The following is a 57,671-nucleotide window of genomic DNA, read 5'->3' on the forward strand; positions in this document are numbered from 1 at the left end:
TTGGCGCGCTCGGCAACCTGATTGCCGGCGCCATTGGCGGTATTGGCGGTGGAACCGTACTCGGATCGCTGCTTGGGGCAGCGGGAGACGCGGCGGCTGGCGGTGTGGATATCGGCGCCCTTGCCGGCCAGCTCGTTGGCGGCGGTGTCGGCGGTTTGATCGTCCAGGTCATCGTCGGCCTGATCAAGAACAAGCTTGTTGCACGATAATCGCCCGCGCTTGAAATGAAACGGGACGTCTGCCGGACGAAGCGCTCCGGCAGACGTCGATTATATGCAGATCGGTGGGCGAGTTGCGTAAGGCCGGCTTCGGTTTTGCAAATCGCGACGATATCGGCAGAAAATAGAAGCCGCCTTCTGCGACCAGGTAAAGGATCGAAGCGGCAACCGTTTCAGGTAGTGTTGCTAACGCTTGGTACGTGAGGCGTCTTGTTCCAGACGAAAGGCCTGGTTTTTAACTCAAGCACGGCACGCCAGGCCGCCAGAGACAATATCAGCCAATAAAGCGGAATTGCCAGCCAGCGTTTTCCCACCTGCCTCCTCTCGTAATCGATCATCCTGTTCCTGCCCATCAGCACGAATATGGCGTAACTGCCGGCGATGTTCAGCGTATCGGTAAGAAACAGAACGCCCTGCCACGAAAACAGCATGTCTGCACCGCTGTCCCCGATAGCCGTGGCCATCCACGCCACGGAAACGAAGAGCAGGGGATGAGCCATCGACGACACCAGCATGCCGCCGATCAACAGTTGGAAGACGATATAGGAGAGCCATCCCATGCGGCGCGCCGTCGCGACAGGCGCGCGGGTCATCACCAGCCAGCTCTGCAGCCAACCCTTGTACCAGCGTGCCCGCTGGTTGAGCCACACGGGAAGCGTGGTGGGCGCGTCCTCCAGCGTCTGGCGGTATATGACGCCGCATCGATAGCCGAGTTGGTGCAGCCTGAGGCCAATATCGGCATCCTCAGTCACATTGTAAGGATCCCAGGCGCCCACGCGACGCAATACGGCGGTGCGGAAATGGTTGGACGTGCCGCCAAGCGGCAGCGGTAGCCGGTGCGCCGCAAGCACGGGCAACATTGAACGGAACAGACCGGCATATTCCAGGGCAAAACAGGCACTGATCCAGGAAGAGCGCGCATTGCTGATGATAAGCGGCGCCTGCAGGCAGGCCACGTTCTCCGGCTGATGGCGGAAGGTCGCATAGGCTTCACGCAATTGCAGCGGATGTGGCCGATCTTCCGCGTCATAGATGGCAACGAACGCCCCACGCGCGCCGGAGAGCGCATAGGTAAGCGCCTTGGGCTTGGTCCTCGGCAGGGAAGGCGGCACTCTCACGATCTCAATATGCTGTCCGGGATTTAATCTAAGGATGGCGTCGATTGTGGCCCCGTCATCTGCCTCGCAGACGAGCTTGATATCCAGTCGGGATTTCGGCCAGTCGAGCCGCTCCAGCGCGCCGATGAGCTGGCTGACGATGGCGTCCTCACGATAGAGCGCCACCAGAATGGTATAGACCGGCAGATTTCCGTCGGGTTCGAGCGCAGCTGCGGTCGTCGTGTCTTTCTCTCCTGAAGTCTGCATCAGCACAAACAGCCTGAACAGCAGTGTGAAGAAATAAAGCATCGTCAGGGCGACGTGGATGACGGCCATGGCCGTCTGTGTGTGAAACAGCAGCGAGAGCGTAAGCAGGGTGACGACGATACCGCTATAAAAGCCCTGATGACCTTGAAGCGTGATCCTTGCAGAGTACTGCGGCGCGGTGTTGAAGAGTTGCTGGCGAGCCTCACGACAGCGGCGTGTTTCACCCGCCTTCCAGATCGCATCGCGCATGGCATGCGGCGTCGTCACCACGAGCTCGTCCAGAAGATGCGGATGTCGATCCAGCAGGCTTTTCAGTAATTCCATCCGCGCCAGCTCGGGCACGATCAGAAGTGCTGGTTTACCGTTCGCAGGCGTCAGCCGTAGCAAGCACGGCTCGGCTAGCTGTGTATCGAGACGATGGACATCTGCGATCCGGTCCGAATCGATCTCCGCGACAAAGGGTAACCGCAAAAACCTCGCGAAAGCGCCAAAATAGGCATCCGTCGCGACAAGGCCGCCGGCCAGCAGTTCCGCTTCCAGCGTCGAGCCGTTTTCCAGCGCCAGCCGTTCGCACGCGCTGATATACGGCTTGCCAAATCCCAGCGCCCGAAGGAAGCGCATGTGTCCGGCTTCACCCCGATCAGGAACCGTCTGGGGTGGATTATCGCCTATGCGGGAAAATACAATTTTTCGCCCGGCAGGCGTCGTGCGAAACGATTCTCGTGTATAGTGTCGCAAATAATCCATGCACTGCCGCCACCGTCATGGTAACGCCCCACTTCCTGCTGCGGATAGTATAGATGAGAATGACGATTGTAACGCGAAATATAATTCTTGTTTTTACTTTAGCGTTCGCTTTGCAAGTTGTCGGTATTTTCGAAAAGCTTCATGCGGAGGGCCTGTCGGACGGGAACCGCATGCCAGTGCTTTTCGACGCTCAGGAGCGGTTTCCCGGTGGCGACCTTTCCTCCGTCCCCCGCATCAGGTTTTTGATGTCGGTGGATTTTCCGCCCTTCAATTTTACGGATCAGGAAGGCCGGCTTGCGGGTTTCCATGTCGATCTCGTCCGCGAGGTTTGCGCGCAGCTCAAGGTGGAGAGCAAATGTCAGGTACAGGCCTTACCCTTTGACGAGCTGGAGGCGGCTCTGGAGATGGGAGAGGGCGAAGCGGTGATTTCCGGTCTCGCCGTCACGGCCGAGCTGCGCAAGAGCTTCACCTTTTCGCGGCCCTATCTTCTGTTGCCGGCCCGGCTGGCTGTCAACAAGGCGACGAAATTTGCCGGCTCCGGCGCTGACGCACTGTCCGGCAAGAAAGTGGGCGTGGTGACCGGTTCCCGGCACGAACAGATGCTCAAGGCATTTTTTCCCAAGGCGGCGGTTGAGGGTTTTGACGGCTACGAACCCATGTACGGTGCTCTGAAGGCCGGTAAGGTCGACGCCATCTTTACCGATGCCCTGCGCCTGCCGTTCTGGGTTTCAGGAAGCGCATCCGAAGGCTGCTGCGCTCTTTTTGGAGGGCCTTATATGTCGGACAGGTTCCTCGGCGAGGGCCTTTCCATCATGACGGTCGATCCGGATAATGTGCTGGTGCCGGCCTTCGATCAGGCGCTTGCCGCTCTTTCCCGCAACGGCCGGCTCGAAGAGATCTATCGTCGTTATTTTCCCTACGGGCTCTATTAGGGGAGACCCGGGCCGACTCGATTCAACTGAATGAGGCGCGCTCTATTTAACCGCAGCGAAAGCCTCTTCGCTCCGCCGCAGCCGTAGAAGCGCCACCCACACAGCTGCCGCTATGGCGGTTTCGACGATAAAATAGCTGCCGATCGTTCCCGAAATGCTGAAAGACCAGGTGAAGAAGGCAACGACGACGGAGCCTATGAGATTGCCGCTATTCCATATCTTGGCGCGGATATCCTGGCGCCCGGAGGCCCCCAACGCTTCCAGCGCGGTAGCCGCCACGGCCATCGGCAGTACGGCCCAGCAAAGCACGCGGGTGATGGTGGGAAGCGAAACATATTCGTCGCCAAATAAAAGCGGCAGGAAGGGCGCGATGATAAAGATTGCCAGCGCACTGCCTGTCGCGATGAACAGCGCCGCTTTCAGCACATTATAGGCGCGTTCGATGGTTTTGCTGATACCCTGCAGCGCTGCAGAGGCGGATCCGGGATAGATGAGCCGGTTCAGAGCCTCGACGGAAAGATAGGAGCTGTCGAGAATCCGCCGGGCGATGGAATAGCTGCCCAGGACCTCCGCACTGGCGATGGCTCCAAGGACGAGAATATCGGCATTGCCGCGTACCGCCTTGAACAGGAACTGGGTGGAAAACAGGATGCCGATGCGAATTTCCTCCCGAACGATCCGAAAGACCGGTCGGCCGAGCCTTCCTATTGCCTTGACGGAAATCACGGCTGCAATCGTGTGGGCGGCGAGGTTCCAGAGTGCCCAGGCCTCGACCGTTTCCACCTTGAAGACGAGGCAGGCAACCACGGCAGCAATGGTGCGGGCGATGGCAAACATCACCTCCAGCTTGTTGGCCGAGGCAAAGTCGGAATGGGCGATGAAGCTTTGCGTGGAAAGCGAAATAACCTTCAGGAGAACGAGGTTGGTGAACAGGATCAGGAAAGTGGTGATCAGCGTGTGCAGCAACGTTTCCGACGTCGGGAAAAACACCGGGATCGTCACCATGCCGATGAGCGTCAGGACCACACCCGTCGCCGCGCTGAGGAGATAACTGTGGCCAAGCATGACGGGGAACATGCCGCGATCCTGCGCCACGCGACGAATGAGCGATTCCTGTGAGCCGATACCGCAAATCTGAACGCCCAGATTGGTCACGGCCGTGATCGAGGCGTAAAGCGCGAATTGTTCGACACCCAGATGGCGGGCTAGCAGCGCGAAGGTCAAGAGCTGGGCGGCGCTGGACATCAGCAGCGCGCCTCCGGATGCCATATAGGCCAATCCAAGTCTGACAAGATGGCCGAGCCGCGGCGTGTTCAACGACACCTCATTCTCCGTTTTTTCCGGCATTGCCGGGCGAATTCAAAAGGACTGTCCCTTTTAAAGTCTTACGAACTGAAAGGGCGGCAACCGGGCGGTATTCGACACCGACGACCTGAATGAATGACAGTTTCTCCTGTCTTAGCCCTGTTGAGGTAAGAGAGGGTTAAAGCAATTACACAATAATGATGATAGTGACTGTTTATGGTTATTAGGACATCGCCCGGTTCAGAAGGGTTTCGTTGTTCGTTGCAGGGCAGGTCCATGATCCGATTTTCCGTTCCCGAAGCAGGCTACCATGCCGCGTTTTGCTGATACGCGGTCCATTTCTGCGGAAAACAGCAGTGCCATGTCCCTGTCGGGCGGCCGTCGCGACGCGATTTTTTTTGTCGCCACGATGCTTTACATCTGGATTTCTGTCGCGCCCTTTGAAAATCTTGCGGCGCCGCCCGTGCCGCGCGCCGCCGCCAATCAGCTGACCGGTCTGGTGATCGCGCTGATCCTCGGTGTCTTCGCACTGCGCCATCGTCTGACGGGGCTTTTGCTGAGGCCCCGCTTGCCAATCCTGCTGCTCTTTTCCTGGCTCGCGCTTTGTTCGGTCCTTGGTGCGGAGCCCGGCACGTCGTTGCAGCGCCTGATTTTCACGGCGCTCCTGTGTTTTATCACCAGCGTGCTGGTCGTCATGCCGCGCGACAGGCGGCAATTCGACCGGATGATGGCCGTTTTCGCCATTCTCCTGCTGGCGCTTTGTTATCTCGGGGTTATCTTCCTGAGTTCGCGCGCAATCCATCAGCCTTACGATCTCGATGAGAAGGCGCTTGCAGGCGATTGGCGCGGAATATTCAATCATAAGAACGCCGCCGCGCCGGCAATGATCATTCTTTTCATGGTGGGCCTTTATCTGCGCAATGCCTGGTCCACGCTGGGCGGAATAGCGATCACGCTGCTGGCCGGCTTTTTTCTCTGGAAGACGAACGGGAAAACTGCAGCGATGCTTTTGCCCGTCACCATCGCCCTGGTTTGGGTCATGGAGCGGCATGCCGGGCGGACATTGCTGATGATCGGTGGCCTTCTGGCGTTTCTCAATATCGTTGCAATCGGCTCCACCTATTTCCCGAGCATACAGAGCCTCGTCGAAAGCCTGGGCATCGATTCCACGTTCACCGGACGGACGGATATATGGCGCCTGTCTTTCGACACCTTTGCGCAATCGCCGATCTTCGGGCAGGGATTCCAGGCCTTTTGGACAAGCGACCGGCTTCTGTCACAGGCCGATATTGCCGAGACTTGGGCGGTCACGGCCTTTCACGCGCATAATGGCTATGTCGAGAGCCTTTTGAATGGCGGACTGCCCGCCTTCGTCCTCACTCTCATATGGCTCGTGATCATCCCCGCAAATGATTTCCGAACAGCGGTGGACAGAGGCACGGATCCCGGCCTGACGCGGCTTTTTGGGCGAATTTGGGTATATGCGCTGCTTTCTTCCTGTCTTGAGAGTAATTTCTTTACCGGAACCGGGCCTATCTGGTCTTCTCTTCTTATTGCGATCTATTGTTTGAGACATCAGGCTTACGACATACTGGAACAGGGACAGTAATTTGCACGGCGGGCCGGGGGCTAGTATGACGCAGAAAATCGGAACGATCGCAGACCGGGTCAATAACCGGCTGGTGCGGTATTTCCCTGGACCGACGGCGCGGATCGAGACATCCGAACCGATTGTCTCCTTCACATTCGACGATGTTCCGGCGAGCGCCTGGACCAGCGGTGCCCGCATTCTGGAAAACGAGAATGTTCGCGGGACCTTTTATATTTCCGGGGTCTTCATCGACAGGCATGACGAACCGCAGGACATGATTTCCGCTAGGGGCTGTTCGGAACTGGCTACGGCCGGTCATGAGCTCGCCTGCCATACCTATTCCCATCGCAAACTCTCAAGCTTTTCACGGCGAGGGCTGGAAGAGGATCTCGATCGTAATGAAAAGGTGCTGGCCTCGTTCGATGAAAACTGGCACAGGCGGAATTTCTCCACCCCCTTCGGCATGGCTTCGCCACTCATGCAGCCCATGCTGCGGCGCAGGTTCAGGACCGCCCGCGGGATCATGCCCGGCATCAACCGCGGCAGCATCGATCCGCATAATCTTGCTGCCGTCGAATTGCGGCCCGATCCGAACTATCTCGATGCCGCTGATCGCTGGCTTGACGACGTCCTGCAAAACGGCGGCTGGCTCGTCATTTTTACCCATGATGTGTCGTCTGCGCCAAGCTTTTACGGTTGCCCGGAAGACAGGTTTCAGGGTTTCGTGCGTAAGGCGGCATCCGGTGGCGCAAAAGTCATGACGGTTGACGCGGCCGTGACGGCACTCGGCCTCTAAGGCACGGCACAGTGCTGCGCGCTTTTAGCCGTCGCGGTGAAAGCGATTATGACGTGTAGGCTATCGGCCTACTGGCTGGCCCATATGATGCGGGCGATCCATTCCACATCGGCCATCTCGAAGCTCCGATTGGGATGCTCAGGATTGAGCGAAAGAAGTTCGATGCTCTTGGGGCTTTGCCGCGCCAGCACCTTGGCCATCACTTCACCGTCACGGCTCTTCAACACCACGCGGTCGCCGCGCCGTACCTGCGCGCCAGGCTCCACGATGAGGATGTCGCCGTCGCGGTAAAGCGGCATCATGCTCTCTCCCTGCACTTCCAGCGCGTAGACTCCCTGTTTGCGTTCGGGAGACGAGGGAAACTCAACCACGTCCCAGCCCTGACCTGCCGGAAAGCCGCCGTCGTCAAAAAAACCGCCGGAACCGGCCTGAGCGAAACCGAGCAGGGGGATGGCACTTTCCGCACCGGCAGGTCGCGTCTGCGCCTTTCCGAAAGCATAACCGAAAAACTGATCCACGCTCGCTCCCGTCGCTTCGAGCACCTTGGAAACGGACTCCGTCGAGGGCCAGCGTTTGCGGCCGTCCGGCCCGAAACGCTTCGACTTATTGAATGAAGTAGGGTCGAGACCGGCACGCTTCGCCAATGCCGAAGGCGTCAGCTGATGGCGTTCGGCAAGCGTATCGATGGCGCTCCAGATCGTCTCATGTGAAAGCATGGTAGAAAGCCCGCAAACGGAGCCGATAGCGGAAAAGCTCCTGTCGTTAACACCTCGAAATCTAGACCATATCCGGTCCGGAGTAAAGGAAGGAAAGGAATAAAATCCTTGCTTACGCCACAAGAGCCGATGTGTTGATCTTGGCGAGCTGGATGACCGCCTGCGTGCGGCTGTCTACCTTGAGCTTCAACAGGATCGCGGAGACATGTGCCTTGATCGTCGCCTCCGAGACATTGAGCTCGTAGGCGATCTGCTTGTTCAGCAGGCCTTCTGCCAGCATGCCGAGAACACGGCTCTGCTGCGGCGTCAGCGTTCGCAGCCTGCCGATGAGATCGGCGACATCCGGATCGTGCTCCTTTTCGCCGTGATGGCCGGCCGGTACCCACAGGTCGCCTTCCAGAACCGCGCGGATGCCATCACGGATGTCATCGATGCCGGAGGATTTTGAAATGAAACCGGAAGCGCCGAGTTCGATTGAGCGGCGGACGGTCGTCGCGTCATCCGTCGCCGATACGATGACGATCGGCAGGCTGGAAAACTCTGCGCGTAGCGCCATGAGGCCCGAAAACCCGCTGACCCCTGGCATGGCAAGGTCAAGCAGCATCAGATCCGCATCGTTACGGGCTGCGGCTGCGCGTCTGGCAGCCTCGAAATCACCGGCTTCAACGATGGTCTGGTGTCCGTCGAGGCCGGATACGGCCTGTTTCAGGGCACCGCGAAAAAGTGGATGATCATCTGCAATGATAATGACAAGTTCCGACATTCTGGCCCCCTCCCAAGGGCATTATGCGGTTCTTTTCCAGTTATTGACTCACTCCCTTTGCCGGTGGTCGAAACACGCCCGGCTCCTCCGCCAAAGGTTGCGCCAATCGGTTCTTCTTTACAAGGAAAAGCTTGTGGACAGGCGGTCTTTCAGGCTTTCAGCAATAAAAATACCGTGGAAACTGTGGACAATCCCCTAGCTTTACGGCAAACCGCGATGGTTGGAAAGCCATGGAGAGCGCATGCAGGAAACGCCCGCGATCATCTATAAAATCGTGCCGGAGACGTTGTGGAACGAGGCCAGGGCAAAGGGTGTCTTCGACGGCGCCGCCATCGACCTGACCGATGGCTTCATCCATTTTTCCACGGCCAGGCAGGTGGCGGAAACAGCCGCGCGGCATTTTTCCGGCCAGGCCGATCTGCTGCTGATTGCAGTCGACGGCGCGGCCCTAGGCGACAAGCTGGTCTATGAACCCTCAAGAGGTGGCGATCTTTTCCCTCACCTTTATGGGCCTCTTCCCTTGACCGCCGTGCTCTGGGAGACGCCGCTTGCACTCGATCACGACGGCCAGCACCAGTTTCCGGAGATTTTGTGATGAGCGGATTATTTTCCTCGATCGGCCGCAAGGGCCTGTTCCTGGTCGATCCGGAAAAGGCCCATGGGCTGTCCATTGCGGCCCTGAAAAGCGGCTTCCTGCCCACCTGCATGGTGCCGCACGATCCGCGACTGCAGCAGACCGTGGCGGGCCTCGTCTTCCCCAATCCGCTCGGCATGGCGGCGGGTTACGACAAGAATGCGGAAGTACCGGGACCGCTTCTGAAGCTCGGTTTCGGCTTCACCGAAATCGGCACCGTCACGCCGCGGGCGCAGGCCGGCAATCCGAAGCCGCGTATCTTTCGCCTTGTGGAAGATGAGGGCGTCATCAATCGCCTCGGCTTCAACAATGAAGGCCATGCCGCTGCGCTGGAGCGTCTGAAGCAGGCGCATCTGCGTGGCATTGTCGGCGTCAATATCGGCGCCAACAAGGACAGTGAAGACCGTATCGCCGATTATGTGCAGGGCATCGAGGCGTTTTATTCGGTCGCATCCTATTTCACCGTCAATATTTCGTCCCCCAACACACCCGGTCTCCGCGACCTGCAGGCACGCGAAAGCCTTGCCGCCCTTCTCTCGGCCGTGCTGGAACGCCGCAAGGCGGAAGCTGAACGTTTCGGCAGACGCATCCCCGTCTTCCTCAAGATCGCTCCCGATCTGACCGAAGAGGGACTGGACGACGTTGCTGAAGAAGCGCTTGCCCATGATCTGGACGGCCTGATCGTTTCCAATACCACCCTCTCACGCGACGGCCTGCGAGCCAGCCCGCACAAGGGTGAGGCGGGTGGCCTTTCCGGCAAGCCTCTCTTCGAACTCTCCACAACGGTTCTGGCCAAGGTGCGCCGCCGCGTCGGCGTCAATTTGCCCATCATCGGTGTCGGCGGCGTTTCGTCCCCGGAAACGGCTTTGGAAAAGGTAAGGGCAGGTGCGGATCTGGTACAGCTGTACTCCTGCATGGTCTATGAAGGCCCCGGTCTGCCATCTGCCATCGTCAAGGGCCTGTCGAAGCTGGTTGCCCGTGAGGGCGTGGAATCGATCCGCGATCTGCGCGACAGCGCGGTTGACCGCTGGGCGGATCGTAAGCTGGGCTGACAGCGAGCCTGGAAGGTCGGGGCAGCGCTTCCTCAGGGCCTCTCCTTCGTCATCCCTGTGACAAGCACAGGAATGAGGGAAGAGGCTGGTTTCCCCCCTTTACCTCAGGCGCAGAGCACCATCGCCCAATAGGGCCGGTTGCGGCTGGTGGCATCGTAGGCGACCGCCACGCCGAGGCCGTTATAAGGCCCAAGCATGTTTTCCAGGTGGTGTTTGGAGCCGATCCAGGCCTTCACCACCCGCTCCACGCTATCCTGACCGGCGGCCACATTCTCCGCCGCAGGAAGCGGCACATTCCCCTCCTTCATTCGGATCAGGAAACTGTCGGTCAGTCCGATCAGATGCGCCATCTTCTGCGCCTTGACCATGCGTCCGGCCTGATAGGCGGCGGCGCTGCTGGCTGCACCATTGATGGAAAGCGGCGAAAGTCCTTTCGAGCGTCGCAGGTCGTTGACCATCGGAAGCGCCGCTGCGGTCTCATCGCGGGTGCCTGAAGGTATGCCCTTGTTGGTTGGAACGGAAACGCAGGCGGAAAGAACCGAACCGGCGGAAAGCAGCACGAAACCGCGCCGTGTAAGCGTCTGGAGAGAAGTGTCGGTCATGTCAGCGGCGATAGCTCAGAAGGCGCAGGATGATGAAGACGGGAATGACGATCGTGGCGCCCAGGATCAGATAGTCGCCGATCGCCCCCAGCGCATGGAAACCGCTGCGCCACAGGTCGACGACGAAGTCGCGCGCGCCGTAAATGATGTTCCACGGCGTCAAGCCGAAGATCGCCATCAGAAAGCCGACGAGCAGTGAAACCACGAGCAGCTTCACCACCGTTCGGGCCACTGTGTCACCCAGCAATTTGTTGACCTCACCGGCCATCAGCAAGTCTCCTGTTTTGTCCTGACATATGAAACGGACCACATCGATGCAAGTTTTTGCGCACTATATCGCGCATATCAGCCAATTCCACGAGTGCGCCATGAAATAGGACTTGAGTTTTTTTATGGCTTGATAAATGACAGCGCGCATCTTCTCAGGAATCTTGAATGGCCCCAAACCAGTTTTCTTCCGGTGACGTCATTGCCGACCGCCGGGCGGACTATGCCCGCATGTTGGCGGAGGGCGGTGATTATCCCGCCGCCGCCGAACTCATGGAACAGGCGCTGGAACTAGCGCCACGGTGGACGGCGGGCTGGTTTCGCTTCGGGGAATATCACGAAAAGGTGGGGGAAACGGACAAGGCCGTGGCGGCTTACGAAAAGGTCGCCGAGATGGATGAGGAAGGCCTGTTTGCAGCCGAACTGAAACTCGCGGTTCTCGGCGCCGCAGAAACACCGGAACAGCCGCCGAGCCGTTATGTGGAAGGGCTGTTCGACGATTATGCCGACCGTTTCGAAACTTCGCTGGTCGAAAAGCTCGATTACAGCGTGCCGCAGAAACTGGCGGAACTGATCGAGAAGGCGGCGGATGGCCGGGTATTCGACACTGTCGTCGACATCGGCTGCGGCACGGGACTCCTCGGCGTTGAAATCAGAGCCTTCGCAAAGCGGCTGGAAGGTTTCGATATTTCACAGAACATGCTTGCCAAGGCGGAGGAAAAAGATCTCTACGATCACCTCGGCCAGGCCGATCTTTCCCTCGAAGCGGAAACTTCGGGGCTCTTCACCACGACCCTGGCGCCGAAGCGCGCCAATCTCGTCGCCGCCGCCGATGTAATGATGTATCTCGGCAGTCTCGAAACCGTCATGCCCCTCGTTTCCGCCCTGTTGGCGCCCTCCGGCTTCCTTGCCTTTTCGGTTGAGGATGCGGCAGGGGAGGATGGTTTCGTTCTGCGGGAATCCCTTCGTTACGCCCATTCGAAAACCTATGTCAGCGGTCTTCTGGAACGGGCGGGTTTTGATCTCATGGAAATTCGCAAGACCACCATTCGCAAGGATGCCGGAAAACCCCTTTCCGGCATTCTTTTTCTTGCCCGGGCCAAGGTCTGAACATCTCATTTCTTTCCATTTTCTCGATAGGTCAGCCTTCCTTACGTATCCATCTTGATCGGGTTCGTTTTGCAGTGCAAAATATGAAAGAAACCGAGGGCAAAGCTTGAGAACGAGAAGCGTTTACGGCATGTGGAGTTCCGATCCGGCCAGACACGCGCCGGTGGAAGACGTGCAGGGCATCGTCACCGGCGCCATTGTCTCGGCGCTCGGCTTTTATCTGCTGAACAAGGTCGGCCTTTTGACGGGCGGGACCGCCGGTGTCGCCTTTCTTCTGCATTATGCCTTCGGCATCAGCTTCGGGCTGCTGTTCTTCCTCGTCAATCTGCCATTCTATTACTTGTCCTTCCGTCGGCTCGGCCTTGCCTTTTCCTTCAAGACATTCATCGCCATCGGCCTTGTTTCGGTGCTGACGGAAGTGGAAGCGCGCTGGATGGTGATCGACAGCATCAATCCGCTGTGGGCGGCGCTGCTCGGCGGTCTGCTGCTGGGTTACGGATTGCTGGCGCTTTATCGCCACCGCGCCAGCCTTGGCGGCATCGGCATTCTGGCCATCTATATTCAGGATCGCTTTGGCATCCGCGCCGGCCTGATCCAGCTCGCCTTCGATGCCTTCGTCATGCTCTGTGCTTTCCTCGTCATCGATCCGGTCACGGTTGTCTATTCGATCGTCGGCGCCTTTGTCCTCAACATGTTTCTGGCCATCAATCACCGTTCGGACAGATATATCGTCGTGCGCTGAGCGAGGGTGGTTGAAATCTCCCGCACTTCAGCGCAATAGCTCGGCAGGGCTTGGTATTCAGGGGACAAGGCATGGACGATACGAGCGCGCGAAGGCGTCTTAATCTTTGGGCCTCCGCGCCGGATCGTCATTCGCTGCTGGAAGACGCGCAGGGCGTTCTTGCGGGCAGCATGCTGGTATCGCTCGGCGTCACGCTGTTTTCCGCAGCCGGTCTTTTGACGGGTGGCACGGTTGGTCTGGCGTTCCTCGTGCATTACGGTACCGACCTCAGCTTTGGTACGGTCTTCTTCCTCGTCAATCTGCCGTTTTATTATCTCGCCTTCCGCCGCCTCGGCCTCGCCTTCACGGTGAAGACCTTCTGCGCCATCGCTCTGACAGCGCTGCTGTCGGAATATATGCCCGGCTTTTTCGCCTTTCAGAGCATCAATCCGGTTGCCGCAGCACTTTTCGGCGGATTGACGGTTGCGGCGGGCATGCTGGCGCTGTTTCGTCATCGCACCAGCCTCGGCGGTTTCGGCATTCTGGCGCTTTATCTGCAGGATCGTTTCGGCTGGCGCGCCGGCCTCGTGCAGCTCGCCTTTGACGGCATGGTGCTGGCCTGCTCATTCTTCGTTGCCACACCTTTTGTCATTATCTGCTCCGTTCTCGGAGCACTGGTTATGAACCTCACGCTTGCTATCAATCACAGGAACGACCGCTACATTGCCATGTAGCGGCCGCCGGTCGCGGGTTTGCGAGGTCAGGCCGCCTTCGCAGCCGCATCAACCGGATGCTGCGAGCGGAAACCGACGGCAATACGGTTCCAGGTGTTGATGGCGCCGATGGCCACCGTAATCTTCACGATTTCCTCATCGGAGAAATGTGCTTTCAGCGTTTCGAAGGCATCGTCCGGAGCTCCGGTCTCAGCAATCTTCGTCACTGCATCCACCCAGCCGAGCAATGCGCGTTCCTGTTGTGTGTAAACGGGAGATTCCCGCCAGACGCTCATCAGGTTGATCCATTGTTCGGAAAGCCCGTCATGGCGGCTTTCCTTTACATGCATATCCACGCAGAAGGCACAGCCATTGATGATCGAGGCACGCAGCTTGATGAGGTGAACGAAACGGCGTTCAAGTCCGCTGCCCTGAACGTAATTTTCAAGCGCCATGACGGCCTTGAAGGCTTCGGGGGATGCTTTGGCATAGTTGATACGGGTTTTCATGGGTCTCTCCGTTGGTTGGGTCAGTTTGAAGTCATGCGTCATCAGTCCGGAAAGCGACGAAGCCCTCCAGCGTAGATCGGTTTTTCTTCGGAGCCTGTTTTCCAGTCTCAGCGCGCTGCTGTCTTGCGCTCGTTCAACTCCAGGAAGGCACAGCCACGCGCAGCAATTCCACCATCGTCAGTGGCGGCAAGATCGCCCAGAATATCGGCAATGGTGGTTTTGGCGAGTTCGGCCCTATAGACCTTCTCTGCCTTCAACATCGCTGCATTGATACCACAGGGCTTGGTGAAATACCGGCCCGGCAATGGGTTTGGACCGCGTTGCCGGATTTCCGCGCAACGGAAAGCCGGCTGCGGCCCTTCAACGGCCAGAACGATGTCCAGCAGGGTGATCTTGTCAGTCGGTCGCGCCAGACGATAGCCGCCCTTCGGCCCCGGCACCGTGGCAACTATTCCCGCGCTGGACAATGATTGCAGGTGCTTCAGAAGATAGCTGGTGGAAACGCCGTGGAATTCCGCGAGCGCGGCCGCGGACAACACGCCGCCTTCGGAAAGTCCCGCCAGCATTCCCACGCTGTGAATGGCCTGTTCAACGCCGTCCCCGAGTTTCATCGGTCTTTTCCATGTCCTGTTGCTGCGCTATCATGGACATTATTTATCCATGATTATGTTTTCCTGTCAAGCGGCCCTGTTCCGCCCTTCTTTTTCTCAGGTTTTTCACTACGTTAAAGGCGTGGAACACACCGAGCCCCCCATTTCCGGCATAGATGTCGGCACCTTGCCCCTTTCATTCCAGAAATGGTTTGTCGAAAAAGGGTGGTCTCCGCGCGCCCATCAGCTGGAGCTTATGGCGCGGGCACGGGGCGGCGAGAACATGTTGCTGATCGCGCCCACCGGTGCTGGCAAGACGTTGGGCGGCTTCATGGCCTCGCTCACCGACCTGACAGAGCGGGGCAAGATACCGCCTGGCTCCGGCTTTGTCGGCGTGCACACCCTCTACATCTCACCGCTGAAGGCGCTTGCAGTCGATATCGAGCGTAATCTCACCAAGCCCGTTTCCGAAATGGGTCTGCCGATTGTCATCGAAACCCGCACCGGCGATACGCCCCAGGCGAAACGCCAGCGCCAGAAGGTGCGCCCGCCGGATATCCTGCTGACCACACCGGAACAGGTCTCGCTGCTGCTCGCCAACAAGGAGGCCGAGCGCTTTTTCCGTGACCTGAAATATGTGGTGCTGGATGAGCTGCATTCGCTCGTCACCTCCAAACGCGGCCATCTGCTGTCGCTGGCGCTCGCCCGCGTGCGCCGGCATGCGCCCGATGTCCGTTTCATCGGCCTTTCGGCCACGGTGGCGGAGCCGATGGATTTGCGCCGTTATCTTGCACCGCAGGGGCAGGGGAAGCCGCCCGCCGGCTTGATAACCGTCGAAGGCGGTGCAAAGCCGGATATTTCCATCTTGCACACGGAAGAACGCATCCCATGGTCCGGCCATTCGGCACGTTATGCCGGAAAGGACTTATACGAAGCGTTGAAGCAGCATCAGACGACGCTGGTGTTTGTCAACACACGCTCGCAGGCGGAAAGGGTCTTTCAGGAGCTCTGGACGATCAATGACGACAATTTGCCGATCGCACTGCATCACGGCTCGCTGGATGCCGGGCAGCGCCGCAGGGTGGAAGCGGCCATGGCGGAAAACAGGTTACGTGCCGTTGTTGCCACCTCCACCCTCGATCTCGGCATAGACTGGGGTGACGTTGACCTTGTCGTGCATGTCGGCGCGCCGAAGGGCGCTAGCCGCCTCGCTCAGCGTATCGGCCGTGCCAACCACCGCATGGATGAGCCGTCAAAGGCGATCCTCGTTCCCGCCAACCGCTTCGAGGTGATGGAATGCCGGGCAGCGCTGGATGCCAACTATATCGGCGCGCAGGATACGCCGCCGATCGCCGAAGGCGCGCTTGATGTTCTCGCCCAGCACGTACTCGGCATGGCCTGTGCCGAGCCTTTCGATGCGGATGAACTTTATCGCGAAGTCACCAGCGCCTCGCCCTATGCCGACCTGCCGCGTGCCACCTTCGATCGGGTGGTGGATTTTACTGCCACCGGCGGCTACGCGCTGCGCACCTATGAACGTTATGCCCGCATCCGCCAGATGAAGGACGGTCGCTGGCGCGTGTCCAATCCGGCGGTAGCGCAGCAATATCGCCTCAACCTCGGCACCATCGTCGAGGCGGCGGAACTCAATGTCCGCATGGTCAAGCGCAATGCCAAGGGCACGGTCGGTCGCGGTGGCATGTCGCTCGGCAAGGTCGAGGAATATTTCCTAGAGCAGCTGGTGCAGGGCGATACCTTTCTCTTTGCCGGCAAGGTGCTGCGGTTCGAGGGCATCAGGGAGAATGAATGCCTGGTCTCACAGGCCTTTTCCATGGATCCGAAGATACCCTCCTATGCCGGTGGCAAATTTCCGCTTTCCACCTACCTGGCAGATCAAGTGCGCTCCATGCTGGCAGACCCGACACGGTGGCATGCCCTGCCGGATCAGGTTCGCGACTGGCTGGCAATCCAGAAGGAGAAGTCGATCATTCCCAAGCGCGACGAGCTATTGGTGGAGACCTTCCCCTTCCGTAAGCGCTTCTTCATGGTCATGTATCCCTTTGAGGGACGGCTGGCGCATCAGACACTCGGCATGCTTCTGACGCGGCGGCTGGAGCGGGCCGGGGCAAAACCGATGGGTTTCGTCGCCACCGATTATTCGCTGGCCATCTGGGCCATGGAGGATATCGGCATGCGGCTGAAGTCTCGCCGCCTGTCGCTGGCCGACCTTCTCGATGAGGACATGCTTGGCGATGATCTGGAAGCATGGCTTGACGAATCCTTCATGCTGAAACGCACCTTCCGCAATTGCGCAGTCATTTCCGGGCTGATCGAACGCCGCCATCCCGGCAAGGAAAAGACCGGCCGGCAGGTCACGGTGTCCGCCGATCTTATTTATGACGTTCTTCGCAGCCATGAGCCGGATCATATCCTGCTGGAAGCGACGCGACGCGATGCCGCAGCAGGACTTTTGGATATTGGCCGTCTTGGCGATATGCTGAAGCGAATCAAGGGACACACCACGCATCGCGCGCTGGAGCACGTCTCGCCCCTCGCCGTTCCGGTCATGCTGGAAATCGGCAGGGAGACGGTGGCGGGCGAAGCGATGGACGATGTGCTGGCGGAAGCTGCTGATGAGCTGATCGCCGAGGCCATGTCCTGAAATATGCCCATGTGCTGAAGTATGAATTGAAGGAACAACGATAAAAGTGCTGAGCCGGCTGACATTGAGCGACAGGTTTTCCAACGGCTTCGAATGCCTGGGCAGCGAGACCGCCATCAACGGCGTTTCCGCCTGGTGCGACCCTTTGGGTGGGCTCTACCTGCCCGACCTGTCGCTGCTCGTCGTTTCCGACCTGCATCTGGAAAAGGGTGCGGCTTTTGCAAGGCGTGGACGCATGCTGCCGCCCTACGACACCATCGCCACCCTCAAGATACTGTCTTCCCTCGTCAGCCGCTACGATCCGAAGATCGTCGTCAGCCTCGGCGACAATTTTCATGATCGCGTCGGCTCCCAGCACCTGCCGCTGCCGTTGCGCGAACTCATCCGCGAGATGGCCCGCGGTCGCGAATGGATATGGATCAACGGCAACCACGACCCCGATGGCACGGTCGATCTGCCGGGTTCTTCGGTGGATGAGATGTTTTACGGCAATCTCGTTTTCCGCCACGAGCCTAAGCCGGGCGATGCGGCCGGTGAAATCGCCGGTCATCTGCATCCCTCTGCCACTGTGCGACGCCGCGAGAAGACAGTGCGGCGGCCCTGTTTCGCTACCGATGGTTCGCGTCTGTTGATGCCGGCATTCGGGGTGTTGAGCGGCGGGCTGGATTTGCGCCACAAGGCAATGCGCGGCCTGTTCGATCATGCCGCTCTCGTCGCGCATCTGATGGGAAGAGATCGCATCTACTCGGTGCGGTTTTCCAGTCTGCTCGGCTGAGATTTTACCGCGGCCTATTGGCGGTAGACCAATACCGGTATCTTCGAATTCTTCAGCACCTTGGCGGTGACACTGCCGAGCAGCATCTCGACGAAACTCCTGCGCCGGTGCGAGGCCATGGCGATGAGGTCGCAGCCGGTCTTGTCGGCTATTTCAATGATCGCCTCGTCCGGCCGCCCCGCCCGCGCCAGCAGGGCCTCGCAATCCAGCCCCATGGCGGTGGCATGCGCCTGCGTATCGCGAAGCAGATGCTCCGCCTCTTCGCAACGGTGGAATTCCTCTTCGGCAATGGCTGCAATGTCCTCGACATCGCTGGCAATCACATGAAAGGGTTCCGATACCGTCACCACGGTCACCTTTGCGCCTGCCTCCTTGGCGAGAGCGAACCCTTGGTCGATTGCGATCTGCGCCAGCGGCGAGCCATCGGTGGGAATGAGAATGTGCTTGAACATGACATTTCTCCTTTTCATCCCTGTTACAACCGCACTTGCCGCCATCAGCTGCGTGCGTTTGTAACGCCTTGAATTTTACAGCAAACCCCGGAAGGAAGCGAATGCTATCTTTGCCCGTGCGGGTGGCAGACGCTCTCTTTTGCGCGATTGAAAACGCTCAGTCCTTGCGGAAGATGATGCTGGCGCCCCAGCCGGTAACGACGGCGAGCAGAACGCAAAGCGCGCCGTAAGCAAGCGGCGTCTGATGCGCGGCATCGGTGATCGCCTGTTCCATGCCGGTCTTGACGACGCGCAGTTTTAATTCGCGCTGGGCGATGAATTTGCCGCTCTTGAAGAGATAGGCGCGTGCCGTGTGCACCCCGTTTGGGACGTTGGCGGGCAGGCGCAAGGTCGCCCAAAACAGGCCCGTGCGTTCCAGCCGCACCCCTGTCGTGTCATTGCGGTAGATGCCGCTCGAAAGCTTGAGCCGACGATAGGCCTCCTGAAAATCGAAGACATTGTCGGGCACGCCCGAAAAGACAGCGCTTTTGAGCGACAGATGGTCGACGCCGAGCCCCATGGCGCGCAGCGTTCCGGGGGAGGCGACATCGCTGATATTGCGGGTGCTGGCCATGGAGTAGGATTCCGGCAGCGGCGTAAAGGTGATGGCGCTGGTATTGATCCAGATGCCTGCCACACGCTCCTTCTTGCGCACGGTCATATAGTCGCTCGGCCCTTCCAGCGTCACCACGATATCATATTGCCCGATGGCCAGTAGCAGCTGGTCGGTATTGTTGAGCGCCCCGAAGAGGGTGAAATCCGCCCCGCGAAAATCCGAGGCTATCGGAATTTCCGTCGTCGAAGCGCCGATTTCGATGTTTTCCTGCAGGGGGCGCTGCTGCGGACCCGGCGGCAGCGCAAGCGGTGGCGTCTGGGCGGAAGCAGTTTGCCCGAAGGCAAGACAGGAGAGCAGGGCAAGGGCGGCAAGCAACAAACAGCGGGTCAATAACCTAACCCCCCGACGGCGACCGAAAACAGATCTTCCGGCCGCACCACCAGCGATACCGCAAGGCGAAGGGCGACGGCGAGGACAAGAAGCGCCAGCAGCGCACGCAGCTGTTCGCCGCGCAGTTTCTGGCCGACGCGTACACCATATTGCGCGCCGATGACGCCAGCCACCATCAGGATGAAAGCCAGCACCACATCGACGGAGTAGTTGGTCGCTGCCTGTACGACGGTCGTGTATGCGGTGACGAAAATGATCTGGAACAGTGAGGTGCCGACAACCACACTGGTGGGAATGCGTAACAGATAGATCATCGCCGGCACCATGATGAAACCGCCGCCCACACCCATGATAGAGGTGAGTATGCCGATGCCGAAACCGAGCGTGACGACTGGAATGATGCTGAGATAGATCTTCGATTTCTTGAACCGCATTTTCAGCGGCAGGCGGTGTACCCAGTTGTGGTGTCCCGGCCGGCGCAGCGTCACCGTCTCGTTGCGGGCGGCACGTCTCAGCGCCGAGATGCTTTCTTTCAGCATCAACCCGCCAACGGTGCCAAGCAGGATGACGTATAGCAGCGAAACGATGAGGTCGAGCTGGCCGATGCTGCGAAGGAACGAGAATATCCACACGCCGACCGTGGCGCCCATGAGACCGCCCACGAGCAGAACGCTGCCGAGCTTGACGTCGAGCGTCCCGCGCCGGAAATGCGTGATCGAGCCTGAGACGGAGGAGGCCACTACCTGGTTCGCGCCGGTCGCCACGGCGACCACAGGCGGAATATTGTAGAAGATCAGAAGCGGGGTGATTAGGAAGCCACCGCCGACACCGAACATGCCGGACAAAAAACCGACGGCCGCGCCCATGCCGAGAATGATGAAAATATTCACCGACAGTTCTGCGATCGGCAGATAGACAGTCACGGCTCGGACCTCGGGCAAATGGTTCCGGGCGGCATGGCTTGTCCGGTGAGGGGGCCTTGCCGCGATTTACACTTTCTGTCTGAAAAGACCGGGCATGCCCAGCCTTCATCCGTCATGCCCGCGAGGGCCTAACCTGTCAACATTCAACGGTAAATACGTTGATAATTTGGAAAGATAGAGGTCTGGCGAAGGCAGCCGCCCACATTCCTGTCAGGCGTTGCAAAAAAGCGGCCGGGGGCCGCTTTTTGGGTTTCAGAACCATTATTTATTGCGGGCGAGAAGCGCTGTCACCAGTTCGTTGGTAATGCGCCCGTCCGGGGTCTGGCCCACGGATTTCTGAAAGTCCTTGATGGCCGTCACGGTGTTCTTGCCGAGCTTGCCGTCCGGCTGCCCGGCATCGAAGCCGTTCTTGTTGAGGATCGCCTGAATGTTGCGGATCGCCTTTTCCATGTCCACGGAGGCGGTTTTCACGCCTTCCTTGCCAGCCCACTCTTCCGGCGGGTTGACGCTGTTGGCATCTTCCGAAAGCGGCTTGACCTTCCACGCCTCCACCTTGGCCTTGGCGCTCTGGAGCTGCTGCGGGTTCAAGGCCCCCGCCACTTCGTCGCGCTTCTGGGCGGCATCGGCATCGCCATCCTTGGCGGCAATGGCGAACCACTTGTAAGATTCCTCGATATCCTGTTTCACGCCGCTGCCGCGCGCATAGAGGATGGCAAGATTGAACTGGCTGTCGCGGACGCCGAGTTCGGAGGCCTTGATGAACCACTGCGCGGCGGCAGCAAAATCCGGCTGGCCCGCCGCGTCGGAAGCCAGCAGGACGGCAAGATTGTGCATGGCGCCCGCATTGCCCTGTTCGGCGGCCAGCGTGTAATAGCGCTTGGCTTCCGGAAGGTTGCGTTCGACGCCGTTCGCCTTCTCGTAGAGATTGGCGAGACGATATTGCGCGGGCGCAAGACCGCGATCGGCAGCCAGTTTGTACCACTTCGCGGCTTCGGCACGGTCGGCGGCAACGCCGCGACCGTCGGTGTAGCGGGCTGCGATTTCGAAAAGCGCCTGCGTGTCGCCCTTGGCGGCGGCTTCAGCAAGCGATGCGGGCTCTATCCCGGCGGGAACGACGATGGCGCCGTCGGCGGGAGCGGCCGTGACGACGGCCTCAGCCGGTTTCGGCGGTTCCGCCTGCGCGACGGTGCCGGATTTTGCGGGATCCACGGCGGGAACATCGGCGACCGGCGGCTCCTCGGGTAGCGGCGCACCGCCAATGGTCCGGTGGTCAATGGTATTCTGTGCCGGAGCGGAGTTCTCGATGCTGTCGGCCGGGGCTGCCTGCTCGGATCCGATCGCGAGGTCAGACGGTATGGTGACGGCCTTTTCGCCGGTTTCGGGAAGGGCGGAAACCGGTGCATTGTCCATCTTCTGTTCAATCACCGGCGCCGGGGCTTCCGTGCCGCTGATCAGTGTCTTGACGAGGGGCATGGCCATCATCGCCAGAAGGATCGCGCCGATACCGAGCAGCAGCGGCCGGCGATAACGCGAAAGAGCCGAAGTTTCGGTCTTTCTTTTCTTTTTGCCGGTTTCAAGCTTTTCCGGCGCTGTTTCCATCGCGGCGGCCTGCGCGGCACGGCGGGCGGCGGCGATAAAGTCCGTCCGTCCTTCCGCGTCCACGGCCTTGCCGGTGGCGGCCACCTGGCTGGCGCGCACGCGTTCCAGGATTTTCTTGATATCAGGCGCGCCCGAACCGGGCTCCAGGAGTTCGTTCTCCTGACCGGCTGGCAGAACGTCGATCGGATCAAGCGACGGGGCAGGCTCAACCTGGGTGCGGGCGGAAGAGGCCGATACGGGTTCTTCCTTGGTCTTTGCGGGCTTCGCCGTGCTTGTTTTGAAGCGCTTAGTCAGCCCGGCGAGCAGGCTCGTTTTCTCTGCTTTTGCGGGCTTGGCGGCAGCGGGCGGCACGATGGCGGTTGCGTCGTTGTCGCTGACATCCTCGAGAATGGCCTGCTCTTCGGCTATATAGCCCTCTTCCGGGAATATGGCGGCCGGCATCGCGACGTCGTCGCGGCCTGCGGCAACAGCCTGCTGTGCAACGTGACGGGTGAGCTCTTCGCGGTAGGGCGTTCCGTTGTCGAGATTATCCAGGCGGCCGGCAATCTGCACCAGCGTTTCGTGCAGTGCTTCGAAGGTGCGGTGCGTGCGCTCTTCGGTATTGCGGCTCAGCGCTTCAAGGTTGCGCAAATCGGCCGCGAGATCGGTCAGCATCGACATGTCGGCGATGTTCGCGCCGGCCGAGAGGTTGTTGCGGGTATAGGCGTCGAGAACGGCCTCGGCTGCCTGCCGGGCCGCTTCGATGATATATTCGTCGTTCGAAGCCATATAGTCTTCGATCGCCGCCATGCGCGCATCGAGTTCAGGCGACATGCCTGCGGCCTGCATCTGAACCGGCTGGCTGATCAGCGTCGAGAGATGGGCGATCTGGTTTTCAAGGCTCGCCAGCGCATGGCTGTCAGCGGGGGCGGCATGGGCGGTCTCATCCAATCGCGCGGCGATAGTGCCAAGCCGCTCTTCCAGGCGCGAAAAGGCGCTTTCACTGAGGCCCGATGCCAGCTGCGGCTGGCTATAGCGATAATCGAGCTCCTCGATCTGCCGAGAGAGCGTGTCGAGCCGTTCGGCCAGACCCTCATTGACGGTGCCGTGGTCGAGCGCATCGATCTTGCGGGAAATGTCGCTGAGGAAAGACGTCAGCTCTGCCTGTTGCGAAGGGCGCTGCGACCGTTCCAGAAGCAGTGAAAGCTGGTCCAGTCGCTCATGCAGTTGCGCTGCATCGCGCGCGGTGCTCAGCTCATCGATCTTGCCGGCCAGCGCTTCAAGGCGCGCGGTAAGATCAACGGAGGGTTCCGGTTTTGCAGCGGCGAGGCGGTTGATATCACCGAGCTGTTCGGCGAGGCCGTTCAGGCGGTTTTCCAGTCGCTGGGCGAGCGCATTGTCGGTTGCCTGCGCATTGGCGCGTGCGCCGGTCGCCGCAATGGCGCGGCTAATTTCGTCCAGCCGCTGATCGAGACCGGAAAACTGTTCGCTGAAGACCGCTTCATTCGGCTGCATGTGCTTGCCGAGCTGCTCGACCGCGCTGGCGATCGCGATCAGCTTCTCCTCGAGCACGCGAACGGCCGGATTGTTGCTCATGCCGCCGAGTTGCGTCTTGATGTCATCGAGACGATAAGCGAGCGAGACGATTTCATCCTGAAGGGCGCCGGCATCGAAACCGCGCAGCGTGTCTTCCACATTGTTCCAGCGGCTTTCGATCCGATGGACGCTGTCTTCGCGCGCCAGCTGGTCAATGGTGAGGCGCAGGTCCTCGAATTCGTTGCGCAGCGCATAGACATCCGGAGATGCCAGATTGCCGAGCTGGTCGATGCTTCCGGCAAGCCGTGCGATGTCATCGCGCAGGTCGCCGATGAATTGCTGGTCTTCCGCCGCGGCGCGGATATTGCGGATTTCCGCGCGCAGTCCCTGCGCCTCCCGCGCAACGCCCTCGGCAATATCGTGCTTCAATTCGTGGCGAAGGTTGACGAGTGCCTGCGCGATTTCCTGCAGGGCCGCGTCATTGCGTGGCTCCTGATAGGGCGGGATGGCGCGTGCGCGCGGTGCGGCCTGAGGAGCCGGCTGGGGCTCCCTCTGCCGATATTCCGGCGCGAGCGGCCGTGTGATTGTGCGTTCCGCGCGGGCGGCAGGTTCCTGCGGGCGCTGGAAGCTGGTCTCCAGCAGACGCTGGCGCTGGCGTATTTCGTTGACGGGATCAAGTTGCGGTGGCGTCACGCTTGTGCGTGGCTCGCGTGGTGCGGCATAGGTTTCGCTCTTTGTTTCCGGCGGGGCGCCAGCGGCCCGCTGGTCGCGCGGAAACTTCTGGCTCATCAACCCTTCGATGCGGGCTTCAAGGCCTTCAATGGTGCGATTGAGAGCATCAAGCGACGACCTGTCGCTTGGCTGTTGGGTTTTCGATCGCAATCCGTTCATCTTTTCGCTCGCTTCGCTTCCGCCCGCCGTGCCCGGTTATCTGTCGCGACGTTGCCTGTTTGGACACGCCGTCGCCGCAACATGCAGCAATTCTAGAGCCGGTATTTGCCCCCGTGGAGGAAAATGCGCCGATGAACGAAGCAGTTACCTCCATCGGGAGAATTCACGAAACGTGGTAAAGAAGTGGTTAACCAAGGTCGGAATTTTTTAACTTTTGCGGTGCAGGCCGAGCTCCGCGGTGGTGCGGAGGACAATTACGCAAAAAGGGAGAGCGATAACCCCATGGAATTTATTTGACGTTTACGCGCACGTCAAATATTGTCACTCGATATCTGCCGGATTATCTCCGGCGCCCACGATGCGGAGGAACATCGGTAATGCCTGTTTACAAGGCCCCAGTTAAGGACACGCTTTTTATCCTGAATGACGTTCTCGGCCTGGAGCGGTATAACAACCTGCCCGGCTTCGAGGATGCGACGCCTGACATGATCGAGGCAATCACCGGCGAAGCGGCAAAGCTTGCCGAGGAACGGCTTTTCCCACTCAATCTTTCCGGTGACCAGCAGGGTTGCAAGCGCGCCGATGACGGTTCTGTCTCCGTGCCCGATGGTTTTAAGGAAGCCTATGACGCCTATTGCGAAGGCGGCTGGATCGGCCTTGCCGTTCCCCAGGAATTTGGCGGGCAGGGCCTGCCCTATACGCTGCATGCTGCGATCGGCGAATATATGTCTTCCGCCAACCTGTCCTTGATGATGTATCCCGGCCTGACACAGGGCGCTATTGCCGCCGTTCTCGTTCACGGTACTCCGGAGCAGAAGCAGACCTATCTGCCGAAAATGGTGGAAGGTATCTGGTCCGGCACCATGAACCTTACCGAACCCCATTGCGGCACCGATCTCGGTCTCCTGCGCACCAAGGCGGTGCCGCAGGGAGATGGCACTTACAAGATTTCCGGCCAGAAGATCTTCATCTCGGCTGGTGAACATTCCATGACCGATAATATCGTCCATCTGGTGCTCGCCCGCATCGAGGGCGCACCTGAAGGCACGAAGGGTATTTCGCTTTTCATCGTGCCGAAATTCCTGGTCAAGGAAGACGGCACGCCCGGCGAGCGCAACGGCGTCACCTGTGGTGCGATCGAGCACAAGATGGGTATTCACGGCAACGCCACCTGCGTCATGAATTACGATGATGCGACGGGTTATCTGCTCGGTGCGGAAAACAAGGGCCTTTCGGCCATGTTCGTGATGATGAACGAGGCGCGCCTCGGCGTCGGCCTGCAGGGGCTTTCCGTGGGCGAAATCGCCTATCAGAATGCGGTGGAATATGCCCGCGAGCGTATTCAGGGCCGTTCGCTTTCCGGCGCGAAATTCCCGGACAAAAAGGCCGATCCGATCATCGTGCACCCGGATATCCGCCGCACGCTGATGACCATCAAGGCCTATAACGAGGCTGGCCGCGCTTTCCTTTTGTGGACAGCGCTGCAATCGGACATCGCCCACCGCTCGACCGATGAGAAGGAGCGGCAGGCGGCAGACGACCTGCTCGGTCTCGTCACGCCGATCCTCAAGGGTGTTCTGACTGACAAGGGCTTCGACCACGCCGTGATGGCGCAGCAGGTCTTTGGCGGTCATGGCTACATCGAAGAACATGGCATGAGCCAATATGTCCGCGATGCGCGTATTACCATGATCTATGAGGGCGCTAACGGCATTCAGGCGCTTGATCTGGTGGGCCGCAAGCTCGGCATGAATGGCGGCCGCGCCGTCATGGCGCTGTTCAAGGAAATCGGCGATTTCTGCGAGGAAAACCGCGGCGATGAAAAGCTCAGCCTCTACACCAAGGGTTTGAAGAAGGGCTTGAACGATCTTCAGGCCGCAACCATGTGGTTCATGCAGAACGCCATGGCAAAGCCCGACAATGCCGGTGCCGGCTCGACCGACTACATGCATCTCTTCGGCATTGTGGTGCTGGGTTACATGCAGGCGCGCATGGCGAAAGCCGCCAGCGAAGCGCTTGCGGCAGGCAGCGCTTCGGATGAGGATTACCTCAAGACCAAGCTTGTCACGGCGAAGTTTTACATGGAGCGCATCATGCCGGAAACGGCGCTGCGCAAGGCCCGCATCGAAACCGGGGCGGACACCATGATGGAACTGGCCGCGGAAGCATTCTGAGACATGGCGCTGACCGCGCCGCAGGGAGAGAGTTTATGACCGACGTATTTATCTACGACCATGTCCGCACCCCGCGCGGACGCGGCAAGAAGGATGGCAGCCTGCATGAGGTGCCATCCGTTCGCCTTGCCGCCAAGACGCTGGAAGCCATCCGCGACCGCAACGGGCTCGACACTTCCGCTGTCGATGACATCATCATGGGCTGCGTCGATCCTGTCATGGATGCCGGCGCCGTCATCCCCAAGGCCGCCGCCTTCGAGGCCGGTTACTCCAACAAGGCGCCGGGCATGCAGATCTCGCGCTTCTGCGCCTCCGGTCTCGATGCCATCAACTTCGCAGCCGGCAAGGTCAAAGCCGGGTCTGACGATATCGTCATCGCCGGCGGTGTCGAAAGCATGTCGCGCGTCGGTATGGGCATGTCGGGCGGCGCCTGGTACATGGACCCCTCGGTCAACTTTCCGGCCTTCTTCATGCCGCAGGGCGTGTCGGCCGATCTGATCGCCACGAAATACGGTTTCTCCCGTGACGACGTCGACGCCTATGCCGTCGAAAGCCAGAAGCGCGCCGCGCACGCCTGGGAAAAGGGCTATTTCAACAGGTCGGTCATTCCGGTGAAGGACCAGAACGGCCTGACGATCCTTGACCGCGACGAGCACATGCGCCCCGGCACCGATATGCAGGCGCTGGCTTCGCTCAACCCGTCCTTCCAGATGCCCGGTGAAATGGGCGGCTTCGAAGCTGTCGGCATCATGGCGCATCCGGAAGTGGAGCGGATTAACTACGTCCATCACGCCGGCAACTCATCCGGCATCGTTGATGGTGCTGCCGCCGTGCTGGTTGGTTCGAAAGCGGGCGGCGAGGCAATGGGCGTGAAACCGCGCGCCCGTATCAAGGCTTTCGCCAATATCGGCTCCGACCCGGCGCTGATGCTGACCGGCCCGGTTGACGTAACCGAAAAGCTGCTGAAAAAGACCGGCATGTCGCTTGCCGATATCGATCTCTTCGAACTCAACGAAGCCTTCGCCGCCGTGGTCCTGCGCTACATGCAGGCTTTCGACATTGATCACGACCGGATGAACGTCAATGGCGGCGCAATCGCCATGGGTCATCCGCTGGGTGCAACCGGCGCGATGATCCTCGGGACGGTGCTGGATGAGCTGGAACGGCGCGATCTGAACACCGCGCTCGTCACGCTTTGCATCGGTGCAGGCATGGGTACAGCAACCGTCATCGAGCGGGTTTAAGGCAGCGGCTACGGCCCGCTTCCGTCATCCTCGGGCTTGACCCGAGGATCTATCCCCGGTGCTTGGATCGTCGGGTCAAGCCCGAGGATGACGAGGAAAGAGAAGCGGCCACTACGATTCAGGGAAGAGGAATCCCAAATGAGCACTTACACCAATTTCACCATCGAGACGGACGCAGACGGTATTGCCCTCGTCACCTGGGACATGCCGGAAAAGTCCATGAACGTCTTCACGTCAGAGGTGATGGACGAGCTGAATGCCATTCTCGACGCCACCGTCGCCGATAGCGCCGTCAAGGGCGTCGTCTTCACGTCGGGCAAAAGTACCTTTTCCGGCGGCGCCGATCTGTCGATGATCAAGTCGATGTTCTCCTTCTACAATGACGAGAAGACGAAGAACCCGGATCAGGCGGCAGCAAAGCTGTTCGAGCTGGTGGGCCGCATGACCGGCCTTTTCCGCAAGATCGAGACCAACGGCAAGCCCTGGGTTTCCGCCATCAACGGCACCTGCATGGGGGGCGCTTTCGAACTGTCACTCGCCTGCCACGGCCGCGTGGCCTCCAGCGCCAAGAGCCTCAAGATTGCACTGCCGGAAGTCAAGGTCGGCATCTTTCCAGGTGCTGGCGGCACGCAGCGTGTGCCGCGTCTGACGGACGCGCAATCCGCCTTGCAGATGATGACGACGGGCCAGTCGCTGACCGGCGCGCGCGCCAAGGCCATGGGGCTGGTGCACCAGGTAGTCGAGCCGGATCAGCTGGTTCCAACCGCAAAGCAGATGATCAAGGACGGTCTGAAGCCGGTCGCGCCCTGGGATGAAAAGGGCTTCAAGGCGCCCGGCGGCGGCATCTGGACGCCCGCCGCTGCCCAGCTGTGGCCCGCCGCTCCGGCGATCCTGCGCCGCGAAAGCGCCGGCAACTATCCGGCCGCACTCGCCATCCTCAAATGCGTCTATGAAGGGCTGCAATTGCCTTTCGATACGGCGCTGAAGGTGGAGCAGCGTTATTTCACCGAAATCCTTCGCTCGAAGGAAGCCTTCGGCATGATCCGCTCGCTGTTCATTTCCATGCAGGAGCTGGGCAAGGGGGCGCGCCGTCCGGCCGGCCAGCCCAAGACGGAGTTCAAAAAGGTCGGCGTCGTCGGCGCGGGCTTCATGGGGGCGGCCGTCGCTTACGTCACCGCCGCAGCGGGTATTCCCGTCACGCTGGTGGATCGCGATCAGGAAGCCGCAGACAAGGGCAAGGGCCATTGCGAGGAAAGCGTCAAGGCCGCCATCGGCAAGGGTAAGTTGACGCAGGATGAAGGCAAGGCCCTGCTCGATCTCGTCACTCCCACGGCGGATTACACTGCATTGTCTGATGCCGATCTCGTTATCGAGGCCGTCTTTGAAGACCGCGACGTGAAGAAAGCCGTCATCGAAGCCGTGGAAGCCGTTTTGCCCGAAGGAGCGATCTTTGCCTCCAACACGTCCACCTTGCCAATCACGGGGCTGGCAAAGAACTCCAGGCGTCCGACCGATTTCATCGGCATCCACTTCTTCTCGCCGGTCGAGAAGATGATGCTGACGGAAGTGATCCTCGGCAAGGAAACCGGCGACAAGGCGCTCGCCGTCGCACTTGATTATGTGGCCAAGATCAAGAAGACCCCGATCGTCGTCAACGACACCCGCGGCTTCTTCGTCAATCGCTGCGTGCTGCGTTACATGGCCGAAAGCTATGACATGCTGATCGAAGGCGTGCCGCCCGCGATGATCGAAAATGCAGCGAAATTCGCTGGCATGCCGGTCGGCCCGCTGGCGTTGAACGACGAAGTGGCCATCGATCTTTCCTACAAGATCCTGAAAGCCACCGTCGCCGATCTCGGCGAAAAGGCGGTCGATCCGCGCCATATGGAGCTGGTGAAGAAGCTGGTGGAAGGCGAGGGCCGCTTTGGCCGTAAGAACGCCAAGGGCTTTTACGACTACCCGCCAAAGCCCGCCAAGAAGTCCCTCTGGCCTGGCCTGAAGGACCTCTATCCGCAGCAGAAGCCTGAAGACGTGGATATGGAGGTGCTGAAGCAGCGCTTCCTCGTCACCGTGGCGCTGGAAGCCGCCCGCACGGTGGAAGAGGGCATCGTCACCGATCCGCGTGAGGCGGATGTCGGTTCCATCCTCGGTTTCGGCTTCGCGCCCTATACCGGGGGCGCGCTGTCCTACATTGACGGCATGGGCGTGAAGAGCTTCGTCGCGCTCGCCGAAAAGCTCAGCGAGACATACGGACCGCGCTTCCAGCCAACGCCGCTGCTGAAGGATATGGCCGCCAAGGGCGAGACCTTCTACGTTCGCTTCGATCCCTATGCCAGCGCCGCGAAGGCGGCCTGAGGCTCCAGTGAGATGATTGAACAGGCCCTTCGGGGCCTGTTTTATTATGCCTGTCTACCCGCTTTCCATGCATCCTTTGCCAGCTTGAGACGTTGAAGGGGCTGACCGGGCAAAACTGCCCGCCGCAGCAATTCAGTATGCCTCAGGAGACAGCGATGAAAGCACCACTGCGATCCCACGGTTTCGACAAGCCATCTGACCTGGACGACGAATTGGCCGAACTTGATGAAGAGGCCGAAGCTGTAGCTGCCGAAGAGACGGTGGAAAAAACCGCAGCCAGGAGGACACCTGCCGCCAATACCATCGACCCGGCGCTGCGTGCCGAACTGGACGAGCTTCGCCAACAGGTCGAAAAGATCCGGCGTGATGTCAAGCGGCTTGAGGCGGCCGAGATGTCCCGCCACAGGCCCGCACAGCCCCACCATGAGCGCGACCGCGAGAACTCCCGCCTGATGACGGTCGTGCGCTCCGTAGCCGTCACCTCGCTTGCAAGCCGCATCTTTGCGTCTTCGCCCGTCATGGCGGCGCTGGTAGCCGTGGTGCCTTTCGCGCTTGGTTTCGCAGCACGGCGCCGCGAAGGGGCATAGCCCCACCTGCCATGCTGCGCCTGCCACCGGCCGGGATCGGTCACTCGCAAACATGACGGCGGGCAAATGCGCTCTGGCATCAGGAGGCGATACAATGAGTTTTCCTGCGTGAACCGGCCTTCGCCCTGCGCTCTTTCCAGCCATCCACAGGCGCCGTGAAAAAACTGTCAAAAAACTTCGGAAGGGCGCTTGCCATGTTCGAACAAGATGTTATAACCCCGCTCACTTTCGGGGCGCAAACGACCCCGACCGCGAAAAGCGGAGGTTCTTCAAGGACCTGAAGTGCCCGGATAGCTCAGTTGGTAGAGCAGCGGATTGAAAATCCGCGTGTCGGTGGTTCAAATCCGCCTCCGGGCACCATTAAATCTCCAGACTGATAAAATTTATATAGGTGCGTGTTCGGACCGATCCGAACTAATCTTGTGGGATTCAACGATAGCCCGAATGGCAATAAACATTTGCCTCGTGGGTGGGTAGGCGAAACTCCTCGTTAAGATGTTTTTTGGGTGAGTGTATTTCATCCGCTAACATTATCCTAGAAATATCAAATGTTTGACAGATTCTTAACCTTTGCTTAATGCATTTTTTGCCCAGCTTGGCGATTTGCCATTCAGGTGACCGTTCGGCGTGAAATACTCGTGACAACAAAATGGGTCGCCGTTTTTCTTGGGAGTGCCGCAGCCCATCTTTTGAGCTCCGGCAAAGTTGCAATTACTGTCGTAAACAGTTCTCACTACGATAGAGCCTTTGATATGGATCGGGCTGCTGAACGCAGTGGTTTTGCCAGGCCGGTTGAGTACCCGTTTCAGTTTTCCGACTATCCGGGATACGCGCACATAAAACGAAAGATGACGGCACCTCTGCGCTAGATGAGAATGACGAGTTTGCAACACACGTTTTTCATCTTAAAGGGAGAACAGCCCGCAAATGGATCATACTGTAATTCCATCTTCTTTACCGCCCGGCGTCATATATTTCGGTGACTTCCTTTCGCCGCAAGAGGAAGCTGCCACCGCAACCATATTGGATGCCGGTGGGTGGAGCACGGAACTGAAGCGTCGTGTGCAGCATTTCGGTTATCGGTATGACTATAAAGCCCGCGCAGTTGCGCCGGATGCCTATCTCGGGCCTTTGCCGCCATGGCTGGGCGTGTTCGCCAGAAGATTAGTGAGGAACGGCCACTGCGAGAACTTGCCTGATCAGGTTATCGCGAACGAATACTTTCCAGGGCAGGGGATCAGCGCGCATGTCGATTGTGTCCCCTGTTTCGACGATACAATCGTGTCGATAAGCCTTCTATCCGCTTGCGAGATGGTTTTCCGCGATTTGCGCGGATCCGGCACATGTGGCGTTGTGCTTCAGCCCCGCTCAGGTGTCCTGCTCATGGGCTCCGGGCGTTATCATTGGACTCACGAAATTCCGGCTCGCAAATCGGATATTGTGAACGGGGTGAAGACCGTTCGAAGCAGGAGGATTTCCCTGACTTTTCGTAAAGTCATTGCTTCAACGCGCACCTAAGCAATTACAAATGCTCCCGGTTATCCGAATTCTGCTCCGCCCGGTCCCGATAAAGCGCGGCCCGCCCCAGCAGCATCAGGGAAACCGGCGTCGTCACCGTCATGAAAATGCCGATGAAGATTTCGTGGAAAGCGAAGCGGCCGCCGGAGACGGAGAAATAGATGATGGAGGCCATGACGATGCCGCCGGTCCCCCAGCTGGTGCCGAGCGTGGGCGCATGCAAGCGTTCATAAAAGCTGTTGAGCTTGGCAAAGCCTATGGTGCCGATCAGCGTTAACGAGGCGCCCAGCAGGACAAAAAAAGCTACGGCGATGGCGGCCCAGAGCGGAAATTCTGCGGCGTTGCTCATTCTATGACCTCCCCGCGCATCAGGAATTTGGAAAGGGCGACGGTGGACACGAAGCCCAGGATGGCGATCAGCAGCGATGCCTCGAAATAGATGTCGTTGCCGGTGCGCAGGCCGAAGGTCAGCAGCAGCAGCATGGCGTTGACATAGAGCGTATCCATGCCGAGCACCCGGTCCTGCGCGCGCGGGCCAATGGCGATGCGATAGACCGAAATCGTCATGGCAATGGCCAGCATCAGCTGCGCCAGCGAAAAGGACCAGAAAAGGATAATCGAACTCATTCGAATATCTCCATCAGCAGTTTTTCATATCGGTTCTTGATGAGGCTTATCCACGCGGCCTCGTCCACGTCGTCGAGGACGTGGAGCAGGAGCGTGCCCTGACTGGAATTATATTCAAGCCAGGCGCTTCCCGGCGTCGAGGTGAGGATTGTCGCCAGAACGGCCAGCGCCATGGGATCGCGTATATCGAGCGGCACGGCCAGAAAACCCGATTTGCGGTCCCTTTCGCGCCTGAACAGAATGATCTTCGCGACCGAGAGATTGGACCTGACGATATCGTAAAGCACGATAAGGATCAGCTGCACCAGCCGATGCCAGTTGCGAATGCGGGGTTTTGCCGGCCTCAGCGACGCCATCGCCCAGGAAGCGATGAGCGCCACCGCAGTTCCGAGCAGCAGATGCCCCGGCGAGAAACTGTTGATCGTCATCCAGAAGAAGATCAGGGAAACAGTCAGTAGCGGGTAGGGCAGGACACGGTTCATCATGGCTCTGCCTCCGGATTGCCGCCCGCCCGTGGCGCGGAAATGACGCCCTGGATATAGCTCGCGGGCAGATCGAGGATGCGCGCCGTTTCCTGCATGTAACGCATCACCGGCCCCGCCTGAACGGTCATGGCGAGTGTCAGGCCGAGAAGCAGCATGATGGGTGCGATTTCGATGACGAGCACGCGCGGCACGGTGCCTTCGATGGAGGCCCAGAAAGTACGGATGCCGGCACGGGTCATCGAGATCAGTGAAGCGAAGCCGGAAAAGACGATCAGGAAGACGATCCACCATGACAGGGTGGAGATGCTGTCATTGGCGCCGAGACCGGACGGATTGAGAATGGCCGATAGCATCGAGAATTTGGCAATGAAGCCGGAAAGCGGCGGCAGGCCGGCGAGCAGGATGCCGCAGGCGGCAAAGCATGCGCCCAGCACGGCCATGGTGGCAGGCATGGTCACGCCGATTTCCTCTTCCTCGTCTTCTTCCTCGCCTTCGCCATAAGCCTCCATGGTTACGGCAAGAACGTTTGCGCCCGCATCCTGCCCGCGCTCGACAAGTTCGATGAGCATGAAGAAGGCACTGATGGTGAGGGTGGAGCTGACAAGGTAATAAAGTGCGCCGGCCGCCACCGTGGGATTGCCGGTACCCATGGCTGCAAGCAGCGTTCCCGATGAGACCAGAACCGAAAAGCCGGCAAGCCGTCCCAGCGCCTGCGACGCCAGAACCCCGATGGCACCGAAGATGATGGTGGCGATGCCGCCGACCAGCAGCGCATCGTGGCCGAAACCGGCCGATTCCCCGGCCGTCTGGCCGAACAGCAGGAAGGAGAGGCGGGCGATGACATAAATGCCGACCTTGCTCATGATCGCGAATAGCCCGCCGACCGGTGCAGATGCCGCACCATAGGCGGAGGGCAGCCAGAAATTCAGCGGCCACATGCCGGCCTTGACCAGAAACGCGATGCCGAGGATGGCCGAGCCGGTTTCCAGCAGCATGCGCTGGTCGGGGTTCAGCCCCTCTATCCGGTGGGCGAGATCACCCATGTTCAGCGTGCCCGTCACGCCATAGATCAGACTGACGCCAATCAGGAAAAACAAGGCGGCAACGAGGTTGATGGCGATATAATGCAGCCCTGCCTTGACGCGTTGCTGGCCGGAGCCATGCAGCAGCAGCCCGTAAGATGCCGCCAGCATCACTTCGAAGAATACGAAAAGGTTGAAGAGGTCGCCGGTCAGGAACGCGCCGTTAACGCCCATCAGCATCATCTGGAACAGCGAATGGAAATGGGCGCCCGCCTTGTGCCATTTCGCCATCGAATAGATGAGCGAGGGAATGGCGAGCAATGCGGTCAACAGGACCATCAGGCCGGACAGGCGATCGGCGACGAGCACGATGCCGAAGGGTGCCGGCCAGTTGCCGAGCAGATAGACGCCGCTCGAAACCACAGCAGCGATCTCGGTATTAACGGTTGAGTTCACCTCGCGAAACAGCAGAATCGCAACCACCAGCAGCAGCACCGTGGAGGTGAAGCTGATCGCGGCTTTGGCCACACGCTGGCGCTCGTCAAAGAACAGCAGCAGCGCGGCGGTAATGAGCGGCAGCAGGATGGGTGCTATGACGATGTGGAAGGGGAACGACATCATTTCGACTCCCTCCCATCCACATGGTCAGTGCCGGTGAGGCCGCGCGCTGCGAGCAGCACGACAAGGAAAAGCGCTGTCGTGGCAAAGCCGATCACGATGGCGGTCAGCACCAGCGCCTGCGGCACCGGGTCGGCAAGCGTCGAACTGTCGACGCCGTTCACCAGCACCGGGGGTGCGTTGGTCTTGATGCCGCCGACGCCGAAGATGAACAGGTTCACGGCATAGGACAAAAGCGAAAGCCCGACGATGACCTGATAGGTGCGCGGGCGCAGGATGAGCCATACGCCGGAGCCGGTCATGATGCCGATGCCGATTGAAAGAATGAGTTCCATTACACGTCCTCCGCTTTTGCGGCGTCAGGCGTGCGAACGCGGTAGTTGCGCAACGATTGGTGTGCCAGTGCTATCAGGATAAGAACGGTGGAGCCGACGACCAGCGAAAAGACGCCGAGATCGAACAGCAGGGCGGAAGCCGTCGGCATTTTGCCGATATAGGGTATCTCCGTATACTGGAAATAAGAGGTCAGGAACGGGTAGCCGAAGTACCACGAGCCGATACCCGTCGCCGCCGCCATCAACAGGCCAAAGCCCATCCAGCGCAGCGGCAGGATGCGGATGCGGTCCTCGGCCCAGCGCGCCCCGCCGGCGAGATATTGCAGAAGGAAAGCGATCGCCATGGTGATACCGGCCGCAAAACCGCCGCCCGGCATATCGTGGCCGCGCATGAAGAGGAAAATGGAAAAGGTGATGATGACGGGGAACATCCACTGCATCACGATGGATGGCACGTAGAGATAGTCGCGAACGGTATCGCCCTTGCTGCGATCCGGGCGCTCCGCATCGAAGGCGTTCTGCATCTGCTGCTGTTCCGGAAGTCCGATGCTTTCATGGGCGGGACGGAAACGGCGAAGCAGCGCGAAGACGGTGAGCGCCACGATGGCCAGAACCGCGATTTCGCCGAAGGTGTCGAAGCCACGGAAATCGACCAGGATGACGTTGACCACATTGGTGCCGCCGCCTTCGCTGTAAGCGCGTTCGAGGAAATAGGTCGCAATGGCATTCGGAACTGGCAGCGTCATCACCGCATAGGCGATGACGGACATTCCAATGCCGCTGGCGGCGGCCAGCAGGAAATCGCGGGCACGGCGAAGCTGCGCCGGCAACTCATCGCTGCTGTCCACTTTTTCGAAGCGTTTCGGCAACCACCTGAGGCCGAGCAGGATGAGAACGGTGGTGACGATTTCCACCAAAAGCTGGGTAATCGCCAGATCCGGTGCGGAAAGCCAGATGAAGGTGAGGCAGGTGACGAGCCCCGAAACGCCAAGCATGACAAGGGCTGCAAGGCGATGATATTTCGCCTGCCAGGCAGCACCCATGGCCGCAATCATACCGATCAGCCACAGAATGGCGAAGATCGGATCGAAGGTTGTTACCCGCGGCAGCGACAGGGAGAATTCCGAAAGGAAGAGCGGCGAGAAACCGGCAAGAAGCGCCACGAGGATAAGAAGCCTCAGCTGCGGCTGCAGGCGCCGGGTGCCGAGCGTGCTTTCCAGCCACCGCGCCCACTTCCAGGACACGGTGACGAGAATGCGCTCGAAGATGCGCTGACCCCGCAAATGCCGGAAGATCGGCGGACCGTCATCGCAGCGCGAGAAATAACCGCCGAGCAGGACGTAGATCGTTACCCCGCCGATCAGCGCCGCGATACTCATGATCAGCGGCAGATTGAAACCGTGCCAGATCGACAGGCTGTACACGGGTGTCTGTGCGCCGAGAACGGAAAGCACGGCCGTATGCAGGAACGGGCCGATGGAAAGGCTCGGAACGATGCCGACGATCAGGCAGGCGAAGACGAGGAATTCGATCGGAAACCGCATCCAGCGCGGCGGCTCGTGCGGATTGGGGTTTGGCAGATCGACTGGCTTGGGGCCAAAGAACACCGTGTGGATGAAGCGCAGCGAATAGGCGACGGCAAATGCGCCAGATAATGTCGCCACATATGGCAGCGCCCGGTCGAGAAGCGAGTCGGCATGGGTTTCGACGGCCTCGGCAAAGAACATTTCCTTGGAGAGGAACCCGTTGAACAGAGGAACCCCGGCCATGGCCGCACTTGCCGCCATGGCGAGGGTCGCCGTTGCCGGCATATAGGTATAGAGCCCGCTCAGCCGCCGCATGTCACGTGTTCCGGTCTCATGGTCGATGATGCCGGCCGCCATGAAGAGCGAGGCCTTGAAAGTGGCATGGTTGACCATGTGAAAGATGGCCGCCACCGCAGCGAGCGGGCTGCCAAGGCTTAACAGCGTGGTGATGAGCCCGAGATGGCTGATGGTGGAATAGGCCAGCAATCCCTTCAGATCCTGCTGGAACATGGCGAAATAGGCACCGAGCAGCAGAGTTATGACGCCGGCCGCGCCGACCAGCCAGAACCATTCCGGCGTGCCCGCAAGCACCGGCCAGAACCTTGCAAGCAGGAAAACACCCGCTTTCACCATGGTAGCCGAGTGGAGATAGGCGGAAACGGGTGTTGGTGCCGCCATGGCATTGGGCAGCCAGAAGTGAAAGGGAAACTGCGCGCTCTTCGTCAGAGCGCCGCCGAGAATAAGAATGAGCGCAGGCACATAAAGCGGATGCGCGCGAATGGCAGCGCCGGCCTCGATGATCCTGTCGAGATCGTAGCTGCCGGCCATGTGACCGAGGATCAGCAGACCCGCCAGCAAGCTGAAGCCACCAATCCCCGTCACTGTCAGCGCCATGCGAGCGCCGTCGCGGGCGCCGGCATTCTGGTGCCAGTAGCCGATCAGAAGGAATGAGAAGATGCTCGTCATTTCCCAGAAGATGGACAGCAGAATGACGTTGCCGGATAGGACGACGCCGAGCATCGAACCCATGAAGGCGAGAAGAAAGGCGAAGAAGCGCGGTATGGGGTCTTCAGTCGACATGTAGTAGCGGGCGTAAAGCACCACCAGCAGGCCGATGCCGGTAATCAGCATCGAGAAGATCCAGGCAAATCCGTCGAGCCGCAGTGTGAAGTTCAAACCGAGCTGCGGCAGCCATTCCACATCGTATTTAAGAACGGCGCCCCCGCTGACGCTGGTATAAAGGAAAATACTGCTGACCAGCCCGAAAAGGGCAACTGCCCCCGCAACGGAAGCGGGAGCTGCAGCAGCACCCTCGCGCGGCATGAACGCCGTCAGGAGTGCGCCGACGAAGGGCAATGCGACAATAAAAGGAAGAATGGTTGCAAGTGTCATATGCGGCGGCGGTTTTCTCTCTGGAATGGGAGCTTGCGGCGGATTTCCGACGACTCCAATCCCTCAGGATTCCAATGAATCCAATGATGATGACCGCCGGAATGACTAGTACATAAGATGCGGAGGCGCGCGTGGTACCACGCTGGCAAAGTCTCGGGACGCTTGTGGCGCGACGGCAACAGCAACGAGCCGCGTCTTTGCCTCAAGGTCAACACTGACGGCGGTTAAGGAAAACGCGTCCTGACCAATACCCGGGGCCGCATTGCCTGACCGGCAACCGACATCACCGCCGTTGTCGCAATCCTTGTCGCGAAGCGAAAGGGAGCGGCCAAGATCGACGGTCTGCATGCGTTCGAGGCGGCTGGTCTTGGAAAGCGGCTTGATACCCGAAGGCGCCTGGAAGCCGATCATGAGAAGAAGGCTGGCGACCACGAGACCGATCAGCACTTGCGGATGGCGCCTTGAACTGCGGCCTTTCTCCATCCATTGCAAGTTGGCATCTCCTTGATCGAAAACGTCTCTTTAAAGCATCACCGCTGCGCGAATATCCCGTTGATTTGTTTTAGGGGAAGCCACCCGCGCTTGTCCAGCACACAGGCCGGAAAAACCGCCCGAAGCGCTCGATTCCTTTTTGTTTTTGCTCATTTGCGGCAAAGTCGGGGCAGGGGCCGTTAAAAGACTTTACAAATTTTACCGTTTGACCCGCAACGCCGCGTTTCTTAACTTTCAAGCAAGGAATTAACCATAAAGATTGGTGGTATTTCCACGGCGGAATGGGGTCTCTCCCCTTCCAGGCATGACGCCGCACTGCCGTACCGGTGCCGATCCGGTATTTCGTTTCTTGGTTCAAGAAGGTCTGGCAAGCGTCGATGCCGCATCGTCCGCGATGGGTGTGTTCGTTCAAAAATCCCCTCAGGGTGCTGGCGTTCTGAACCTTGGCAAATTGGCCGGGTTTCACCGGCCGTCATGTTGTTGGGGACGTCGGTTGGGGCAGGACTTGCCATCAGATCAAGCGCGCAGATCGGCAGGCGGAAGCCTGGCGGGGCGGTTGCGTTTTGCCGGCCTCGATGAGACGCAATCCGACTTCCTGCGCAGCTATCGCGGCATGCTGGAGCCTTACGTCAAGGCCGGCCTGCGCGATGTGATGACCCGTTTCCAGTCCATGCCGGACTGTTCCCCGTCCTTCGACAGCGAAAACCAGCTCGAACGCCTGCACGATCTGCAATCGTCGCACTGGAGCGTTTTGACGGATGCACGTTTCGATGCGCTCTATGCCGAGCGGGTGAAGGTGCTTTCCGACAATGCCAGCCGCATGGGTCTCGATCCGCGCTGGCAAATCGCCAGCCACGCCGTCGTTCTGGAGCACCTCGTTGGTGGACTGGTGGCGGAACACGCGCCCCGATCCATCCTGCCGGGTAGCCGCAAGAAGAGCCGTGAGCTCGCCGAAGCGGTAAAGAATGTCGTCCGCCTTGTGATGGTCGATACCGAGATAGCGGTCTCGCTGCGCTTTAATGAACTACGCCTGCGTCATGGCCGCGAACTTCAGGAACAACGCGACAATGACCGGGCTGAAGCGGCAAACCTCTTCGGCGTCGCGTTGAAAGCTTTTGCGGCAGGCGATTTGCACGCACGGATAGACGGTGACGTTCCAGACGCCTATCGGGATGTCGCGACAACATTCAACACGGCCCTTGAAACCATAGGCGCGTCGTTGACGGCGGCCCATAACAGCGTCGGCGAGGCCGAGGCCTTGAGCGGACGTTTTGCCGATATCGGCCGTTCCATTGCCGAGCGTTCACGCCAGCAGGCCGAAGCCCTTGCCGAAACCTCGCATGCGATTCAGGCACTGATCGGGAACGTTGCCGAAAACGGCGCTCGCATTGCGGCGACGGAAAAGGCGGTTTCGAGCGCCCGCGACGCGGCGGTCGAAAGCGGCCGTGCGATCGGCGAGGCGATCGACGCCATGTCGGACATCGAACAATCCGCCGAACAGATCGGCAGGATCATCGGCACGATTGACGAGATCGCTTTTCAGACCAACCTTCTCGCGCTCAATGCCGGCATCGAGGCGGCGCGTGCGGGTGAAAGCGGTCGTGGGTTCGCTGTCGTCGCGCAGGAAGTCCGGGCGCTCGCCCAGCGGTCTGCAGATGCCGCAAGGGAGATCAAGAGCCTCGTCGGAACCACGAAGACCCAGGTCGAGGGCGGCGTCCGCATGGTCAACCGCACACAGGACGCAATCGGCGGCGTCGTCCGGCAGGTCTCGGGCATCAACGACATGATCGCTGAAGTCTCGCGGCTTATGGCCGAGCAGGCCGGTGAACTGCAATCTGTTGCCGCCGATATTGGCGGGCAGCAACGGCAGGCGGACCGCAATGCCGTCGATATCAGCGCGAGCGCCTCCGAGGCCGACACGCTTCAAACCGTCATTCTGGAACTCGGCCGCACCGTGCGTGAATTTCGTATTGCCCGCCAGGAACATTTCGCTGCCGCCACCGGTGCGGATCGGCAGCAATCATCATTTATGGCCCGTGAGGATAGCCGCACGGATTACCGCCAGAATTACCAACAATTCAGACGTCAGGGAGTCATGTAATGGCAGCCAGAAAAGCAGCTGAGGCGATGCTGAAACTGTCACCGGTGCTGGACCTCAACGAAGCATCGGCCCTGCACGGCAAGCTGATGACGTTGCGGGGAGCACCGCTGTCGGTGGACGCGTCAGAGGTGGAACGTATCGGCGCCCTTTGTGCGCAGGTCCTCATGGCCGGCGCCAAATCCTGGGAAGAGGACGGCAAACGCTTCGGCTTTGCCAGCGTGTCCGATGCATTCGACAAGACCATGAAACTGATAGGCGTCGATATCGATCATTTGCTCCTGAAGGAGATGCAAAAGTGAAGAAAAAAGTTCTTACCGTGGATGATTCCCGGACGATCAGGAACATGCTCCTGGTCACGCTCAACAATGCCGGTTTCGAAACCATTCAGGCCGAAGACGGCGTCGAGGGCCTCGAAGTGCTCGAGCAGAGCAACCCCGACGTCATCGTGACTGACATCAACATGCCCCGTCTCGACGGTTTCGGTTTCATAGAGGGTGTTCGTCGCAACGAAAAGTACCGTGCGATCCCTATCCTCGTTCTGACGACCGAAAGCGATGCAGAGAAGAAGAACCGCGCCCGCCAGGCCGGTGCGACGGGCTGGATCGTCAAGCCGTTCGACCCTGCCAAACTCATCGATGCCATTGAGCGCGTAACCGCCTGATACGGGACATTTCACGATGGATATGAACGAAATCAAGGAAATCTTTTTCCAGGAATGCGAGGAGCAGCTCGCCGAACTGGAATCGGGGCTTCTTAAATTGAATGACGGCGACCGTGATCCGGAAACCGTCAACGCCGTTTTCCGTGCCGTTCATTCTATCAAGGGCGGAGCAGGTGCCTTCGGTCTCGATGATCTCGTGGCCTTTGCGCACGTCTTTGAAACGACCCTCGACTGCGTGCGTTCCAATAAGCTGGAACCGACGCAGGATGTTCTCAAAGTCATGCTGCGCTCTGCCGACGTGCTGGCAGACCTCACCAATGCCGCAAGAGACGGTGGCAGCGTCGATGAAAGCCGCACCCGTGGCCTCGTGAAGGAACTGGAGGCGCTGGCAAACGGCGAAGCCGTTCCGGCATCCGCGCCCGCTCCCGTCGCAGTAAAGGCGCCGGAACCCGTGAAGGCCAAACCGACGGATGAGAGCGGCTTCGAGCCGATCCCCTTCTCCTTCACGGACTTTGCCGACGAAACCACGCCGCTGATGGAAGCGCCATCCTTCCAGATCACCTTTAAGCCGCATGCATCGCTTTATTCAAAGGGCAACGAGGCGGCACTTCTGCTGCGCGATCTTTCCCGCATTGGGGAGATGAGTATCAATTGCGACATGTCCGAGCTGCCTTCGCTCGACAAACTCGATCCTGAAGCATCCTATCTCTCCTGGACGGTTTCGATCACGACCGACAAGGGTGAAGAAGGTATCCGCAGCGTCTTCGAATTTGCCGAATGGGATTGCGATCTCGAAATCACGCCAGTTCTTTCGGAGGCCGCTGCCGACGAGGAAGAACTCCCGATGATCCCCGTGCCGTTCGACCTTTCGGCGCTTGATAGCGGCGCGGAAGAGCAGCCCGTTGTTGAAGTCGCCACGGCGGAAGCGTCTTATGTTGCAGCAGCTGTCGAAACGGCCGTCGCAACGACGCAGATCGCCCAGAGCGTCAATGCCGCCATCGAAAAGCGTGAAGCTGCGGCAGCACCTGCCGCAGCGCAGGCAAACGCCAATGCCGCTGCCAATGCAAGTGCCGGCCAGACCATCCGCGTCGATCTCGACCGTGTCGATCGCCTGATCAATCTCGTCGGCGAGCTCGTCATCAATCAGGCGATGCTGTCGCAGAGCGTCATCGAAAACGATGCGAGCGGTACGTCAGCCGTCAATATGGGTCTCGACGAGCTGCAGCAGCTGACGCGCGAAATCCAGGACAGCGTCATGGCGATTCGTGCGCAGCCGGTAAAACCGGTGTTCCAGCGCATGTCGCGTATCGTTCGCGAAGTCGCCGACATGATCGGCAAGCAGATCCGTCTAGTCACCGAAGGTGAGAACACCGAAGTCGACAAGACGGTCATCGACAAGCTGGCCGAACCGCTGACGCATATGATCCGCAATGCCGTTGATCATGGCATCGAGACGCCCGAAAAGCGCGAAGCCGCTGGAAAGAACCCGGAAGGCACTATCAAGCTTTCGGCCAAACACCGCTCCGGCCGCATCCTGATCGAGCTTCAGGACGACGGTGCCGGCATCAACCGCGAGCGCGTGCGCCAGAAGGCGATCGACAACGATCTCATCGCTGCCGATGCGAACCTGACGGATGAAGAGATCGACAATCTCATCTTCGCCCCGGGCTTCTCCACGGCCGACAAGATTTCCGACATTTCCGGCCGTGGCGTGGGCATGGACGTGGTCAAGCGCTCCATTCAGGCGCTCGGCGGTCGCATCAACATCTCCTCGCGCCCCGGCCAAGGCTCCACCTTCACCATGAGCCTGCCGCTGACGCTTGCCGTTCTCGACGGCATGGTGGTGACGGTTGCCGGACAGACACTGGTGGTGCCGTTAACCGCGATCGTAGAAACCCTGCAGCCGGAAGCGAAGAACATTCACTCCTTCGGTGCGAACCAGCGGCTGATCTCCATCCGCAACTCCTTCTGCCCGCTGGTGGATGTCGGCCGCGTGCTGAATTTCCGCCCGACGCAGGCCGATCCGGTCGAAGGCGTTGCTCTTTTGGTGGAATCGGAAGGCGGCGGCCAGCGTGCCCTGATGGTTGATGCGATCCAGGGTCAGCGCCAGGTTGTCATCAAGTCGTTGGAGGCCAACTATACCCATGTTCCGGGCATTGCCGCCGCAACGATTCTCGGCGACGGGCGCGTCGCTCTCATTCTGGATGTCGATGCCATCGTCAGCGCCTCGCGCGGACAGCCCTTGAAGCAGGAAATGTCGCTCGCGGCGGCGGGTTGAAAGCGGATCATTCATGGCAGCACTTAATTTCAACGATCAGCGCCAGTCTCCGGATGACGTTCTTGCCAGCGGTGAGTACCCGCTGACGAGACGTGACCTCTCGGAAATCGCGGCGATGATCTATGCCGATGCGGGCATCTATCTCAACGACACCAAGGCGTCGCTGGTTTACTCCCGCCTGTCGAAACACATCCGCAATCTCGGCCTTTCGGGCTTTCGTGAATATTGCGTTCTGGTGTCATCTCCAGATGGCGCGCAGGCGCGGCGCGAAATGCTGTCGCACCTGACCACGAATTTCACCCGCTTCTTCCGCGAAAATCATCATTTCGAACATTTGCGTGATGAGGTTCTTCCTGGCCTCATTGCAAGGGCTAAGAGCGGCGGGCGTGTTCGCATCTGGTCCGCCGCTTGCTCCGACGGACAGGAGCCCTATTCCATAGCGCTCACGGTGCTCGCCATGTTTCCGAATGCAGCCGATTACGACTTCAAAATCCTGGCGACGGATATCGACCCCAAGATATTGGCGCAGGCCCGTGCCGGGGTCTATGACGATAATGCGCTCGAAACCGTGTCTCCCGCCATGCGCAAGCAATGGTTCACGGAAGTGGATGCTGGCGGCCGCCGCAAGTTCCAGATCGACGACAAGGTCAAGCGCCTCATCACCTTCAATGAATTGAACCTGATGACGCAATGGCCCTTCAAGGGCAATTTCGACGTCATCTTCTGCCGCAACGTCGTCATCTATTTCGACGAGCCGACGCAGATGCGCATCTGGTCGCGTTTTGCAGGCCTGCTGCCGGAAGGTGGTCATCTTTATATCGGTCATTCCGAACGTGTCTCCGGTGACGCCAAGAACCTGTTCGATAATACGGGTATCACCACCTATCGCTACATCGGTCACGCTTCGGGGAGGAAGGCATGAGCGCACTCGCACGGGTACTCGTCGTCGATGATAGTCCGACCATGCGCGGCCTGATTTCGGCTGTTCTCAAGGCCGATCCGGAGGTCGAGGTCGTCGGGCAGGCCGGCAACGCCATGGAAGCGCGTGCCGCCATCAAGCAGCTCAATCCCGATGTCGTGACACTCGACATCGAGATGCCGGAAATGAACGGGCTGGAGTTTCTCGAAAAGATCATGCGCCTGCGGCCCATGCCGGTCATCATGGTCTCGTCGCTGACACATCGCGGGGCGGACGCCTCGCTCGCGGCACTTGAAATCGGCGCCTTCGACTGTGTCGGCAAGCCGGCACCAGGCGATGCGCGCCCCTTCGGCGATCTGGCTGACAAGGTGAAGGCTGCCGCGCGCTCCCAACACGCTGCTTACCGCGCGGCGCGGCCGGAAGCCGCAGCCGCGCCGCAGCCGGTTCCGGTCAGCGAATATCGGGCGGGGCGCAAGGTCGTGGCCATCGGTTCGTCCACGGGGGGTGTCGAAGCGTTGATCGCGGTGCTGCAGAAATTCCCGGCCAATTGCCCGCCGACCGTAATTACCCAGCATATGCCGCCCACCTTCACGAAGAGCTTCGCAGAACGGCTGAACCGCATCTGCGCTCCTGTGGTGGAAGAGGCAACGGATGGCGCCCGCCTGCAGACCGGCAAGATCTATCTCGCGCCGGGCGGCGAGCGTCACCTGCAGATCGCCAATCGTTCAGCGCCCTGCTGCCGGCTCGTGGAGCGCGATCCCGTCAACGGCCATCGGCCCTCCGTCGATGTGTTGTTCGACTCTGTAGCCGAACTTGCCGGACGCAACGCCGTCGGCGTCATCCTGACCGGCATGGGGCGCGATGGTGCCGCCGGACTTCTGAAAATGCGCCATGCCGGTGCGCGTACCGTCGGCCAGAACGAAAAAACCTGTGTCGTCTATGGCATGCCCCGTGTGGCCTACGAGCTAGGCGCGGTTGAACAGCAATTGCCGCTGGGCTCCATCGGCGAAGAAATCCTCAAACTAACCACTGCCCGCAAAGAAGGTGCTGACTAATGTCTCTCGCAGAAAAGATCAAAGTTCTGATCGTTGACGATCAGGTGACCAGCCGGCTGCTCCTCAGCGATGCGCTGACACAGCTCGGCTTCAAGCAGATCACCGCCGCAGGTGACGGCGAGCAGGGAATGAAGATCATGGAGCAGCAGCCCCATCATCTCGTCATCTCCGATTTCAACATGCCGAAGATGGATGGTCTCGGTTTCCTGCACGCCGTGCGGGCCAACCCGACCACCAAGAAGGCCGCCTTCATCATTCTCACCGCGCAGGGCGACCGCGCGCTGGTGCAGAAGGCTGCCCAGCTCGGCGCCAACAACGTGCTGGCCAAGCCCTTCACCATCGACAAGATGCGTGCTGCCATCGAAGCGGTTTTCGGATCGCTGAAATGATTGAAGCTGCAGCCAAGCGCGTACATATCATTCAGGGCGAGTATAAGGTCGTCAGCGATCCCGATGTGGTGCTGACGACGATACTCGGTTCGTGCGTGGCTGCCTGTCTGAGAGACCCCGTTTCCGGCGTTGGAGGAATGAACCACTTCCTGCTGCCGGGAACCGGTAGCGTGACCGGCGGAGATGCGACGCGTTATGGCGTGCATCTCATGGAACTTCTGATCAACGGCCTGCTGAAGCAGGGCGCCCGTCGTGACCGGCTGGAGGCCAAGATTTTCGGCGGCGCGAAGACGATCGCCAGCTTCTCCAATGTCGGTGAGCAGAATGCCATATTCGCCATGAAGTTTCTCAAGGATGAAGGCATTCCAGTCATAAGCTCCTCCACGGGCGGGGAACATGGCCGCAAGATCGAATTCTGGCCGGTCTCGGGCCGCGCCCGCCAGCATCCGCTCAGCGGCGCGGAAACACAGAAGACGGTGGCCATGGAAACGCGTCCGGTGCCGGCGCCCAAACCCGTCGCCAACGATATCGAATTTTTCTAGTACGGAGTTTCCAATGCAGCTTGCAGAGCACACCGCCACCACTCCGTTCGAAGAAGCCCTGCCGGATGTTCTGATGCGTGTGGTATCGGAACTGCACGATGTCGCCTATCTCATCGAGCGCATCGAGCCGCAATTGCTTGAGGTGACCAGCGGCCAATTGTCGAGCGAAGGCGTCAAGCTGCTGCAGGGCATCGACCTTGCGGTCCAGAAGACGCGTGGCCTGGCCGAGTTCATAGACACCATCACCGGCTCCATCCCGGGTGACTGGATCGTGGATGTCTCCACCGCGCTCAGCCTCGTCAAGCTTGCTGAAATGCAGAAGGCGCTCGGCGCGGCCTTCCGCCACGGCCATTCCCAGCCGCTCGACAAGGCCTCCGGCGACTTCGACCTCTTCTAGCGCTGTTTCCAGCGGCGCCTGCCTCTTCGCAGAATGCGGAGAAAGGCAACGCTCGCGCAAGCTTCGCACCCTATTGTCATCACGGGGCCAAAAGGTCTCGGACTCTATGAATGACGGTGCGGAACAGAATGAATCTGTTAAATCAAATCCCTCAGGTCTTGAAGAATGTCGCGGCGCTGGGGCAGACGCGGCTGCTGATGTTGGGCGGCGTGGGCGTTGTGTCCATGGCCATTATCCTCGCTGCAGCGCTTTATGTGAACCGTCCGGCTTACGAGACCCTTTATGTGGGGCTTGAAAAGAGCGACCTCAACAAGATCAGCATTGCGCTCGCCGAGTCGGGTCTGGACTTTCAGGTGGGGACCGATGGTTCCAGCCTTCAGGTCCCGGTCGGGCTTACCAGCAAGGCGCGGCTGCTTCTGGCTGAACGTGGCCTGCCCGACAGCGCCAATGCCGGTTATGAACTTTTCGACAATGTCGGTTCTCTAGGCCTGACCTCCTTCATGCAGGAAGTGACGCGCGTTCGCGCCCTTGAGGGTGAGATCGGCCGCTCCATCCAGCAGATCGATGGCATCGCAGCCGCACGCGTGCATATCGTCATGCCCGACGTCGGCAATTTCCGCCGCGGCGAACAGAAGCCCACCGCATCTGTCATGATCCGTGCGAGCGCCTCCGCCGGCCGCAAGGCTTCCGCTTCCATTCGTCACCTCGTTGCCTCGGCCGTTCCCGGCCTTGAAGTCGACGATGTGACCCTGCTCGATTCCACGGGTCAGCTTCTGGCGTCCGGTGACGACGTCACCAATGCAGCCATGAACCGTTCGCTGACGCTGGCGCAGAACGTTCAGCAGGAAATCGAGACCAATATCGACAAGGCGCTGGCGCCCTTCCTCGGCATGGACAATTTCCGCTCGAGCGTGACGGCGCAGCTCAATACCGACAGCCGCCAGATTCAGGAAACCGTCTACGATCCGGAATCGCGTGTCGAACGGTCGGTGCGGACCGTGAAAGAAGACCAGAAGTCGCAGGAAACGCAGCCCGACACGGCCGCGACCGTGGAGCAGAATGTTCCGCAGGCCGCACCTCAGGGCGGCGGCAGCACGCCGCAATCGTCGGACGAATCGGCGAAGAAAGAAGAACAGACCAACTACGAGATCAACTCCAAGACGGTCGCCACGGTGAAGAACGGCTATACGGTCGAAAAGATTTCCGTCGCCGTGGTCGTCAACAAGGGGCGTATCGCAAAGATGGTCGGTGAACCCGCCGATCAGGCCAAGATCGACGCCTACCTCGCCGAAATGCAGAAGATCGTCACCTCCGCCGCCGGCATTTCGTCCGACCGTGGCGATATGGTCACCCTGACTGCAATGGATTTCCTCGAAACCCAATTGCTTGACGAGGCCGCCAGCGGACCGGGTGTCATGGAAGTGCTGAGCCGCAATTCCGCCGGCATCATCAATTCCCTCGCCTTTGTCGCGGTCGCCTTCCTTGTCGTCTGGCTCGGTGTACGCCCGCTGGTCCGCACGGTTACCGGCAATGGCGCGGCCGCAGGCCAGCTCAGCCAGGAAGCCGCCGGTCTCGAACTGCCGGACTTCTCTCCCGGCATGGATGCGGGCGCGGGCGGTCTCATGGAAGGGTTCGGGGCGGATTTCGGCTTCGACAGCACCGACGATCTTCTGGCGGGCGGCGATGGCGAAGGCACCTTCAACCGCCGGGTACGCGAAGGGCCCGAACGCAGGCTCTCCCGCATGGTGGAAATCAGCGAGGAAAGAGCCGCCAAGATTCTGCGCAAATGGGCAGTGGAAAAAGCAGCGTAATATCGAAAAGGCCGGAGTTTTACCCGGCCTTTTTTCCGTTTTTGGGCTTTTCGCTATCCTTGGCGGACGCATCGTGGCAATCTCGTTTTAGGACAGTGTTTACAAAAAATTCAGCAACGATACAGTTTGCTGGGAATTGGCTGAGAATGCCGTTTATGGATTGAACAGCTTTTCAGTATGTTTTTTTAGCAATAGACGAACGGTGAAATACGTGGAAAGGCTGGTGTCAGGTAATGGCAAATCCCAGTCCGTTCCATAAAATGAAATGATTCGGTCTCCGGGGGCTTGCCGTCCCATTTTGGTAAGCTTCTCGAATGGAATGATTCCATCCCGAGGTATAATCTCCCACTGGGAGCAAGAGGGCGTAGGCGATTGAAAGTCGATGTTGATATCCGCAGGCTGTCTGCCAAGCCTATGGAGGGCATGGGTAAGCCCCTGCCGCGTGATCAGCTTGCCAAGAACGTCGCAGCCACGGCTGCTGCCGGTAACGTTGCAGGCGCGCTTGATTTGCTCGTGACTTACGCTGGCGCCTCGCACTACCTACTGGCGCGGGATGACCTTCTCGAAGAAACCGGGCTTAAATTCATCGTCACATCCGATTGGCCTTTCGATCTGGTGCGCCGGTTGGGCGTCGAGCTTGCCAATAGCCAGAACCGTTCGAGCGAAATGGAAAAATGCCTTTCGCTTCTGCAGCCGCGGCTGCTATTGCTTCCAGAGGACGTTTCGGTTCCCTATGGCATAGACCGGCAGTATTCTGCGCTCTCTTTCTGCGTGGGGCGCATTCGCCTTTCTCTCCTGCTGCTGTTCCCCGAGGAAGCGGTTCCGTCGCCGGAACGCCTGCGTGAAATCGCGCTTCTGACGGGCTATTGCGTCAGTTTCGGCATTGCCAGCGAGGCAAAAGCCGTGCGCGATATCGACCTCACCGAGCGCGAGCTGGAGTGCCTTTTCTGGATCGCGGAAGGCAAGACGAGTGACGAAATTGCGATGATCCTTGGCATTTCACGCAATACGATCAATAATTACATCACAAGCGTGATGCGTAAAACTGCGACAAAAACCCGCTCGGAGGCAATTGCCTACGCCGTGCGCAACAACCTCGTATAATGGTCGGACGGATGGTACAGACGAAAGACAATGAGGGTACTGGTCAAACGGGCATGTTTTACCGCAGCCCTGTCGTGACGAGCCGGTCGGATCTGTTTCCGAAGCTTGTCGCCATGCAGAAGCTGGTCGGCGCGCGCAATTTCGTGGTGACGAAGGCGGCCGCTTCCGGTTTCCCTAACAAGAAGAAGCTGACCTGCGAGCTGGAAAACTGGGGCATGAATGCCGCGGAGCAGAGCACGCAGTTCATTCGCGCTGTCGGCGATATTCTTCTCGATCACATCGAGACGTCGCTTCTGCCGGTCATCTGGCGCAACAAGAATGCCGGCGGTTTTGCTGATCTCCCCGACGTGCCTGCGCTTCTGCGCCGGATCGAGAACGATACGTTGCCCTATGCGGGTCTGGCGCTACCGGTGCGCCTCGGCACCATCGGTAACGGCTATATCGTCTTCTGCGGCACCAATCTCGTTCTCGATAATGAAGTGGTGATCGAACAGCACATCAAGTGCTGCGAGATCATGGTCGATATGCTGGCGCTGGACGAGCGCAAGGCGGCGCCCTCGGAAGCGTTGAGCGAGAGGGAAATCGCCTGCCTGCAACTGGCGGGCGATGGCCGTATCAGCGAAGAAATCGCGGTCAAGCTCGGGCTGTCGGTACACACCGTCAACGCCTATCTTGGTTCGGCGACGATCAAGCTTGATTCCGTCAACCGTATCCAGGCGATCGCGAAAGCCATCCGGCTCGGCTACATCCATTAACGGCGGGCGGGTCTACCGCCCCCTTCGCCGGCACTTCGCGTTTTTTTAACAGTTGCCCATTAGAACTTTTATAAGTTTGGCTTTGGGGAACTGTTTCATGCACAACCGGCTCTTTAAGTCCGTTGCTGGCAAGGTCGTGGCTTTGACGATCGGCCTGATCGCGCTCAGCGTGGCGGCGGTTGGTTTTTCGACTTACATTCGCTTGAAGGACAATATCATCACCACCGCGCTGCGTGACACGCACAGCGCAATGCGCAGCATGGCGATCCTTTACGAACTGAAAGTTGGCGGTGTTGCCCTCGAATTGGTGGATGGCGACCTCAAGAGCGTGGGCCGCGCCAGCATCGGAACGATGCGCGATAATGATCTCGTCGACCGCACCGCAGCCGGAAACGGTGGCATCTCCACTGTTTTTGAAGCCAGAGGCGGCGAATTCATTCGCATGACCACCAATCTGAAGAACGAAAAGGGCGAGAGAGCAGCAGGAACCAAGCTTGCGACCGATCATCCCGCTTTCGAAAAAGTCTCCAAGGGTGAATCCTATTTTGGCACCGCGACGCTGTTCGGCACCAGCTACATGACGGGTTATATGCCCGTTACGAACAAAACCGGCGCAACCGTCGGCATTCTGTTCGTGGGTGTTCCCATGGATGTCTACGATGCGCAGATATACAGCCTGCGCGACATGATGCTGATCTGTGGCGGGCTCGCCATGCTTGGCGTCGGCTTGCTCGCCTATTTCGTCATCAAGCGTACGCTTCAGCCCCTGGGCAAGCTGACCGATGCAGTGAAGTCCCTTTCGGACGGCAATCTCGATACACCGATCCCCTATGCCACCAACACCAATGAGTTTGGCAACATTGCCCGCGCTTTGGTGATTTTCCGCGAAAATGCACTTGAGAAACTGGCGATTGAGGGCAAGAGCGCCGAGGAACGTGCTGCGGCCGAGTCCGAACGTTACCGCAATGACGCCGAGAAACGGGAGCTGGACGGCCAGATCGAATTCGCGGTCGACGAGATTGCGTCCGGTCTCGGCAGGCTATCGCGTGGCGATCTCAGCCGTACGATTGATACGCCCTTCTCAGGTCGCCTCGACCGGCTGCGCACGGACTTCAACAGTTCCCTGCTCAACCTGCGGGATGCGCTGGGCCAGATCCGGGAGCGCACGCTCATCATTCAGCACAGCGGTATCGAAATCGAGCAATCTTCGGTCGATCTGTCGAAGCGGACCGAAAACCAGGCCGCCTCGCTGGAGGAGACCGCTGCCGCTGTCGAGGAAATCACCGCCACCGTCAAGTCATCGGCTGAAAGGGCGCGCGAGGCCAATGAGGCCGTTCGCATTACCAAGCAGAGCGCCGACAGCTCCGGTTCGGTCGTCAGCAATGCCGTCGACGCCATGGGCCGCATCGAAGACGCCTCGCGCAAGATCGAACAGATCATCGAGGTCATTGACGACATTGCTTTTCAGACCAACCTTCTGGCGCTCAATGCCGGTATCGAGGCCGCACGTGCTGGTGAGGCCGGCAAGGGCTTCGCCGTCGTGGCGCAGGAAGTGCGCGAGCTTGCACAGCGCTCCGCCGACGCAGCCCGCGAGATCAAGCAGCTCATCAACCAGTCGACGCATGAGGTCAGTTCCGGGTCGAAGCTGGTGCAGGAGGCGGGCACGGTTCTTTCCGCCATCAGCCAGCAGATCGTTACCGTCAGCCAGCATGTCGAAACCATTGCGACGGCAACGCAGGATCAGTCTTCCGCACTTCACAACGTCAACAGTTCCGTCAACCAGATGGACCAGATGACCCAGCAGAACGCGGCGCTTGCCGAACAGTCAAGCGCGGCCAGCATGATACTGTCCGGTGAAGTCAAGGCGCTTCTCGAACTCGTGCAGCGGTTCCAGATGGAGCAGGGCTCGGCGACAGGCCGAGACCGGTACAATCAAGCGGCCTGATACGCCGGTTTTTGAAGATAGATACCGCTCCCGGATCGCAAGGTCCGGGAGTTTTTACTCGGCCGCTGCCCGCACGGTACTGGATATCTGGTTGATATAGGCGCGCAGCGCCGCCGGTTTCACCGGTTTGTGCTGGACGGCAATTCCGTATTTTTCGGCATCGCTGCGCACTTCCGGGCTGCGATCCGCCGTTACCAGCAGAGCCGGGATCGTTTTGCCATAAAATGTCCTGATGAGGCGGATGGCGCTGATGCCATCGCCATCATCAAGATGATAATCAGCGACGATGACGTCGGGTGCTGCGGTCAGAGAAAGAAATGGTTCTTCCAGCACCGCCACGGATCCCGCTGGTAAAACGTCGCAGCCCCATCCAGTCAGCAACAGCGTCATGCCCTCAAGGATTTTCGGCTCGTTGTCGATGCACAGCACCCGCACGCCCTGGAGGCGATCGCTGGCAGCAGGATTGGCGATGGGGCCGCCCGACTTCGCGGGTGCGACACGATCTCCCTCACGCGTGAGGTGAATACGGAAGGTCGTGCCCTTGCCCGGCGTGGAAATCAATTGAACCGGATGGTGCAGCATGCGCGACAACCGGTCGACGATGGAAAGGCCAAGGCCGAGGCCCGAGGCCGTTTTTGCACCTTCGTCCAGCCGGGCGAATTCCTTGAAGACCGTGCGGAACTTGGAGGCGGGTATGCCGATGCCGGAGTCCGTCACCTGAATGACCACTTCGCCGCCCCGGCGGCGCGCGCCGACAACCACTTTGCCCTTCAACGTGTATTTGATGGCGTTGGAAACCAGGTTCTGTATCAGACGCCGCAGGAGGTTGGGATCAGACCGTACCGTCAGCGAAGTCGGCATGACCACGAGGTCGAGGTTCTTCTCCTGCGCCATCGGCGCAAAATCGGTCTCGATCCGCTTCAGCAAGTCGTTCAGCGGAACGGATGTCATGCGCGCCTTCATCGAGCCGGTGTCCAGACGGGAAATATCGAGCACCGCGCCAAGGATGGTCTCGACCGATTCCAGCGCTGAGTCGATATTCTGCACGAGTTCGCTTTCTCCCGATTCTCCGAGCCGTTCGACCAGCGAGGATGAATAGAGACGGGCGGCATTCAGTGGCTGGAGAATATCGTGGCCGGCGGCGGCGAAAAACCGCGTCTTGCCGATATTCGCCTCGTCGGCTGCCGCTCTCGCCTCAGCCAGCGCGCGGTTGACGCGGGTCAGTTCGGCGGTCCGCTCCACCACGCGCTGTTCCAGCGTTTCATTAGCCTGTTTCAGCGCCTGATCGCTTGCCACCCTCTGGGTAATGTCGGTGAAGGTTGCGACAATGCCCTTGTCCGGCATCGTGTTGGAGCGCACCTCGATGATGCGTTCGCCGCCCGCCAGCACCAGAGGGAATGGCAGGTCCATGGTCAGAAAGCTGGTGATCAACTGTTCCGTATCACCGGCCGGCATGTCGCCTCGTTCCTGCAGCATGGAGACGATGTCGGTTAGTGGTACGCCCACCTGGCCGAACTGCTCGGGCAGGTCCAGAAGAGTGCGAAAGCGCCGGTTCCAGATCGTCAGCTGCTGGGAGCTATCGAAAACGGCGATACCCTGGTCCATCTGCGCCAGCGCCGTCTGCAACATGTCCTGATTATACTGCAGCGCTTCGCTTGCCTGGTCGAGCAGCCACGCCGTGTCTGCGCTGGTGTCTTCCGCCTTCTGCAGAATGATCGAGAGCACCAGGCGGGCGGAGGAAGAGCCGATGGCGCTGCCGAGTAACTGTTCGGAGAAGTGGATCAGCGCCATGTCCGCCGGCTGGTCGTCATTCAGCTTTCTGCCGGCCGTTTTTTCATAGGTGGCCAATGAACGGAGCATGCGCTCCTCGCCGAGATAGCGGGCGATCGCGCTTTTCAGATCGCCGACGCTGACACGGGTTTTCCAGCCGCGGGTGGCGAATTGCGATTTTGAATGACGCTTGACGAAGATGCCGGACTGAATGCGTTCTACCGGTCTTGGATTGCGCGAAAGCGAGCCGAGTACAAACGCCATGCTGTTGACGAGAAGACTGAGAATGACTGCATTCACGAATGGATCGGCTTCAGGCCCGTTGAACACGGTGCTGCCGGAAAACAGGAAACCGAGAATATTCGCCGCAACCTCGGAATTGTCAGGCCCGCCGAAGCTCGGCAGGAAAAGCAGATAGGCCCAGACGAAGAAGCCGGAACTCAACCCCGCGATTGCGCCGCGCGCATTGGCCCGCCGCCAGAAGAGGCCGCCGAAAAGGGCAGGGGCCATCTGGGCAATTGCAGCGAAGGCCAGCAGGCCGATTGAGGCGAGACCCGTGGCGCTGTCGGCGGCGCGATAATAACCATAACCCAGCAGCATAACGGCAAAGATCGCCGTTCTGCGGATGTTGAGCAGGGTCTTGGCGAAGTTGTCCCGGTGCGGTGAGCGATTCAACAGCTTCTGTCGCAGGAAGATCGGCATGACAATGTCATTGGAAATCATGATCGACAGCGCGACCGACGCGACGATCACCATCGCGGTCGCGGCCGAAAAACCGCCGATGAAGGTGATCAGGGACACGACCGGCATCTGATGGTTGAGCGGCAGTTGCAGCACGTAGAGATCGGCGTCGCCATTGGCGCCGAGCGTCAGAATGCCTGCAAGAGCGATCGGCAGTACGAAGATGTTGATGGCGATGAGATAGAGCGGTAGCAGGAACCCCGCCATGCGCAACTCTTCCGGCGTCCGGTTTTCCACGACTGTGACATGGAACTGACGCGGCAGCAGGATGATGGCGAAGCCGGAAAGCAGGGTCATGACGATCCAGCGGCTGACGGGCGTGTGATAGGAGATGGCCTGCATCGCCTGTTCATTTGCGGAGGCAAGCTGCCACAGATGCACGGGACCATCGAAGAGCACGAAGAGCACATAGAAGCCGACGGTGCACATGGCGACGAGCTTGACCAGCGATTCCATCGAGATCGCCAGTATGAGCCCGTCCTGATGTTCGGTTGCATCCGTGTGGCGGGTGCCGAACATGACGGCGAAGCCCGCCATGACAATGGTGACAACAAGCGGCAGATCGAGGAAATAGAGGTTGCCGCTGCCGATGCCGTAATCACCGGGGTCGACCATCGTCGCCACCGAGCTGGAAACCGCTTTCAGCTGCAGCGCGATATAGGGAATGGCGCCGACGAGCGCGATGATGGCGACAATCATCGCCACGGTGGAATTCTTGCCATAACGGGCGGCAATGAAGTCTGCAACCGAGGTCAGTTTTTCCGTTTTGGCAAGCTCAACGATGCGTCGGATGATTGGCATGCCAAGGGTGAAGGCAAGGATAGGCCCGGTATAGATGCCAAGAAATTCCAGTCCCTTGTCGGCTGCAAGCCCAACACCACCGAAATAGGTCCAGGAGGTGCAATAGATCGCAAGGCTGAGCGCATAGACGAACGGACGCCCCTTTTTCGGCGCGTTTCTCTTACGGCTCTTCCTGTCCCCGTAGCTCGCAACAGCAAACAGCAGCAGGATATAGGCGAAAGCCGAACCGAATATGATCCACCCAGGAAGCACGCATCCTCCCATGCAAGAGTTTCCTGATATCAAGCATAGGCGAAATCCGCGCCATTGAGAATGAGCGCGGTCTGATCATAAAGTTCAAGATCAGCGCGCAAAAAACCCGATAAATGCAATCTTGACGAATTCCAAAAGTGTAAGGGAATCTGTATGGTTGAAGGTGTAGGGACAGTCACATAGCTTCAGCTCGCAAAGCACGAGAGGGACAATCTGAATGCTTAACGAATTTAAAACCTTCATTGCCCGCGGCAATGTCATGGACCTTGCCGTGGGTGTTATTATCGGTGCCGCTTTCAGCAAGATCGTCGACTCCGTCGTCAACGATCTTATCATGCCTATCGTCGGCGCAATCTTCGGCGGGTTCGACTTCTCGAACTACTTCCTGCCACTGAGCTCTAACGTCAATGCCACCTCGCTCGCCGCAGCCCGCGAGCAGGGCGCCGTTTTCGCTTACGGTAACTTTCTGACCGTTCTCATCAACTTCCTCATCCTCGCCTGGATCATTTTCTTGATGGTGAAGGGCGTCAATAAGCTTCGCGATTCCGTCGAACGCAAGAAGGTCGAGGAAAAGCCGGCAGCTGCCCCGCCGCCGGAGGACGTGAGGCTGCTTACCGAAATTCGCGATCTGCTGAAGACGCGCTGAGCCAGATAAATCTGGTTTAACCGCCGGCCCATGCGGCCGGCGATCTCCTGCCGGGATGATCCATAAAGAAAATCCATGGCCGCCTCACGGATTATCATGCACATGGCGGGTGCGATGCGATAAGAAGGCACCAAACGGAGTGTCTTTAATGTCCATTTTGAACAGTCTGAGTGCACGCTCTCTGGCGGCTCCCGAGAGCGGTATTGTCGAAGTCGTGAATTACGCCCGGGGGCGGGACAACCTCCTGCCGCTGTGGGTTGGCGAAGGCGATCTGCCAAGCCCCGACTTCATCAATCAGGCCGCCATCGATGGTCTGAACAATGGCGAGACCTTCTATACCTGGCAGCGCGGTATTCCAGAACTGCGCCAGGCGCTGAGCCGTTATTACGAACGCCATTTCGCGGCACCGCTGCCGCCGGAGCATTTTTATGCGACCGGTTCAGGTATGCAGGCGATTGTGCTTGCCGTTCAGGCATTGACGTCACCGGGCGACGAGATGGTGTATCTTTCACCCACATGGCCGAATATCGTTGCCGCCATCGGTGTGGCAGGGGCGAAGGCGGTTCCGGTCGGCATCGATTTTCGTGATGGCCGCTGGGATCTCGATATCGACAGGCTGGAAAGCGCGATTACCCGCAAGACGAAGGCGCTTTTCATCAATACGCCTTCCAACCCGACTGGATGGACGGCGACGGCA

Annotated in this window: 53 protein-coding genes and 1 tRNA gene (2 of these 54 cut by a window edge); 33 read left to right on the top strand and 21 right to left on the bottom strand. The window is 59.4% G+C overall.

The window, feature by feature from the left end; translation table 11 throughout:
- Positions 1-209 carry the 3' portion of a hypothetical protein gene (locus HQN82_RS00550; protein WP_006698952.1) on the top strand. Its footprint begins 85 nt before the window's first position, so the window shows 209 of its 294 coding nt (coding positions 86-294); its start codon lies off the left edge, out of view; it ends in the stop codon at positions 207-209.
- A gap of 182 nt (positions 210-391) precedes the next feature.
- On the opposite strand, the gene HQN82_RS00555 is transcribed toward HQN82_RS00550, so the two are convergent.
- On the bottom strand, positions 392-2,329 hold the full coding sequence (locus HQN82_RS00555) for a glycosyltransferase family 2 protein (protein ID WP_162699352.1): 1,938 nt from the start codon (positions 2,327-2,329) through the stop codon (positions 392-394).
- A gap of 170 nt (positions 2,330-2,499) precedes the next feature.
- Here HQN82_RS00555 and HQN82_RS00560 point away from each other — a divergent pair, with 170 nt between their 5' ends.
- On the top strand, positions 2,500-3,261 hold the full coding sequence (locus HQN82_RS00560) for a transporter substrate-binding domain-containing protein (protein WP_112766168.1): 762 nt from the start codon (positions 2,500-2,502) through the stop codon (positions 3,259-3,261).
- A 42-nt stretch (positions 3,262-3,303) separates the two neighbouring features.
- Here HQN82_RS00560 and uppX read toward each other — a convergent pair whose 3' ends face one another.
- Positions 3,304-4,608 carry a Wzx-type polysaccharide biosynthesis protein UppX gene (gene uppX, locus HQN82_RS00565; RefSeq protein WP_045532874.1) on the bottom strand — a complete coding sequence of 435 codons (1,305 nt, stop codon included), beginning with the start codon at positions 4,606-4,608 and terminating at the stop codon, positions 3,304-3,306.
- Between the two features lie 268 nt (positions 4,609-4,876).
- On the opposite strand from uppX, the gene uppY reads away from it, so the two are divergent.
- Both uppY and HQN82_RS00575 read left to right on the top strand, forming a co-directional pair.
- The gene (gene uppY, locus HQN82_RS00570) at positions 4,877-6,175 is read left to right on the top strand and encodes a Wzy-type polysaccharide biosynthesis protein UppY (protein WP_035206756.1); all 1,299 of its coding nucleotides are present in this window, start codon (positions 4,877-4,879) and stop codon (positions 6,173-6,175) included.
- 25 nt (positions 6,176-6,200) lie between these two features.
- Positions 6,201-6,953, top strand: coding sequence for a polysaccharide deacetylase family protein (locus HQN82_RS00575; RefSeq protein ID WP_077986623.1), 753 nt, complete (start codon positions 6,201-6,203; stop codon positions 6,951-6,953).
- A gap of 68 nt (positions 6,954-7,021) precedes the next feature.
- On the opposite strand, the gene HQN82_RS00580 is transcribed toward HQN82_RS00575, so the two are convergent.
- Both HQN82_RS00580 and HQN82_RS00585 read right to left on the bottom strand, forming a co-directional pair.
- Complete coding sequence (locus HQN82_RS00580) at positions 7,022-7,669, bottom strand: S24 family peptidase (RefSeq protein ID WP_004439793.1); 648 nt, start codon at positions 7,667-7,669, stop codon at positions 7,022-7,024.
- Between the two features lie 112 nt (positions 7,670-7,781).
- Positions 7,782-8,432 (bottom strand): response regulator, encoded by a 651-nt coding sequence (locus HQN82_RS00585; protein ID WP_006698958.1) that lies wholly within the window; start codon positions 8,430-8,432, stop codon positions 7,782-7,784.
- Positions 8,433-8,673: 241 nt separating this feature from the next.
- Between HQN82_RS00585 and HQN82_RS00590 the strand changes: the two genes are divergently transcribed.
- Positions 8,674-9,027: a DUF952 domain-containing protein gene (locus HQN82_RS00590; protein WP_004439797.1), complete on the top strand. Its 354-nt coding sequence runs from the start codon at positions 8,674-8,676 to the stop codon at positions 9,025-9,027.
- The gene (locus tag HQN82_RS00595; RefSeq protein ID WP_035206757.1) at positions 9,027-10,118 is read left to right on the top strand and encodes a quinone-dependent dihydroorotate dehydrogenase; all 1,092 of its coding nucleotides are present in this window, start codon (positions 9,027-9,029) and stop codon (positions 10,116-10,118) included. The genes HQN82_RS00590 and HQN82_RS00595 overlap by 1 nt, the downstream gene beginning before the upstream one ends.
- 104 nt (positions 10,119-10,222) lie before the next feature.
- Here the strand turns inward: HQN82_RS00595 and HQN82_RS00600 are convergent, their stop codons facing one another.
- Positions 10,223-10,720: a CAP domain-containing protein gene (locus tag HQN82_RS00600; protein ID WP_037092341.1), complete on the bottom strand. Its 498-nt coding sequence runs from the start codon at positions 10,718-10,720 to the stop codon at positions 10,223-10,225.
- 1 nt (position 10,721) lies between these two features.
- Positions 10,722-10,988 (bottom strand): DUF6460 domain-containing protein, encoded by a 267-nt coding sequence (locus tag HQN82_RS00605; protein WP_004439806.1) that lies wholly within the window; start codon positions 10,986-10,988, stop codon positions 10,722-10,724.
- Between the two features lie 167 nt (positions 10,989-11,155).
- Between HQN82_RS00605 and HQN82_RS00610 the strand changes: the two genes are divergently transcribed.
- From HQN82_RS00610 to HQN82_RS00620, 3 genes are all read left to right on the top strand, one after another.
- Positions 11,156-12,097, top strand: coding sequence for a class I SAM-dependent methyltransferase (locus tag HQN82_RS00610; RefSeq protein ID WP_173614441.1), 942 nt, complete (start codon positions 11,156-11,158; stop codon positions 12,095-12,097).
- 130 nt (positions 12,098-12,227) lie between these two features.
- The gene (locus HQN82_RS00615) at positions 12,228-12,839 is read left to right on the top strand and encodes a YitT family protein (protein WP_006698960.1); all 612 of its coding nucleotides are present in this window, start codon (positions 12,228-12,230) and stop codon (positions 12,837-12,839) included.
- A gap of 71 nt (positions 12,840-12,910) precedes the next feature.
- Positions 12,911-13,552: a YitT family protein gene (locus HQN82_RS00620; RefSeq protein ID WP_004439810.1), complete on the top strand. Its 642-nt coding sequence runs from the start codon at positions 12,911-12,913 to the stop codon at positions 13,550-13,552.
- A gap of 26 nt (positions 13,553-13,578) precedes the next feature.
- Here HQN82_RS00620 and HQN82_RS00625 read toward each other — a convergent pair whose 3' ends face one another.
- Both HQN82_RS00625 and HQN82_RS00630 read right to left on the bottom strand, forming a co-directional pair.
- A complete protein-coding gene (locus tag HQN82_RS00625; protein WP_006698962.1) occupies positions 13,579-14,040 on the bottom strand; it encodes a carboxymuconolactone decarboxylase family protein in 462 nt (153 codons plus the stop codon).
- 107 nt (positions 14,041-14,147) lie between these two features.
- Positions 14,148-14,651, bottom strand: coding sequence for an RrF2 family transcriptional regulator (locus HQN82_RS00630; RefSeq protein ID WP_004439813.1), 504 nt, complete (start codon positions 14,649-14,651; stop codon positions 14,148-14,150).
- 49 nt (positions 14,652-14,700) lie between these two features.
- Between HQN82_RS00630 and HQN82_RS00635 the strand changes: the two genes are divergently transcribed.
- On the top strand, positions 14,701-17,292 hold the full coding sequence (locus HQN82_RS00635) for a ligase-associated DNA damage response DEXH box helicase (RefSeq protein WP_223215410.1): 2,592 nt from the start codon (positions 14,701-14,703) through the stop codon (positions 17,290-17,292).
- A gap of 46 nt (positions 17,293-17,338) precedes the next feature.
- Entirely contained in the window at positions 17,339-18,067 is a 729-nt protein-coding gene (gene pdeM, locus HQN82_RS00640) for a ligase-associated DNA damage response endonuclease PdeM (RefSeq protein ID WP_004439820.1), read from the top strand.
- Between the two features lie 14 nt (positions 18,068-18,081).
- On the opposite strand, the gene HQN82_RS00645 is transcribed toward pdeM, so the two are convergent.
- The 4 genes from HQN82_RS00645 to podJ all read right to left on the bottom strand — a co-directional run bounded on the left by HQN82_RS00645 (position 18,082) and on the right by podJ (position 24,432).
- Complete coding sequence (locus HQN82_RS00645; protein WP_006697645.1) at positions 18,082-18,519, bottom strand: universal stress protein; 438 nt, start codon at positions 18,517-18,519, stop codon at positions 18,082-18,084.
- A gap of 157 nt (positions 18,520-18,676) precedes the next feature.
- Positions 18,677-19,504 carry a TIGR02186 family protein gene (locus tag HQN82_RS00650; RefSeq protein ID WP_112766122.1) on the bottom strand — a complete coding sequence of 276 codons (828 nt, stop codon included), beginning with the start codon at positions 19,502-19,504 and terminating at the stop codon, positions 18,677-18,679.
- On the bottom strand, positions 19,501-20,427 hold the full coding sequence (locus HQN82_RS00655) for a sulfite exporter TauE/SafE family protein (RefSeq protein WP_072528763.1): 927 nt from the start codon (positions 20,425-20,427) through the stop codon (positions 19,501-19,503). The genes HQN82_RS00650 and HQN82_RS00655 overlap by 4 nt, the downstream gene beginning before the upstream one ends.
- Positions 20,428-20,688: 261 nt before the next feature.
- Entirely contained in the window at positions 20,689-24,432 is a 3,744-nt protein-coding gene (gene podJ, locus HQN82_RS00660; protein WP_173614442.1) for a cell division protein PodJ, read from the bottom strand.
- 377 nt (positions 24,433-24,809) lie between these two features.
- On the opposite strand from podJ, the gene HQN82_RS00665 reads away from it, so the two are divergent.
- The 7 genes from HQN82_RS00665 to HQN82_RS00690 all read left to right on the top strand — a co-directional run bounded on the left by HQN82_RS00665 (position 24,810) and on the right by HQN82_RS00690 (position 32,310).
- Positions 24,810-26,606 (top strand): acyl-CoA dehydrogenase C-terminal domain-containing protein, encoded by a 1,797-nt coding sequence (locus HQN82_RS00665; protein WP_077986626.1) that lies wholly within the window; start codon positions 24,810-24,812, stop codon positions 26,604-26,606.
- Positions 26,607-26,641: 35 nt separating this feature from the next.
- A complete protein-coding gene (locus HQN82_RS00670; protein ID WP_037092345.1) occupies positions 26,642-27,850 on the top strand; it encodes an acetyl-CoA C-acetyltransferase in 1,209 nt (402 codons plus the stop codon).
- Positions 27,851-27,988: 138 nt separating this feature from the next.
- Positions 27,989-30,205: a 3-hydroxyacyl-CoA dehydrogenase NAD-binding domain-containing protein gene (locus HQN82_RS00675; protein ID WP_112766126.1), complete on the top strand. Its 2,217-nt coding sequence runs from the start codon at positions 27,989-27,991 to the stop codon at positions 30,203-30,205.
- Positions 30,206-30,360: 155 nt separating this feature from the next.
- Positions 30,361-30,792, top strand: coding sequence for a hypothetical protein (locus HQN82_RS00680; protein WP_045532852.1), 432 nt, complete (start codon positions 30,361-30,363; stop codon positions 30,790-30,792).
- A 284-nt stretch (positions 30,793-31,076) separates the two neighbouring features.
- A tRNA-Phe gene (locus tag HQN82_RS00685) sits at positions 31,077-31,152 on the top strand.
- 278 nt (positions 31,153-31,430) lie between these two features.
- On the top strand, positions 31,431-31,661 hold the full coding sequence (locus HQN82_RS25745; RefSeq protein ID WP_427832741.1) for a Rossmann-like fold-containing protein: 231 nt from the start codon (positions 31,431-31,433) through the stop codon (positions 31,659-31,661).
- A gap of 58 nt (positions 31,662-31,719) precedes the next feature.
- Positions 31,720-32,310 carry an alpha-ketoglutarate-dependent dioxygenase AlkB gene (locus HQN82_RS00690; RefSeq protein WP_112766127.1) on the top strand — a complete coding sequence of 197 codons (591 nt, stop codon included), beginning with the start codon at positions 31,720-31,722 and terminating at the stop codon, positions 32,308-32,310.
- 4 nt (positions 32,311-32,314) lie between these two features.
- Here HQN82_RS00690 and mnhG read toward each other — a convergent pair whose 3' ends face one another.
- The 8 genes from mnhG to HQN82_RS00730 form a co-directional block, all read right to left on the bottom strand.
- The gene (gene mnhG / locus HQN82_RS00695; protein ID WP_004439848.1) at positions 32,315-32,659 is read right to left on the bottom strand and encodes a monovalent cation/H(+) antiporter subunit G; all 345 of its coding nucleotides are present in this window, start codon (positions 32,657-32,659) and stop codon (positions 32,315-32,317) included.
- Positions 32,656-32,937: a K+/H+ antiporter subunit F gene (locus tag HQN82_RS00700; RefSeq protein ID WP_004439850.1), complete on the bottom strand. Its 282-nt coding sequence runs from the start codon at positions 32,935-32,937 to the stop codon at positions 32,656-32,658. Before HQN82_RS00700 ends, mnhG begins: the two co-directional genes overlap by 4 nt.
- Entirely contained in the window at positions 32,934-33,422 is a 489-nt protein-coding gene (locus tag HQN82_RS00705; RefSeq protein ID WP_004439853.1) for a Na+/H+ antiporter subunit E, read from the bottom strand. The genes HQN82_RS00700 and HQN82_RS00705 overlap by 4 nt, the downstream gene beginning before the upstream one ends.
- A complete protein-coding gene (locus HQN82_RS00710) occupies positions 33,419-35,065 on the bottom strand; it encodes a monovalent cation/H+ antiporter subunit D (RefSeq protein ID WP_004439856.1) in 1,647 nt (548 codons plus the stop codon). The genes HQN82_RS00705 and HQN82_RS00710 overlap by 4 nt, the downstream gene beginning before the upstream one ends.
- The gene (locus tag HQN82_RS00715; RefSeq protein WP_003514993.1) at positions 35,062-35,397 is read right to left on the bottom strand and encodes a Na+/H+ antiporter subunit C; all 336 of its coding nucleotides are present in this window, start codon (positions 35,395-35,397) and stop codon (positions 35,062-35,064) included. The genes HQN82_RS00710 and HQN82_RS00715 overlap by 4 nt, the downstream gene beginning before the upstream one ends.
- A complete protein-coding gene (locus HQN82_RS00720) occupies positions 35,397-38,315 on the bottom strand; it encodes a monovalent cation/H+ antiporter subunit A (RefSeq protein WP_004439862.1) in 2,919 nt (972 codons plus the stop codon). The genes HQN82_RS00715 and HQN82_RS00720 overlap by 1 nt, the downstream gene beginning before the upstream one ends.
- 105 nt (positions 38,316-38,420) lie before the next feature.
- Positions 38,421-38,798 (bottom strand): hypothetical protein, encoded by a 378-nt coding sequence (locus tag HQN82_RS00725; protein WP_045532846.1) that lies wholly within the window; start codon positions 38,796-38,798, stop codon positions 38,421-38,423.
- 79 nt (positions 38,799-38,877) lie between these two features.
- Positions 38,878-39,273 (bottom strand): hypothetical protein, encoded by a 396-nt coding sequence (locus HQN82_RS00730; protein WP_161794457.1) that lies wholly within the window; start codon positions 39,271-39,273, stop codon positions 38,878-38,880.
- A gap of 39 nt (positions 39,274-39,312) precedes the next feature.
- On the opposite strand from HQN82_RS00730, the gene HQN82_RS00735 reads away from it, so the two are divergent.
- From HQN82_RS00735 to HQN82_RS00795, 13 genes are all read left to right on the top strand, one after another.
- Positions 39,313-40,908: a globin-coupled sensor protein gene (locus HQN82_RS00735; protein ID WP_234904860.1), complete on the top strand. Its 1,596-nt coding sequence runs from the start codon at positions 39,313-39,315 to the stop codon at positions 40,906-40,908.
- On the top strand, positions 40,908-41,207 hold the full coding sequence (locus HQN82_RS00740) for an STAS domain-containing protein (RefSeq protein ID WP_022555601.1): 300 nt from the start codon (positions 40,908-40,910) through the stop codon (positions 41,205-41,207). The genes HQN82_RS00735 and HQN82_RS00740 overlap by 1 nt, the downstream gene beginning before the upstream one ends.
- A complete protein-coding gene (gene cheY1, locus HQN82_RS00745; protein ID WP_004439870.1) occupies positions 41,204-41,569 on the top strand; it encodes a chemotaxis response regulator CheY1 in 366 nt (121 codons plus the stop codon). Before HQN82_RS00740 ends, cheY1 begins: the two co-directional genes overlap by 4 nt.
- A gap of 16 nt (positions 41,570-41,585) precedes the next feature.
- Positions 41,586-43,847, top strand: a complete 2,262-nt coding sequence (locus HQN82_RS00750) for a chemotaxis protein CheA (RefSeq protein ID WP_035206775.1) — start codon at positions 41,586-41,588, stop codon at positions 43,845-43,847.
- A gap of 13 nt (positions 43,848-43,860) precedes the next feature.
- On the top strand, positions 43,861-44,769 hold the full coding sequence (cheR, locus tag HQN82_RS00755; RefSeq protein ID WP_004439874.1) for a protein-glutamate O-methyltransferase CheR: 909 nt from the start codon (positions 43,861-43,863) through the stop codon (positions 44,767-44,769).
- On the top strand, positions 44,766-45,821 hold the full coding sequence (gene cheB / locus HQN82_RS00760; RefSeq protein ID WP_004439876.1) for a protein-glutamate O-methylesterase CheB: 1,056 nt from the start codon (positions 44,766-44,768) through the stop codon (positions 45,819-45,821). Before cheR ends, cheB begins: the two co-directional genes overlap by 4 nt.
- The gene (gene cheY2, locus HQN82_RS00765) at positions 45,821-46,210 is read left to right on the top strand and encodes a chemotaxis response regulator CheY2 (RefSeq protein WP_003503467.1); all 390 of its coding nucleotides are present in this window, start codon (positions 45,821-45,823) and stop codon (positions 46,208-46,210) included. The genes cheB and cheY2 overlap by 1 nt, the downstream gene beginning before the upstream one ends.
- Positions 46,207-46,752, top strand: coding sequence for a chemoreceptor glutamine deamidase CheD (gene cheD, locus HQN82_RS00770; RefSeq protein WP_004439878.1), 546 nt, complete (start codon positions 46,207-46,209; stop codon positions 46,750-46,752). Before cheY2 ends, cheD begins: the two co-directional genes overlap by 4 nt.
- Before the next feature lie 13 nt (positions 46,753-46,765).
- Complete coding sequence (cheT, locus tag HQN82_RS00775) at positions 46,766-47,149, top strand: chemotaxis protein CheT (protein WP_004439880.1); 384 nt, start codon at positions 46,766-46,768, stop codon at positions 47,147-47,149.
- A gap of 128 nt (positions 47,150-47,277) precedes the next feature.
- Entirely contained in the window at positions 47,278-48,960 is a 1,683-nt protein-coding gene (gene fliF / locus HQN82_RS00780; protein ID WP_004439882.1) for a flagellar basal-body MS-ring/collar protein FliF, read from the top strand.
- 372 nt (positions 48,961-49,332) lie between these two features.
- Complete coding sequence (gene visN / locus HQN82_RS00785; RefSeq protein WP_004439885.1) at positions 49,333-50,064, top strand: transcriptional regulator VisN; 732 nt, start codon at positions 49,333-49,335, stop codon at positions 50,062-50,064.
- A gap of 53 nt (positions 50,065-50,117) precedes the next feature.
- Positions 50,118-50,819, top strand: coding sequence for a transcriptional regulator VisR (gene visR, locus HQN82_RS00790; protein WP_034496317.1), 702 nt, complete (start codon positions 50,118-50,120; stop codon positions 50,817-50,819).
- Positions 50,820-50,916: 97 nt separating this feature from the next.
- Positions 50,917-52,764 (top strand): methyl-accepting chemotaxis protein, encoded by a 1,848-nt coding sequence (locus HQN82_RS00795; RefSeq protein WP_006697661.1) that lies wholly within the window; start codon positions 50,917-50,919, stop codon positions 52,762-52,764.
- A 54-nt stretch (positions 52,765-52,818) separates the two neighbouring features.
- On the opposite strand, the gene HQN82_RS00800 is transcribed toward HQN82_RS00795, so the two are convergent.
- Positions 52,819-56,328, bottom strand: a complete 3,510-nt coding sequence (locus tag HQN82_RS00800) for a PAS domain-containing hybrid sensor histidine kinase/response regulator (RefSeq protein ID WP_112766172.1) — start codon at positions 56,326-56,328, stop codon at positions 52,819-52,821.
- A 217-nt stretch (positions 56,329-56,545) separates the two neighbouring features.
- On the opposite strand from HQN82_RS00800, the gene mscL reads away from it, so the two are divergent.
- Both mscL and HQN82_RS00810 read left to right on the top strand, forming a co-directional pair.
- Positions 56,546-56,974, top strand: a complete 429-nt coding sequence (gene mscL / locus HQN82_RS00805; protein ID WP_004439896.1) for a large conductance mechanosensitive channel protein MscL — start codon at positions 56,546-56,548, stop codon at positions 56,972-56,974.
- Positions 56,975-57,122: 148 nt separating this feature from the next.
- Positions 57,123-57,671, top strand: partial view of a pyridoxal phosphate-dependent aminotransferase gene (locus tag HQN82_RS00810; protein WP_173614443.1) — the beginning only. It continues 618 nt past the right edge of the window; only the first 549 of its 1,167 coding nucleotides appear in the window; it begins with the start codon at positions 57,123-57,125; its stop codon lies beyond the right edge, outside the window.

It is taken from the genome of Agrobacterium pusense (assembly GCF_013285525.1).
Lineage (GTDB): Bacteria > Pseudomonadota > Alphaproteobacteria > Rhizobiales > Rhizobiaceae > Agrobacterium > Agrobacterium pusense.

Coding starts and splice junctions, on each gene's coding strand:
- HQN82_RS00555 (WP_162699352.1), bottom strand. CDS start 2,329: ATGGATTATTTGCGACACTATACACGAGAATCGTTTCGCACGACGCCT.
- HQN82_RS00560 (WP_112766168.1), top strand. CDS start 2,500: ATGCCAGTGCTTTTCGACGCTCAGGAGCGGTTTCCCGGTGGCGACCTT.
- uppX (WP_045532874.1), bottom strand. CDS start 4,608: ATGCCGGAAAAAACGGAGAATGAGGTGTCGTTGAACACGCCGCGGCTC.
- uppY (WP_035206756.1), top strand. CDS start 4,877: ATGCCGCGTTTTGCTGATACGCGGTCCATTTCTGCGGAAAACAGCAGT.
- HQN82_RS00575 (WP_077986623.1), top strand. CDS start 6,201: ATGACGCAGAAAATCGGAACGATCGCAGACCGGGTCAATAACCGGCTG.
- HQN82_RS00580 (WP_004439793.1), bottom strand. CDS start 7,669: ATGCTTTCACATGAGACGATCTGGAGCGCCATCGATACGCTTGCCGAA.
- HQN82_RS00585 (WP_006698958.1), bottom strand. CDS start 8,432: ATGTCGGAACTTGTCATTATCATTGCAGATGATCATCCACTTTTTCGC.
- HQN82_RS00590 (WP_004439797.1), top strand. CDS start 8,674: ATGCAGGAAACGCCCGCGATCATCTATAAAATCGTGCCGGAGACGTTG.
- HQN82_RS00595 (WP_035206757.1), top strand. CDS start 9,027: ATGAGCGGATTATTTTCCTCGATCGGCCGCAAGGGCCTGTTCCTGGTC.
- HQN82_RS00600 (WP_037092341.1), bottom strand. CDS start 10,720: ATGACCGACACTTCTCTCCAGACGCTTACACGGCGCGGTTTCGTGCTG.
- HQN82_RS00605 (WP_004439806.1), bottom strand. CDS start 10,988: ATGGCCGGTGAGGTCAACAAATTGCTGGGTGACACAGTGGCCCGAACG.
- HQN82_RS00610 (WP_173614441.1), top strand. CDS start 11,156: ATGGCCCCAAACCAGTTTTCTTCCGGTGACGTCATTGCCGACCGCCGG.
- HQN82_RS00615 (WP_006698960.1), top strand. CDS start 12,228: ATGTGGAGTTCCGATCCGGCCAGACACGCGCCGGTGGAAGACGTGCAG.
- HQN82_RS00620 (WP_004439810.1), top strand. CDS start 12,911: ATGGACGATACGAGCGCGCGAAGGCGTCTTAATCTTTGGGCCTCCGCG.
- HQN82_RS00625 (WP_006698962.1), bottom strand. CDS start 14,040: ATGAAAACCCGTATCAACTATGCCAAAGCATCCCCCGAAGCCTTCAAG.
- HQN82_RS00630 (WP_004439813.1), bottom strand. CDS start 14,651: ATGAAACTCGGGGACGGCGTTGAACAGGCCATTCACAGCGTGGGAATG.
- HQN82_RS00635 (WP_223215410.1), top strand. CDS start 14,701: ATGATTATGTTTTCCTGTCAAGCGGCCCTGTTCCGCCCTTCTTTTTCT.
- HQN82_RS00645 (WP_006697645.1), bottom strand. CDS start 18,519: ATGTTCAAGCACATTCTCATTCCCACCGATGGCTCGCCGCTGGCGCAG.
- podJ (WP_173614442.1), bottom strand. CDS start 24,432: ATGAACGGATTGCGATCGAAAACCCAACAGCCAAGCGACAGGTCGTCG.
- HQN82_RS00665 (WP_077986626.1), top strand. CDS start 24,810: ATGCCTGTTTACAAGGCCCCAGTTAAGGACACGCTTTTTATCCTGAAT.
- HQN82_RS00670 (WP_037092345.1), top strand. CDS start 26,642: ATGACCGACGTATTTATCTACGACCATGTCCGCACCCCGCGCGGACGC.
- HQN82_RS00675 (WP_112766126.1), top strand. CDS start 27,989: ATGAGCACTTACACCAATTTCACCATCGAGACGGACGCAGACGGTATT.
- HQN82_RS00680 (WP_045532852.1), top strand. CDS start 30,361: ATGAAAGCACCACTGCGATCCCACGGTTTCGACAAGCCATCTGACCTG.
- HQN82_RS00690 (WP_112766127.1), top strand. CDS start 31,720: ATGGATCATACTGTAATTCCATCTTCTTTACCGCCCGGCGTCATATAT.
- mnhG (WP_004439848.1), bottom strand. CDS start 32,659: ATGAGCAACGCCGCAGAATTTCCGCTCTGGGCCGCCATCGCCGTAGCT.
- HQN82_RS00700 (WP_004439850.1), bottom strand. CDS start 32,937: ATGAGTTCGATTATCCTTTTCTGGTCCTTTTCGCTGGCGCAGCTGATG.
- HQN82_RS00705 (WP_004439853.1), bottom strand. CDS start 33,422: ATGATGAACCGTGTCCTGCCCTACCCGCTACTGACTGTTTCCCTGATC.
- HQN82_RS00710 (WP_004439856.1), bottom strand. CDS start 35,065: ATGATGTCGTTCCCCTTCCACATCGTCATAGCACCCATCCTGCTGCCG.
- HQN82_RS00715 (WP_003514993.1), bottom strand. CDS start 35,397: ATGGAACTCATTCTTTCAATCGGCATCGGCATCATGACCGGCTCCGGC.
- HQN82_RS00720 (WP_004439862.1), bottom strand. CDS start 38,315: ATGACACTTGCAACCATTCTTCCTTTTATTGTCGCATTGCCCTTCGTC.
- HQN82_RS00725 (WP_045532846.1), bottom strand. CDS start 38,798: ATGGAGAAAGGCCGCAGTTCAAGGCGCCATCCGCAAGTGCTGATCGGT.
- HQN82_RS00740 (WP_022555601.1), top strand. CDS start 40,908: ATGGCAGCCAGAAAAGCAGCTGAGGCGATGCTGAAACTGTCACCGGTG.
- HQN82_RS00750 (WP_035206775.1), top strand. CDS start 41,586: ATGGATATGAACGAAATCAAGGAAATCTTTTTCCAGGAATGCGAGGAG.
- cheR (WP_004439874.1), top strand. CDS start 43,861: ATGGCAGCACTTAATTTCAACGATCAGCGCCAGTCTCCGGATGACGTT.
- cheB (WP_004439876.1), top strand. CDS start 44,766: ATGAGCGCACTCGCACGGGTACTCGTCGTCGATGATAGTCCGACCATG.
- cheY2 (WP_003503467.1), top strand. CDS start 45,821: ATGTCTCTCGCAGAAAAGATCAAAGTTCTGATCGTTGACGATCAGGTG.
- cheD (WP_004439878.1), top strand. CDS start 46,207: ATGATTGAAGCTGCAGCCAAGCGCGTACATATCATTCAGGGCGAGTAT.
- cheT (WP_004439880.1), top strand. CDS start 46,766: ATGCAGCTTGCAGAGCACACCGCCACCACTCCGTTCGAAGAAGCCCTG.
- fliF (WP_004439882.1), top strand. CDS start 47,278: ATGAATCTGTTAAATCAAATCCCTCAGGTCTTGAAGAATGTCGCGGCG.
- visR (WP_034496317.1), top strand. CDS start 50,118: ATGTTTTACCGCAGCCCTGTCGTGACGAGCCGGTCGGATCTGTTTCCG.
- HQN82_RS00795 (WP_006697661.1), top strand. CDS start 50,917: ATGCACAACCGGCTCTTTAAGTCCGTTGCTGGCAAGGTCGTGGCTTTG.
- mscL (WP_004439896.1), top strand. CDS start 56,546: ATGCTTAACGAATTTAAAACCTTCATTGCCCGCGGCAATGTCATGGAC.